Here is a 54,809-nt window from a genome sequence, read left to right as displayed (position 1 = left end):
GTGGTTTACGCGAGGGGTGAAGGGCCCTAGATAACGAAAACGGCGGCGGTTCTTGCGGCCGTTCCTCAGTGCGGAGAGGCGAGCATGGATGCCGACACAGTCTGCCTGACCTTCAATGCCGGATCATCGACGCTCAAGATCGGCATCTTCGATGCCGGCACAGGCGCCGCCCGGCAGATCGGCAAGGGAAAGATCGACTTCGACGACAGGGCGCTCGTCCTGCGCTATTCGCTGGGGGACGACAGCTTCGAGCGCCCGCTTTCGGGCGACAATGGCGAGCGGTTTGCCGAGGTCATCGAAGGTACGCTGGATCACCTGCTTGCTCAACTGCCGCCCGGCTCCCTGAAGCTCGCCTCCCATCGCGTCGTCCATGGCGGCCTTCGGTTTCGTGAGGCCGCAGCACTCGACGCGCAGACGATCTGCGAGATCGAGGCGATGGTTCCGCTTGCCCCACTGCACCAGCCGCAGGCGCTGCGGGTGATCGGCGCGCTGCAGGATCTGCGACCCGACATGCTGCAGACGGCATCGTTCGACACCGCCTTCCACGCGACGCAGGACGATCTCGTCCGGCGCCTGGCGATCCCGCGATCGCTGCATGACGAAGGCCTGCGCCGCTACGGCTTCCACGGCCTGTCTTACAAATTCATCGCCGGCGCGCTCAAGCGGCAGGCGCCGGAGGTGACCGGCGGAAAGGTCGTGGCCGCCCATCTCGGCAGCGGAGCCAGCCTCTGCGCCCTGCAGAACGGCATCAGCCGCGATTGCAGCATGGGGTTCTCGGCCCTTGACGGCATCCCGATGGCAACGCGGCCGGGGTCGCTCGATCCAGGCGCCCTCCTCTATCTCATGCGGAAGGGACCGCGCGATCCCAGCGAGCTGGAACACTTCCTCTATCATGCCTGCGGCATGCTGGGCGTCTCCGGCATCAGCGGGGATACCCGGGATCTTCTGAAGGACGAGCGGCCGGAAGCTGCCCAGGCGATCGACCTCTACTGCTTCCGCATCGCCAGCGAGATCGGCCGCATGTCGGTGACGCTCGGCGGCCTGGACGCGATTGTTTTCACCGCCGGCATCGGCGAAAACCAGCCGGAGATCAGGCGCCGCGTCGCCGCCCATCTCCGCTGGATGGGCCTTCATCTCGACGATGGCCGGAACGAGGCCAACATGACGGTCATCAGCACGCCGGACAGCAAGATTGCCGCGCTCGTCATCCCCACGGACGAGGAGCAGGTAATCGCCGACGAGGCGCTCGCTATTCTCCGTGCAGGGTGATCCAGATCAAGAACCGGCCCGGCGCAAGCCGCTAGAGTTGAACCTGAATACGTTTCGAACAGGTGAATTCCATGGAACAGCACGCCTCGAACACCGTCCCTTCCACGCTTTCCGACGCCGACCTCGCTTTGCTCGACCGCTTCTGGCGGGCCGCCAATTATCTCTCCGTCGGCCAGATCTACCTCTTGCGACAACCCGCTGCTCGACGCGAACCACTGAAGCCCGACGCACATCAAGCCGCGCCTGCTCGGCCACTGGGGCACGACGCCGGGACTGAACTTCATCTACGTCGCACCTCAACCGGGTGATCCGTCGCCCGCGACACGTCGACATCATCTACATGTGCGGACCCGGCCATGGCGGGCCGGCGCATGGTCGCCAACACCTATCTCGAAGGCACCTACTCGCGAGATCTATCCGCGATCATCTCCGAGGATGCGGAGGGCATGGCGCAGGCTGTTCCGCCAGTTCTCCTTCCCCGGCGGCATCCCAAGTCGCATGCAGCGCCCGAGACGCCCGGCTCGATCCATGAGGGCGGCGAGCTCGGCTACTGCCCTCGTCCACGCCTATCGGCGCCGCGCTTCGACAATCCCGGAGCTCGACCGTCGCCTGCGTCGATCGGCGACGGCGAGGCCGAGACCGGCCCGCTCGCCGCCAGCTGGCACTCGAACAAGTTCCTGAACCCTGCCACGCGACGGCGCCGTGCTGCCGATCCTCCACCTGAACGGCTACAAGATCGCCAACCCCACGATTCTCGCCCGCGCCAGCAACGAGTCCGATCTGCGTCGAGTCTCTTCCAGCGGCATATGGCTACCAGCCGCTTCTTCGTCGAGGGGATCGACGAGCCGGACCGACATGCATGCACGCGCGCATGGCCGGCCGCCTTCGACGTCAGTGTTCGACCAGCATCAGGCGACATCCAGGCCGAAAGCCGCGGCTCGAGGCATTCGGCGCCGGCATGCCGCGCTGGGCCGATGATCGTGCTGCGCACGCCCGAAGGGCTGGACCGGGCCTCAGCGAGGTCGACGGCAAGAAGGTCGAGGGCTTCTGGCGCGCTCGCACCAGGTGCCGCTCTCCGAGCTGCCGCGAGCGACGACGAGCCACCGCGCAGATGCTCGAGCGACTGGATGCGCAGCTACCGAGCCGGACGAACTTGTTCGACGGCGGACGGACGCCTGGAGGCCGGACCTGCAGGCGCTGGCGACCCACAGGGCGACCTGCCGGATGGGGGCCAACACCGCACGCCGAATGGCGGCCTGCTGCGCAAGGAGCTCGAGCTGCCCGATATCCGCGTCATTACGCAGATCAAGATCGGGGACCGTGGCAGCAAGGCGGTGCAGACGGACCTGGCGATTGTCGGTCAGTACCTGCGCGACTGTGCTCGCCAAACTCAATGCCGAGGATCGCGAATTTCCGCATCTTCGGCCCCGACGAAACGGAATCGAACCGCCTCGGCAGCGGTCTTCGAGGCGACGGACCGCGTCTGGATGGAGCAACATCGCAGCCCTATGACGTGCATCTTTCCCGCGAGGGCCGCGTCATGGAGGTGCTTGAGCGAACATCTCTGCCAAGGCTGGCTGGAGGGCTACCTTCTGACCGGACGGCACGGCCTGTTCTCGTGCTACGAAGCCTTCATCCACATCGTCGACTCGATGTTCAACCAGCACGCCAAATGGCTGAAGGTCACCCGCGAAGCTGGTGCGTGGCGAAAGCCGATATCGCTCCCTCAACTACCTGCTCACCTCGCATGTCTGGCGGCAGGACCACAACGGCTTTTCCCATCAGGATCCGGGCTTCGTCGATCGTCGTCGCCAACAAGAAGGCCGATATTGTCCGCATCTACCTGCCACCGGATGCCAACACACTGCTCTGGGTCGGCGACCATTGCCTGAAGACCTACGACCGCGTCAACGTTATCGTCGCAGGTAAGCAGCCGGAGCCGCAATATCTGCCGATGGATGAGGCCGATCGAGCACTGCAAGGCCGGGATCGGCATCTGGGAATGGGCTAGCAACGAGGACAACACGATCGACGCCCGACGTGATCATGGCCTGCGCCGGCGACGTGCCGACGATGGAAACGCTTGCCGCCGTCAGCCTCCTTCGCGAGATGATCCCCGATCTGAAAATGCGCGTCGTCAACGTCGTCGACCTTTTGGCGCTGCAGGCCAAGGAGCAGCATCCGCATGGCCTGGACGCACGGTGAATTCGACCGCATCTTCACAAAGGACAAGCCGGTGATCTTCGCCTATCCACGGCTATCCCTATCTCATCCACCGGCTGACCTACAAACGCACAAACCACGAAAATATCCACGTGCGCGGCTTCATCGAGGAAGGAACGACGACGACGCCTTTCGACATGACGGTGCTGAACGAGCTCGACCGCTTCCATCTCGCCATCGAAGCCATCGAGCGCGTGCCGGGATTGAAGGAGAAGGTGCCGGACGTTGTCGACCGGCTGCATGTGAAACTCGCCGAACACCACGCCTACGTCCGGGAATATGGCGAGGACATGCCCGAGGTCAGAAACTGGAAATGGCCGGCGTCATGAGCCGGGTGGCGGCGGACCCTGCCTTTTCGAGGCTCCGCCGAACTCCAAGCACGCCGGCGCGCACAAAGACCGTCCCGCAGATTGCCGTCCGCGTTTTTCCGCCTATCCTTCATGCATCATAGAGGAGGATCAAGCCATGCCCTTCATCCACACCCCCGACGCGTCGGCCAGCGAGAAGACCGCGTCCATGTACGCGTCCGCCGAAACGAACTACGGCTATCTGCCAAACATGTACCGCGCCTTCGGGCACCGGCCCGAGGTGATGGAGAACTGGGGTGCCCTGCTTTCGAGCATCCGCAGTCATATCGAGCCCCAGGCGCTACGAGCTGGTGACGCTGGCGGCGGCAAAGGAGCTGCAAGTCCTCCTATTGCATGCTGGCGCACGGTTCCGTGCTGTTGCGCGAGGGCTTCACCAATGACGGGCTGGCGGCCGTTGCGAACGAGACGGAAAAGGCGCCGATCGATGCCGTCGAGCGCGCCGTCATGGCCTTTGCCGCCAAAGTGGTGCGCGACGCGACCTCGGTGACGCAGCAGGATGTCGACGGGTTGAAAAAGCACCAACTCACCGATGCCGAGATCTTCGACATCACCGCGGCGGCGGCAGCCCGCTGCTTCTTCTCGAAGATGCTGGATGCACTGGGTGCGGCACCGGACCATGTCTATGCCGAACGGCTCGACCCCAATCTGCGCAAGGCACTCACCGTCGGCCGCCCGGTCACGGGGCTCGCCTGAGGCAACCTGAAATCGCCCTGCCGCTATATCTCGTTGTGCCAATCTACGGGAGGGCGGACGTGGCATATCGGAAGAGCAAGGGCAAAGACACTTGGCATCGGTGCCTCAATTGCAGCGCCTGGCCAACATCGCATTACGAGGAAAAGCCCTCGAAATCGGCGGGGCAGACACGCCGGCACCATTGAGGGCTGCGAGCATGAGCCGCCGCTCTCTCCACTCGCCAGTTGTCTTGATGACGTCACCGCGGCAAGAGGTGCCCCAGAACCCAGAGACGCCTCGTCGCTATTCCGCCTTCATCGCTTCGATCACTGCCCTGAACCCCGCCGGCATGTGGCGCCGGCTGGGGTAGTAGAGGTAGAGCAGGCTCTCCCGGCTGGCGCCAGTCGTCGAGCACCTGGATGAGTTCGCCGGCCGCGATCATCTTCTCCACGCGATCTTCCCAGACATAGGCGAGCGCCACGCCGCTAAGGGCCGCGTTCGTCATCAGTTCGTGGTCGTCGAGCGAAAGCGGGCCGGCCGGGTGGAAGGTAATCGCCTGCCCGTCCTTCTCGAAATCCCATGGGTAACGCGCGCCGGAGGGAAACATGTTCTGGATACAGAGATGGCGCTTCAGGTCGTGCGGTGTCACCGGCTTCGGCCGCCGTTCGAAATCGGCGGGCGAACCGACGACCACCAGGCGCAGCCGCTTGATGCGCAAGGCGATCATGCCCTCCGTCACCCGTACCCGAAACCTTATCCCGCCATCGAAACCTTCCTCGACAATATCGATCAGGCGATCCGTGGCGCTGATTTCGAGCTGCAGGTTCGGGTTCTTTTCGAGCAGCGGGCCGATCACCCGGCCGATCACGAAAGGCGCGATCGAATTCGGAACGTTGATCCTGACCTTGCCGAAGGGCGTGTCACGAAACCGGTTCAGCGCATCGAGCGCTGCGGTGATCTCACCGAAGGCCGGATCGAGATGCGACTTCAGGAGTTCGCCCGCCTCCGTCAGCGAGACGCTGCGCGTCGTGCGGTTCAAAAGCCGGACGCCGATCCTGTCCTCGAGATTGAGAACCGCATGGCTGACGGCGGAGGCCGTGACGCCCCTCTCCTCGCCCGCCTTTCTGAAGCTCCCGGTCACGGGCAACGGCGGCAAAAGCTGCCAGTTCGGAAAGCTCGGTGGCGCGCATTGCTGAATTTCACTCATCATTGTTTCAGAAAATAACAAATCTTATACAGCAACGAATTTTCGGTCAAATTCCTCCCGTCGGCACAGAGATGCAGACACCCGAGAACCTTAGAGCTTGAAAGGAACGTGTCATGAAAGTCTGGTTCATCACTGGTGCATCCCGCGGCTTCGGCGCGCTGATGGCGAAGGAAGCGCTTGCAGCCGGCGATGCGGTCGTCGCCACAGCCCGCAATCCGAAGAGCGTCACCGACAAGTTCGGCGACCACCCGAACCTTGTCGCCGTCGCCCTTGACGTCACCAATGAGGGACAAGCGAAGGAGGCCGCGGCAAAAGCCGTCGAACGCTTCGGCCGCATCGACGTCCTCGCTAACAATGCGGGTTACGGCCTGCTCGGCGCCGTGGAGGAAGCAACCGCCGAGGAAGTCGAAAGGCTTTACGCCACCAATGTCTTCGGCCTCCTGAAGGTCACCCGTGCCGTCCTGCCCTATATGCGCCGCCAGCGTTCGGGACACATCTTGAACTTTTCCTCGATCGGCGGCTATTTCGGCTATCCCGGCTGGGGCGTCTATGGTTCGACCAAGTTCGCCGTCGAAGGCCTGTCGGAATCCACTGGCCGCCGAACTCGAGCCCTTCGGCATCAAGGTGACGATCAGCGTCGAGCCCGGCTTCTTCCGCACAGATTTCCTCGCCGACAACTCGCTGGCGGTCAGCCCGGCCTCGATCCCGGACTATATCGGCACGCCGGCCGGCAACATGCGCGATTTCGCAGCCGATGCAAACCATGCCCAGCCGGGCGACCCGGCAAGGCTCGCAGCCGGCATCATCACCCTTGCGAACGCGGCAAACCCGCCGCTCCGCATGCCCTTCGGCGGCGGTACGGTCGCGAAGATCGAGGAGCAGAATGCGAGCGTTGCCAAAGAGCTTGGCGAATGGCGCGAACTCGCCGTCTCGACGGATTTTCAAGCAGACGCCCGCCGCTTGACGGAACTGCTGCCACTAATTTCGCTCCGCCTGCGGAAAAGCGTGGGCGGAGCGGAATTTCGTCTTATTGAAGCGTGCGCGTATGGACCTGCTGAGCGACGGCATCCGGTGCAGATGCGGAGAGCTCAGCGTCGAGGCCCGTTGCGACGACGGACACGCGGAACTTGCCGTCGAGATTGCGGTCGAAGATCGCGCCGACGACGATGTCGGCGTCGTCCTGCACCTCGTCGCGGATGCGGCTTGCCGCCTCGTCCACTTCGAAGAGCGTCATGTCCGAACCGCCGGAAATCGAGATCAGCACGCCCTTGGCGCCCTTCATCGAGATGTCGTCGAGCAAGGGATTGGCGATCGCCGCTTCGGCCGCCTTCAGCGCGCGCTCGTCGGCCGGATGACTCGCCGGTCCCCATCATCGCCCGGCCCATGCCGCGCATCACCGATTTGACGTCGGCGAAGTCGAGATTGATCAGGCCTTCCTTGACGATCAGGTCGGTGATGCAGCCGACACCCGGCAAAGAGTACGCGGTCGGCGGTCATGAAGGCGTCGGCGAAGGTGGTCTTCGCATCGGCGATGCGGAAAAGGTTCTGGTTCGGAATGACGATTACGGTGTCGGCCGCCTGGCGCAGCGCCTCGATGCCGATATCCGCCGTCCTCAGGCGCCGGTTGCCCTCGAAGGTGAAGGGCTTGGTGACGACGCCGACCGTCAGGATGCCGGCTGAGCGTGCCGCATGCGCAATCACCGGCGCAGCACCCGTGCCGGTGCCACCGCCCATGCCGGCGGTGACGAAGCACATATGCGAGCCTGCCAGGTGATCCATGATCTCGTCGATCAATTCTTCGGCCGCTGCACGGCCGACTTCCGGCAGCGATCCGGCACCGAGCCCCTCGGTCACGTGCGCGCCGAGCTGGATGCGGCGCGACGCCTTGGACGTTGCCAGCACCTGAGCATCCGTATTGGCGGCGATGAAATCGACACCTTCCAGATTTTCGGCAGATCATGTTGTTGATCGCATTGCCGCCGCCGCCGCCAACGCCGATCACCGTGATCCGCGGCCGCAATGCCGAAATCCCGCTCTTGGCGTCCGTCATCATATTCTCCTTTGATGCCATCTCTCGTCCCGCCCTCGTTGCGGCAAACCGAATCGAGTGTCAGGCTAAGCGAGCAACAAGGCAGAGGCAGGGCGAAAGAACAAGCCGTATGCTTTCTGAAATACCCCCATGGAACTTTTTTCTTGGTGGCATAGTTGTACTAATTCATGAATAATTCGCCGGGAGGAGAACTGCTGAGATGCCTTTGTCAGCCGCAAGCCAGACTATCGCCTCGCCGCGCGAGCATATTCTGACAGTCCAGGAAGCGCTGGAACCGCTCTTTCTGGCTCTGGAGCAGGAGGTGGAGGTGAAGATGATCGCCGCTGCCGTCCGCGCCGGATGGTCGGCAGAGGACGCGGTTGCCGCGATCGATGAGCTCCGCCGCAATGAGCTTGTTGCCGACGTCACGTCCCATTGATGCGGGCGTCAAAAATCGGTTCATGAAGCAATAATTTCGCTCGCCATCGCGCGAGTGCGTCCTAAGTCTAGCGCGACAGCAATGATCGCGCGGAGCCTTCCCAATGCCTTTCAGGACTATCTGTATCTATGGCGCCGGCGCGCTTGGCGGTGCCATGGCGGTGAAGCTTGCAGCCGGACTCGGCACCAAAGCGACGATCTCCGTGGTGGCGCGAGGCGCCCATCTCGATGCGATGAGGAAGAATGGCCTTGACCTCTTCGAAGCCGGCTCCGAGACGCCGATCAACGCCCGTATCACCGCAACGGATGATCCATCGGCGCTTCCGCCGCAGGATCTGATCGTTACGGGCCTTAAGGGCCATCAGCTTGGCCCGGCAGCCGAAGGCATCGCCAACCTGCTGAAGGACGGCACGCGTGTCGTCATGATCCTGAACGGCATTCCGTGGTGGTATTTTCACCGCGACAGGCAAAGCCTGCATGCCGAACTGCAGTTGGAGGAACTCGATCCGGGCGGCCGGCTCTGGCGCCTGATCGGTCCGCAACGCGTCATCGGCTGCGTTGCCTATCAGGGCGCGGAAGTGATCAATCCCGGCCAGGTGAAGCTCTCGAACGATGGCCGCTTCATCCTGGGCGAGCCGTCCGGTGAACCATCCGCCGATCTCGAAGCGATTGCCGCGCTCTTTGCCCGCGCCGGCCTCAGTATTACGGCCACGCAGCGCATCCGCGACGAGATCTGGAACAAGCTTACTGGCAACGCCGCCTTCAATCCGATCAGCGCCCTGACGCGAGCCCTGATGACCGACATCATGGCCAATCCGGCGCTTGCCGAAACCGTCGGCAAGGTGATGACCGAAGTGCGCACCGTCGGCCGCGCGCTTGGCGCCCGCTTTGACAGCACCATCGAAGAGCGGCTTGCGCAATCCCGGCACGTAGGCGCAGTGCGCACCTCGATGCTGCAGGATCTTTTGGCCGGAAAGCCGCTCGAAATCGTGCCCCTCACCGGCATGATCGTCACGCTGGGACGGCTTGTGTCGGTGCCGACGCCGGTCTCCGAAACGGTATTCGCGCTGGTCTCGCAGCTCGATCGGGAGAACCAGCGGTAGACTGTTCCGGCACCTGCCAGGCGGCTTATGACATTCTTATATCTTCACCCGTGAGCGCGAATGGATTTCCTATCCGGACCGCGGTAGCCTTTGGCATCATGCAAAGGTGAAATGCCATGCGTCTGATGTTTCCGCCCTTTTCGTTTCCTCCTTCGCGCCACAAGACCGGAGCGCGCCAGATGCGCGAACGCCGCAAGGCGCAAATCCTGATGATCTTCGGCATCGTGCTTGCCTTTATCGAACTCTACGTCGTCATCGCCAATCTCTGGCAGGTGTCGTGAGGTAAGATGCCCGAAGCACTGACTGCGCTGCTCCCGCAGCCTTAGAGCAGGAGCGTCCGGCGCGTCACACCCTCGCGCAGCCCAACTCTTCCTTAACCGGCGTCCCCTAACATTAGCGGCAATAGACATTTAATCCGCAAAGACCGATGCCGAAACCGAACTTCCGCTTTACCCATTATGATCTTCACGAGCAGCGCGCCGGAACCGTTATCGAGGTGACACTGAATGCGGTGAACAATGTGCGGCTGATGACGGCGCCGAACTATCAGCGCTTTACCGAGGTTCTCGATTTCAAGTATATCGGCGGAGTTGCCAAAAAATCGCCCATCAGGCTCGCCATTCCCGAAAGCGGCCACTGGCATCTGATCGTCGACATGGAAGGCCATCACGGGCTTGCCGAATCCGCAGTGAAGGTGATTGCCGCGCCGGCGGGGCAGAAGCACGCGTCATAAAAATCACCGGATGGCAACTAGCGCGGATTGCGCTCCTTTCTGAGCTTCGCCCAATATTCCAGCCGCTTGCGGATATCGCGCTCGAAGCCGCGCTCCGGCGGATCGTAGAAAGTCTGGCGGCCCATCTTCTCCGGAAAATAATCCTGGCCCGAAAAGGCGTCGGGTTCGTCGTGGTCGTAGCGATAGCCCTCGCCGTAACCTTCGCCCTTCATCAGCTTGGTCGGCGCGTTCAGGATATGCTTCGGCGGCAGCAGCGAGCCGTTCTCTTTCGCCGCCTGCGTGGCGGCCTTGAAAGCGGTGTAGACGGCATTGGATTTCGGGGCGGTCGCCAGATAGACGCAGGCCTGTGCGAACGCCAATTCACCTTCCGGCGACCCAAGGTAATCATAGGCGTCCTTGGCGGCATTGCAGATGACCAGCGCCTGCGGATCGGCAAGGCCGATATCCTCCACCGCCATGCGCACCAGCCGCCGCCCGAGATAGAGCGGGTCCTCGCCGGCATCGAACATGCGGGCGAGATAGTAGAGCGCGGCATCCGGATCGGAGCCGCGCACGGACTTATGCAGCGCGGAGATGAGATTGTAGTGGCCGTCCTGCGCCTTGTCATAGACCGGGGCACGGCGCTGCACGATGCGCGTAAGCGCTTCGGTATCGAACGTCTCACCGTCGCGGGCGGCGCGCCAGACCTCCTCGGCAAGTGTCAGTACGGCACGGCCGTCGCCGTCTGCCATGCGCAAGAGGCTGGCGCGTGCATCCGCCGTCAGCGGCAGCGCCTTGCCTTCAGCCGTCTCGGCGCGCTTCAGCAGTTCTTCCAGGCTTTCTTCATCATGCGATTTGAAGGTCAGCACGCGGGCGCGAGACAAGAGAGCGGCATTGAGTTCGAAGGACGGATTCTCTGTGGTGGCACCGACGAGGATGATGGTGCCGTCTTCCATGACCGGCAGGAAGCTATCCTGCTGGGCACGGTTGAAGCGGTGGATTTCGTCGACGAAAAGCAGCGTCTGGCGGCCGTCCATGCGGCGCAGGCGCGCGGCCTCGAAAACCTTCTTGAGGTCGGCGACGCCGGAGAAGATCGCCGAGATCTGTTCGAAGGCGAGGCCGGCTTCACCGGAAAGCAGCCGGGCAACGGTCGTCTTGCCGGTGCCGGGCGGCCCCCAGAAGATCATGGAGCCGAGCGAACCGCTTGCGATCATCCGGCGCAACACGCCGTCTTCGCCCGTCAGGTGTTCCTGGCCGGTGACTTCGGCAATCGTCTGCGGCCGGAGCCGATCGGCGAGAGGCCGCCTGTTGGCGACCTCCTCTGGAACACGCGGTGCGAAGAGATCGTCGCTCATCGGAAGAACTGCCTTATCCGCTGGCCCTCGCGCTCGATCTCGACGCGCCAGAAACCCGGGTCCGCGTCGGCCATCTGTTCCAACTCCTCCGTTGTCTGTACCGGTGCGCCATTGATCGAAACGATGATGTCCTTCGGCTCGAAGCCGAGACGCGCTGCAGGCGAGCCATCCTTCACATCGGCAACGACGACACCCGTCGATTCCGTCGGCATGCGCAGCTCGTCGGCGACGCGCGGCGACAGGTTCTCGACGACAGTACCGGTGAAGGGCGTGCGCCCGCCAATCGTGCGCTGGTCGCGCGGCGAGGTTTCCGGCGCCCGGTCGAGCTCCAGCGCCACCTGCTGTTCGCCGCCATTCTCGGCCACCGTCAGGTTGACGGAACTGCCGAGACCCGCCGTCGTCAGGCGATAGAGAAGCGCGTCGGGATGCTCGACCGGAACGCCGTTCACCGCCGTGACGATCTCGCCGGCTCTCAAACCCGCCTTGGATGCAGGACCGCCATCCGTCACTTTCACGATCAGCGCGCCGCGTGCCTTGTCGAGACCGAGCGCCTCTGCAACCTCGGAGGTCACCGCGTCGAAGGTGGCACCGACATAGGGGCGTTCGAACGACTTCACGCCAGCGTCGGCCGATGCCAGGAACACCTTCACCAGGTTGGCGGGGATTGCGAAGCCGATACCGTTCGAGCCGCCGCCGCGCGAGAAGATCGCCGTATTGATGCCGATCAGTTCACCCTTCATGTTCATCAGCGCACCGCCCGAATTGCCGGGATTGATCGACGCGTCGGTCTGGATGAAGAAGCCGAACTCGTTCTTGACAACCTGGTTGCGCGCAAGCGCCGAAACGATGCCGCTCGTCACCGTCTGGCCGACGCCGAAGGGATTGCCGATCGCAAGCACGAGATCGCCGACCTCGACGGCATCCGAATTGCCGATCGCCAGCGTCGGGAAGCTCGCCTTGGTTTCGATCCTCAGCACCGCGAGATCGAGCCGGTCGTCACGCAGCACGACCTTGCACGGGAACTCGCGGCCGTCCGACAGCGCCACCTTGATGTCGTCCGCACCCTCGATGACGTGATTATTCGTCACCACTGTGCCGTTTGCTTCAACGATGACGCCAGAGCCGAGCGAGGATTGCTTTTCGGTGCGATTCGGCATCTGCTGGCCGAAGAACTGCTCGAAGAAAGGGTCGCCTGCGAAGGGAGATTGGCGCTGGATGATCTTCTCTGCGTAGACATTCACCACGGCGCCCGACGTCTGCTTGACGAGCGGTGCGAAGGAAAGCTGCAGTTGCGCCTGGCTTTGCGGCACCGCCTTCGCGTCCTGCGCATCTGCGCCGAACGGCAAAGCGACGACCAGCGCAAAGAGCGAAATGGAAGCGCGTTTCAACAGGCCTTGCATTGGAATCCCTTCTGAATTCGTATTGAGAAAGTGTTGTAGCGCTGGACGTTAGAAAGGAAAGAGGGCGGAAGCATGAAGGAATAAGGCAGGTTTGAAAGCACATGAGGAACTTGCGGCATGGAACTGATATCAAAAGCAAAAACATGGGCGAAGTCACTGAGGCGTGACATTGCCGCATTATGGCTTGCCGCCCGCGACCCACGCGTTCCGTGGCTTGCAAAAGCGACGGCTGCAGCAGTGGCGGCCTATGCGCTTTCACCTATCGATCTGATCCCGGATTTCGTGCCTGTCCTCGGCTATCTCGACGACCTCGTCATCGTGCCGCTCGGCATTCTGTTGGCCGTCAAGCTCGTCCCGCCGGAGATCATGGCCGAACTCCGCAAGAAAGCCGCGTTGCGCGCCAGCCGTCCGGCCAGTAGCAGAGCGGGGCTCCTTTTCGTCCTTGCCGTCTGGACTTGCTGCTTCATCTTTGTGGTACTCGCGTTCCTTTGAGACGCTACCTCCCTGAAGCAGGACGATTTGCATGAGACGTTCCCTCACCCTTGCCATACTTGCCTTATCCGCAGCATGCTTGAGCTCTGGCGCCGCCCGGGCTGCGAGCTTCGACTGCGATGCAAAGGAGCTGAAGCCGGACGAAAAGGTGATCTGCGACAACCGCATGCTCAATGATGCCGACGTCAAGATGACGACGACGTTCGATCTTCTTTCAGGCCTGCTCGCCATGGGCTCGCGCGGCACGCTGCAGGACGAGCAAATGGCCTGGCTGAAGAAGCGGCAGGAATGCAGGGCTGATGCCGCCTGCATCAAGGCCGCCTATGACGAGCGGATGAAACAGCTCGGCGAGACCTACAAGAACATCAACCGGCCGCTATAGCCGCGCCTGTTCAGCCCTCGATCAAAGTCCGCCCCTGGGTCATGACCGCACGCTGCGTCGCCCGATTTAAAGGTCAGCATAAGCTTTGCGGTTTGCGGTCCGCCTCGCCACGCCATTTGGAAAAGGTGACGAATCTGTCTTCCAGGGGCGCTTCATGCGAAGCACGTGACATCATCACCCGGCCGTACGCTTCCAACGTACACAAGTGATCGAAATCCCCTGCCTTCAGATGAAGGGCCGTGAGGACAATCTGCGAAATCGTCGTCTGCGCCTTTCTCGTCAATCGACAAGGAAATGTTGACAAAATGCCGCCGCCGCCTCCCCTTAGCAGAAGTTGCAGTTCTGGAATTGAGTGATGGTGGAGACGACGTTTGATGCAGCCTTTCCGTGCGGACTTGGTTCGCAGTCCAAAGCTGCGGTTTCGGCGCTGAATTTATCCTCTGACTACGATTATGGGCATTTTTCCGTCAACGTTCTTGGCGAAACTATGCTCATACCAAGCCGGGTTCCTTCTCCGTCAATCAAGCCGGACCTATCAGGACTGACCCTGCAACAGCGCCAAATGGCACAATGCATCCTGACGCGCAGCACGGATGGCTTCGACTGACGGGCGGCGCTCAAAGAAGTGCCACCGGTCCAGGAGCTTTGGTCCATCCCGTTTGTTATCGCGTTAGTCGGCGAATACGTCGTTGAGATCATCGATGACATTTACGCTGCCGCTCCCCAGTTCAATCGCGAACTCATGGCAACGTTCATCGGAGAAAATCCCACGTTTTACAAACTCACGTGCGACAGGGTAGTGAGCTATTGGAACTGCTATTACCGTTGGCAATTTAAGCGCAGCGATTACGTGGGCTTCAAGCTCTTACGGAAGCTCGACGCACTGGTCCAACGCTGAGCCGTAGCGGGACGGACAGCCAAATTGACATTCTGGTATTACACTGAACAGACAGACAAAACGGCGCCCGCATTCCGCAAGGCGCCGTCTCCTGATTGTGTGTTGCAGTTCCTCAGCGGCCGCCGAGATCGCGCACCGCGCCGCGGTCCGCGCTGGTCGCGAAAGCCGCATAGGCCTTCAGCGCCGTCGTGACATTGCGCTTGCGGTATTCGGCCGGATGCCAGCCCTTCTCTTCCTGCTCGGAACGGCGGGTCGCAAGTTCGCCGTCGCTGATGCGCAGGCTGATGGTGCGGTTCGGGATGTCGATATCGATCATGTCACCCGGGCGCACCAAGCCGATCGTGCCGCCGTTCGCCGCTTCCGGCGAAACGTGGCCGATCGAGAGGCCGGAGGTGCCACCGGAGAAGCGGCCGTCGGTGATCAGCGCGCACGCCTTGCCGAGGCCCTTCGACTTCAAATAGCTCGTCGGATAGAGCATTTCCTGCATGCCGGGGCCGCCCTTCGGGCCCTCGTAGCGGATGACGACGACGTCGCCCGCGACCACCTCATTGCCGAGGATGGCTTTCACCGCAGCATCCTGGCTTTCGTAGACCTTGGCCGGACCGGAAAATTTCAGGATCAATTCATCGACGCCCGCCGTCTTCACGATGCAGCCGTCGAGCGCAAGGTTACCCTTGAGGACAGCCAGGCCGCCATCCTTCGAGAACGGATGCTCGACCGAGCGGATGACGCCCTTTTCCCGGTCGGTATCCAGCTCTTCCCAGCGGGCGCTCTGGCTGAAGGCGACCTGGGTCGGGATGCCGCCGGGGGCCGCGAGGTAGAAGTCGCGAACCGTCTCGCTGCTGGTACGGGTGATATCCCAGCGGTCGATAGCGTCACCCAGCGTCTCGGCATGAACAGTCGGGCAGTCGCGGTTGAGCAGACCGCCTTTGTCCAGCTCGCCGAGGATCGACATGATGCCGCCGGCGCGGTGGACGTCTTCCATGTGCACGTCGGCCTTGGCCGGCGCGACCTTGGAAAGGCACGGAACGCGGCGCGACAGCGCGTCGATGTCGGCCAGTGTGAAATCGACCTCGCCTTCATGGGCGGCAGCCAGGATGTGCAGAACGGTATTGGTCGAACCGCCCATGGCGATATCGAGCGCCATGGCGTTTTCAAAGGCCCGCTTCGAAGCGATCGTGCGCGGCAGCGCCTTGACGTCGTCCTGCTCGTAGTATCGGCGGGCGAGATCGACGATCAGGTGCCCGGCCTCGACGAAGAGGCGCTTGCGGTCGGCATGGGTTGCAAGCGTCGAGCCGTTGCCGGGCAGCGACAGGCCGAGCGCTTCTGTCAGGCAGTTCATGGAATTGGCCGTGAACATGCCGGAGCACGAGCCGCAGGTCGGACAGGCCGAGCGCTCGATCGTCTGAACATCCTCGTCGCTGATCTTGTCGTCAGCGGCGGCAACCATGGCATCGACCAGATCGAGCGCGTGCTTCTTGCCCTGCAGCACGACCTTGCCAGCTTCCATCGGGCCGCCGGAAACAAAGACCGACGGGATGTTGAGGCGCAGCGACGCCATCAGCATGCCGGGGGTGATCTTGTCGCAGTTCGAGATGCAGACCATGGCGTCGGCGCAATGGGCGTTGACCATGTATTCGACGCTGTCGGCGATCAGTTCGCGCGACGGCAGCGAATAGAGCATGCCGTCATGGCCCATGGCGATGCCGTCGTCGACGGCGATCGTGTTGAACTCCTTGGCAACGCCACCGGCCGCTTCAATCTCGCGGGCGACAAGCTGGCCGAGGTCCTTCAGATGCACGTGGCCCGGCACGAACTGGGTGAAGGAATTCACCACCGCGATGATCGGCTTTCCGAAATCCGAATCCTTCATGCCCGTCGCGCGCCAAAGGCCGCGCGCGCCCGCCATGTTGCGGCCGTGAGTCGTGGTTCTGGAACGGTAAGCTGGCATCGGTTTCTTCCTTGATCTGCGAAAATTGCGCGGACGATGCGGGACGGCAAGAAAGCTTGCAAACCGGGCAGCCGCTGCACTTTGGAATTGTCCTAATCCAATCAGCCGGGACTGTCACTACCGGCAAGGGCAAATCCGGTACGCCGCCCATTTGCGCCCATCTGGCATATACGGTGGATTGCAGCCTTTTGTTACAGTCTATTCCATCACACCCGAACACGAAAAATTGGCTTCCCGAAAGCAATCTTCAAGGCCTACACAGTCACCCAAAGACGCTGCTGATGCGTTTATTGAGATATCGGGCCGTTCCCGCCCAGGAGGATTTCGAAATGCCGGGTTATCATCCGCCAAAGATCCCGTCTTCGGAGGTCACGCCGCGCCAGGTCTATCTCCGCCGGCGCGAGTTCCTTGGGGCTGCAACGCTCGGCGCCATGGCGCTCTATGGGGCCGGCAAGGCGAGCGCTGCGGCACTTTCCGTCATTGAGAGCAAGTACAAGGTCGATGAAAAGACGACGCCGCTGAAGGATGTGACGACCTATAACAACTTCTACGAATTCGGCCTCGACAAGGGAGATCCCGCGGCCCTTTCCGGCGACTTCAAGCCCCTGCCCTGGACCGTCAAGGTCGACGGCATGGTCGGCAAACCGGGCACCTTCGATATCGAGGCCCTGATCAAGGAATTTCCGATCGAGGAGCGCGTCTACCGCATGCGCTGTGTCGAGGCCTGGTCGATGGTGATCCCATGGGACGGCTTTCCGCTCGCCGCCCTGCTCGACAAGGTGGAGCCGCTGGGCAGCGCCAAATACGTCGCCTTAGAAACCGTCGTCCGGCCGGACGAGATGCCGGGCCAGAAAGGCATCTTCCAGTCACTCGAATGGCCTTATGTCGAGGGCCTGCGCCTCGACGAGGCCCGCCACCCGCTGACGCTGCTTGCCGTCGGTCTCTATGGCGAAACGCTGCCGAACCAGAATGGTGCGCCCATCCGCCTCGTCGTGCCGTGGAAATACGGCTTCAAGGGCATCAAGTCGATCGTGAAGATCACGCTCACCGACCAGCAGCCGAAGAACACCTGGCAGGTCACCAACCCGCAGGAATACGGCTTCTATGCCAACGTCAATCCAGCGGTCGATCATCCCCGCTGGAGCCAGGCGAGCGAACGGCGCATCGGCGAAAGCGGCTTCTTCGGCGCCAGCCGCCATCCGACGCTGCCTTTCAACGGTTACGCCGATGAGGTCGCAAGCCTCTATTCCGGTATGGACCTGAAGGCAAATTTCTGATGACGGATTTCTCGTTTACGCTTGCGAAACGCTGGCAGCCGGCATCCGTCTGGCTGCTCTACGTGGCGGGGCTCCTGCCCGCCGCCTGGTATTTCTACCTCGGCGCCACGGACGGTCTCGGCGCCGATCCGGTCAAGACCTTCGAACTGTTTCTCGGCATCTGGGCGATCCGCTTCCTGATCCTGACGCTCGCCGTCAGCCCTGCCCGCGATCTCTTCGGCTGGAATTACCTGCGCTACCGCCGTTGCCTCGGCCTGCTCTGTTTCTACTATGTCGCAATGCATTTCACCGTCTACATGGTGCTCGACCAGGCATTGATCATTCAAGCTGTCATCGACGATGTCGTGAAACGGCCCTTCATCATGTTCGGCATGGCGGGCCTGACGATGCTCATTCCGCTTGCGCTGACATCCAACAATTTCTCGATCCGCCGCCTCGGCCCGAACTGGGTCCGCCTCCACCGCCTCGTCTACATCGTCGCAGCCTGCGGCGCGCTGCACTTCGCCCTCTCGACCAAGGTCTTAAGCCTCGAGCAATACATCTATGTCGGCCTTCTGATCCTGCTGATCCTCTACCGCTCCTGGAGGCCGATCGCCCGCAGCAGGAAGCGCGGGCAAGGACGGCAAGACAGCCGGGCGGCGGCGACAGCCGCTTGAGCCTGCAGTGTCAGGCTATAACGGTCCCTTGGTGAAACAGCATTTGCCATCCAATTTCAGAGTGCTTCCAAATCGAGCTGCGCAAAACATGTCGCTCAAATCCATCCTCTCTTGTGCGACGAGTGCGATAGGTGAGCAAAACTGCGTCCGAAGATATGATGCTAAGTGAATAATCGTAGGCCAGCAACTCGCCAGGATCTTCGCTTTCCTGCACGAGAAGGTCGATGATCTCGTTACGGCGACATATCGCCCCGGAGCTGCCGAACTCTACGAAATCCTCCGAAAGTAGCTCTTCCACTGCCGTTCTTGAACGGCGTATCTCGGGGCGGTGAAGGGCCTCTTCGAGAACGCGGATTTCACTCAGCAGTTCAGGTAAATTTCCCATGACCTCCACCACGCGTTGAAATCGTCAGCCGCGTCAGTTTCGCATAGCAATCGGCGTTCAACACGTCGGAAAGCGACAAACAAAAACAGCCGGGCTCGAGAAGCCCGGCTGCTTGCTTCCGGTGAACCGGACAATATTAGGCGGCGACGGCCTGCTCTTCGGCGGCGGAGCGGGCCTTGTCGGCTGCGCCCTTGGCGAAGGTGTCGCGGTCAACGAATTCGATGACGGCGAGAGCGGCGTTATCGCCCTGGCGGAAGCCGGCCTTCATGATACGCAGGTAGCCGCCATTGCGGGTTGCGTAGCGCGAAGCGATCGTGTCGAAAAGCTTCGAAACGACTGCGGCGTCCTTGATCTGCGAGATCGCCTGACGGCGAGCGTGCAGGTCGCCGCGCTTGCCGAGGGTAACGAGCTTCTCAACGATCGGACGGATTTCCTTTGCCTTCGGCAGGGTCGTCACGATCTGCTCATGCGTGATGAGCGAAGCCGCCATGTTGGCGAACATCGCCTTGCGGTGGCTTGCGGTTCTATTCAGCTTGCGGCCGGCTTTACCGTGGCGCATTGCTATTCTCCTTCACATGCAGGCATCTCGCCCGCCGTTTGATGGTTAGTACTGGTCTTCGTATCGCTTGGCGAGATCTTCGATGTTCTCAGGCGGCCATGCCGGCACTTCCATGCCGAGATGCAGGCCCATGGAAGCGAGAACTTCCTTGATTTCGTTCAGCGACTTGCGACCAAAATTCGGCGTGCGGAGCATTTCTGCTTCGGTCTTCTGAATGAGGTCGCCGATGTAGACGATGTTGTCGTTCTTCAGGCAGTTTGCCGAGCGGACCGACAGTTCGAGTTCGTCTACCTTCTTGAGGAGCGCCGGGTTGAAAGCGAGTTCGGTGACTGCTTCCTCTTCGGCTTCCTTCTGCGGCTCGTCGAAGTTGACGAAGACGCCAAGCTGGTCCTGGAGGATGCGCGCCGCAAAAGCGACGGCGTCTTCGCCGGAAACGGAGCCATCGGTTTCGATGGTCATCGTCAGCTTGTCGTAGTCGAGAACCTGTCCTTCGCGGGTGTTTTCAACCTTGTAGGACACCTTCTTGACCGGCGAATAGAGGCTGTCGACCGGGATCAGGCCGATCGGAGCATCTTCCGCACGATTGCGTTCGGCCGGAACGTAGCCCTTGCCGTTGTTGACGGTGAATTCCATGCGGATCTCGGCACCCTCGTCGAGCGTGCAGATGACATGCTCAGGGTTGAGGATTTCGATATCGCCGACCGTCTGGATGTCGCCAGCCGTCACAACGCCCGGGCCCTGCTTGCGGACGACCATGCGCTTTGCGTCATCGCCATCCATCTTGATGGCGATTTCCTTGATGTTGAGCACGATATCCGTCACGTCTTCGCGGACGCCCGGAATCGAGGAGAATTCGTGCAGCACGCCGTCGATCTGCACGGCCGTCACAGCGGCACCGCGCAGCGACGAGAGCAGAACGCGACGAAGCGCGTTGCCGAGGGTCAGGCCGAAACCGCGCTCCAGCGGCTCTGCAACGAGCGTCGCCTTGATGCGCGAGTTCGAAGAGAACTCCACCTTGTTCGGCTTGATCAATTCCTGCCAGTTCTTCTGGATCATTTTTTTGCCTTCCGTTCGTTGCCACCATCCAATCGTGGCAACCGAGCTTGAGAAGCACCGGGAGCGTCAACAAAACGCTCACCGGTGTTGTGAGTGGCGATGATCAGACGCGGCGCTTCTTGCGCGGGCGGCAGCCATTGTGCGGGATCGGCGTCACGTCGCGGATGGACGTGATCATGAAACCGGCAGCCTGGAGCGCGCGCAGAGCGGATTCACGACCAGAACCCGGACCGCAAACTTCGACTTCCAGAGACTTCATGCCATGTTCCTGCGCCTTCTTGGCAGCATCTTCAGCAGCGATCTGGGCCGCGAACGGGGTCGACTTGCGCGAACCCTTGAAGCCCTTGGCACCGGCAGACGACCAGGCGATTGCATTGCCCTGCGCGTCAGTGATGGTGATCATCGTGTTGTTGAAGGTCGAGTTGACGTGAGCCACACCCGACGAAATGTTTTTACGTTCGCGACGGCGAACGCGGACGGCTTCCTTGGCCATTGTATCCCTTTCTTGGATATCTTCACCGCCGTAATACCAGCGGCTACACCGGAACGGCGCCTTACAGCCCCGCCCCAAACTCAAAAGAGGCCGGCGCAGACCGCCAGCCTCCCACTCCCGGTTTCCCGGAAATTACTTCTTCTTACCAGCGATCGCCTTTGCCGGGCCCTTGCGGGTGCGGGCATTGGTGTGCGTGCGCTGACCGCGAACCGGCAGGCCGCGGCGATGACGCAGGCCGCGGTAGCAGCCAAGGTCCATCAGACGCTTGATGTTCATCGAGGTTTCGCGACGAAGATCACCTTCGACCTGATAGTCGCGGTCGATCGTTTCGCGGATCTGAAGAACTTCAGCGTCCGTGAGCTGGTGCACGCGGCGATCAGCCGGGATGCCGACCTTCTCGACGATTTCCTGTGCGAATTTCGAACCGATCCCGTGAATGTAGGTCAGCGCGATAACGACGCGCTTCGCAGTCGGGATGTTGACGCCAGCGATACGTGCCACGCCTATTCTCCTTGAGTTCCAGTTGCCATCCGGCAAGAGGGCTTCGATTATGCCGCCCTCCGAAGGGCCGCTCGTTCAAATTTGGGTTCGTAACATGTCAAAACGACCGAACCCGGACTTCCTTTGGGAAATCCGCGCCGATCGCATCGAATATCGCGAGTTGGCGCGGTGTTTAGCGGAATCAGCGCTGAAAGGCAACCGGTCCCGCCAAGTTTATTTTCAAAGCCTTAAAGCTTCGAAAGGATGGTGTCGACCTCGCCAGTGACGTGGTCTATGTCGGCCATGCCGTCCACGCTCTTGAGCTTCCCCTTGGCGTAGTAATAGCCGATCAACGGCGAGGTTTCCTTGTAATAGACCTGAAGCCGCGCCGTCATCGTCTCCGGGTTATCGTCCGGCCGGCGCTTGAAATGCGTCGAACCGCACTTGTCGCAGACGCCTTCGCTTTCCGGGGCCTTGTCGGTGTCGTGGTAGACGCTGCCGCATTGTGCGCATGAATAGCGCCCCGCAACACGGCGAATGAGCTCGTCGTCGTTGACCTTCAACTCGATGACGACGGAAAGGTCGAGACCCTTTGCGCGAAGCATCGCTTCGGTGGCATCCGCCTGGATCAGCGTCCGGGGGAAACCGTCGAGGATGAAGCCATTCGCACAGTCCGGCTGGTCGATGCGCTCGGAGACGATGGCGTTGACGACTTCATCGGGCACAAGCTTGCCCGCCTTCATCAAGGCATCGGCCCGCTTGCCGACCTCGGTTCCAGCGTGAACGGCAGCACGAAGCATGTCACCCGTGGAAAGCTGCGGAATGCCGTACTTCTCCACGATCCGCTGGGCCTGGGTTCCCTTGCCCGCGCCCGGCGGCCCCAAAAGTATGAGTCTCATCGCCCCCTCTTTCCTCCACGCAACTTCGATTTCTTGATCAGGCCTTCGTACTGCTGTGCAATCAGATGACCCTGGATCTGAGCCACCGTATCAAGAGTTACGCTAACCACGATCAAAAGCGAAGTGCCACCAAGGGCTAATGGGATGCCGGTTTGCGACACCAGGATCTCAGGCAGGATACAGACGAAGACGAGATAGATCGCGCCGATGACCGTGATGCGGGTCAGGACGAAATCGATATATTCGGCGGTGCGCTCGCCTGGACGGATGCCGGGAATGAAGCCGCCATGCTTCTTCAGATTGTCGGCCGTGTCCTTCGGATTGAAGACGATGGCCGTGTAGAAGAAGGCAAAGAAGGCGATCAGCGCCGCGTAGAGCAGCATATAGAGCGGTTGGCCGTGGCCGAGCGCCGCAACGATCGCCGTCGCCCAGGACGGCAGAGCCGTCGTGTTGGCAAAGCCCGCGACGGTCGCTGGCAGAAGCAGCAGCGACGAGGCGAAGATTGCCGGGATGACACCCGAGGTATTCAGCTTCAGCGGCAGGTGCGAGGTGTCGCCCTGGAACATGCGGTTGCCGACCTGACGCTTCGGATACTGGATCAGCAGCCGGCGCTGGGCGCGCTCGACGAAGACGATGACGGCGATAACGGCCATTGCGATCAGGATGACAGCGAGGATCAGCGACGTCGAAAGCGCACCGGTGCGGCCGAGTTCGAGCGTGCCGGCAAGCGCACTCGGAAGACCGGCAGCGATGCCTGCGAAAATGATCAGCGAAATGCCGTTGCCGATGCCGCGCGAGGTGATCTGTTCGCCGAGCCACATCAGGAACATCGTACCGCCGAGCAGTGTGATGACGGTGGAAATACGGAAGAACCAGCCCGGATCGACCACGAGGCCGCTGCCGCTTTCAAGGCCGACCGCGATGCCATAGGCCTGCAGTGCGCCGAGCAACACGGTGCCGTAGCGGGTGTACTGGTTGATGATCTTGCGGCCCTGCTCGCCTTCCTTCTTCAGGTTTTCGAGCGCCGGCACGACCGAGGTCATCAACTGCACGATGATCGAAGCGGAGATATAGGGCATGATGCCGAGCGCGAAGATCGCCATGCGCTCGACGGCGCCGCCCGAAAACATGTTGAAGAGGCCGAGAATGCCGCCCGCCTGGCCGCGGAAGGCCTGGGCATAGGCTTCGGGATTGAGGCCCGGAAGCGGAATGTGCGTACCAAGACGATAGACGAGGAGAGCTGCCAGCGTGAACCACAGGCGCTTCTTGAGATCCTCGGCTTTGGCGAAGGTCGAAAAACTAAGATTGGAAGCCAATTGTTCCGCTGCAGACGCCATGCGATTCTCCGCGCTACCAATTCGGGCGCTTCGAGCGAGTGCCGGACCCGGAATCAGTATTCAAATTATTCACAATCGGGCTACGGACGGATTGCTGGCGCAACCTATGCCTCACCCTTGATTTCGTCGAAACCGGCATGCTGCGGGGTGCAACGATGCAGATTCTTGTGAGGCCCACATATGGGAGCAAAATCGCCCGGTGTGAAGCCACCCCGGGCGACATATCATAAGATTATTATTCTGCCGCTGCGGCAGAAAGAAGCGTGATCGTAGCGCCGGCCCTTTCGATCTTCTCGACGGCGGGCTTGGAAGCGCCTGCGACTTCGAGCTTGATCTTTGCCTTCAGCTCGCCGTCGGCGAGAACGCGAACGCCGTCCTTGGCGCGGCGGATCACGCCGGCGGCCTTGAGGGCTGCGGCATCGACAGTCGCCTTGGGGTCGAGCTTGCCGGCATCGATCGCAGCCTGGATGCGTGCGAGAGAGACGACGACGAAGTCAGCCTTGAAGATGTTCGTGAAGCCGCGCTTCGGCAGACGGCGGTAGATTGGCATCTGACCACCCTCAAAACCGTTGATGGCGACGCCGGAACGGGACTTCTGACCCTTCACACCGCGACCACCGGTCTTGCCCGAGCCCGAACCGATACCGCGGCCGAGGCGCTTGCGGCTGTGGGTCGAACCTTCGTTATCTCTGATTTCATTGAGTTTCATGATGATAACCTCCGTCTCACTTCTCGTCGACGACGCGAACGAGATGCTGGACAGCACGGATCATGCCGCGAACGGAAGGCGTATCTTCCAGGGTGCGGGTCCGGTGCATCTTGTTGAGGCCGAGGCCGATCAGCGTCTGGCGCTGTACAGCCGGCCGGCGAATCGGGCTGCCGATCTGCTCGACGGTAACCGTCTTCGCTTCGGTCTTCTTGGTAGCCTTAGCCATGGGTCAGACTCCTCTTATTCTTCAGAGGCGTTGCCGGAGGCGGCACGGCGAGCCTGGAGCGTAGCATACTTGATGCCGCGCTGAGCTGCGATGTCCTTCGGGTGAACCTGGTGCTTCAGAGCGTCGAAGGTTGCGCGAACCATGTTGTACGGGTTCGAGGAACCGGTCGACTTGGCGACAACGTCGTGAACGCCGAGCGTTTCGAAAACGGCGCGCATCGGACCGCCGGCGATGATACCGGTACCGACCTTGGCCGAGCGCAGCAGAACCTTGCCGGCGCCATGGCGGCCATGGACGTCGTGATGCAGGGTGCGGCCTTCACGCAGGGGAACGAAGATCAGCTCGCGCTTGGCGGCTTCCGTTGCCTTGCGGATCGCTTCCGGCACTTCGCGTGCCTTACCGTGACCGAAGCCTACGCGGCCTTTCTGGTCACCGACGACGACGAGAGCGGCGAAACCGAAACGGCGGCCACCCTTAACAACCTTGGCGACGCGGTTGATCGCGACAAGCTTGTCGACGAATTCGCTGTCGCGCTCTTCGCGGCTCTGGCGATCTTCGCGAGAACCCCTTCTTTCCTGTGCCATTGTCCTCTTCCTTTTTCTTTTCCGGGTGCAATCGGCAAACAAACGAGGACCGCATCGGTCTCCCTTGCGGGATCGTTTGCGGTCCGGTGAAAATCCGGCCGCTGTCCAAAAGACGTGCGGCCGGAAATCTCCTTAGAAGGTCAGACCGCCTTCGCGGGCTGCTTCTGCAAGAGCCTTGATGCGGCCGTGATAGATGAAGGCGCCACGGTCGAATACGACTTCCTTGACGCCGGCCTTGGAGGCGCGCTCTGCAACGAGCTTGCCGACGAGGGCAGCTGCTGCGGTGTCGGCACCGGTCTTCAGAGAACCGCGCAGATCCTTGTCGAGCGTGGAGGCAGCCGCAAGCGTCTTGCCGGCCACATCATCGATGATCTGTGCGTAGATGTTCTTCGAGGAGCGATGAACCGACAGGCGCGGACGGCCATTGGCCACCGACTTGAGTTGACGGCGCACGCGGTTGGCACGACGTGCAAGTGCTTCTTTCCTGCTAGCCATTTCGCGTGATCCTTACTTCTTCTTGCCTTCTTTGCGGACGATGCGCTCGTCGGCATACTTCACGCCCTTGCCCTTGTAGGGCTCGGGACCGCGGTATTCGCGGATTTCGGCGGCGACCTGACCGACCTGCTGCTTGTTGATGCCGGTGACGACGATTTCCGTCGGCTTCGGAACAGCGATCGAGATACCGACCGGCGGCTCATAGACCACGTCGTGGCTGAAGCCGAGAGCCAGTTGCAGGTTCTTGCCCTGCATGGATGCACGATAACCAACGCCGTTGATTTCGAGCTTGCGCTCGTAACCGTCCTTGACGCCCTTGAAGATGTTCTCGATCATCGTGCGGGACATACCCCACTTTGCGCGAGCATCCTTGGTCTGGTTGAGCGGCGTGACCACGACCGCGTTATCTTCGAGCTTTACGCCGACTTCGTCGTTTGCGACGAAGAACAGCTCGCCCTTCGGGCCCTTTGCAGTAACCTTCTGGCCATCGACCGTAGCCGTGATTCCAGCAGGTACCTGAACGGGCTTCTTACCGATACGAGACATGTTTAAATCCTGTCTGTTCGCAATGGAGATCCCTGCCCTGTCTTAGAAGACAGAGCAAAGAACCTCGCCACCAACGTTCTGTTCGCGAGCCTGGTGATCGGCCATCACGCCCTTCGGAGTCGAAAGGATGGTGATGCCGAGACCGTTCGCGACCTGCGGAATGGACTTGACCGAGACATAAACCCGGCGGCCCGGCTTGGACACACGGCCGATCTCACGGATCACCGATGTGCCTTCGTAGTACTTCAGCTCGATGCTGAGTTCCGACTTGCCATTGCCGAAATCGACAACGGAATAGCCGCGGATGTAGCCTTCGGACTGCAGGACATCGAGAACGCGTGCACGGAGCTTGGACGCAGGCGTCGAAACCGACGACTTGCGGCGGGAAGCGCCGTTGCGGATGCGAGTGAGCATATCGCCCAACGGATCAGTCATTGTCATCTAACCTGCTCCTTACCAGCTCGACTTGACGATGCCCGGCACCTTGCCGAGATTGCCCAGTTCACGCAGCGCGATACGCGACATGCGCAGTTTGCGGTAGTACGCGCGCGGGCGGCCCGATACTTCGCAACGGTTGCGAATGCGGGTCTTCGATCCATCGCGCGGCAGGGATGCCAGCTTGATCGAGGCCTTGAACCGCTCTTCGATCGGAAGAGACTGGTTCATGATGATCGCCTTCAGGGCTGCACGCTTGGCAGCCTGATTTGCGACCGTAGTACGGCGGCGCTTGTTCTTTTCAACTGCGCTTGTCTTCGCCATGTCAGGTTCCTTTTCTACGCTCGTCGTTACGGTTACTGACGGAACGGGAAGTTGAACTCTGTCAGCAGAGCCCGTGCTTCGTCGTCCTTCGTTGCCGTCGTGCAAACGATGATGTCCATGCCCCACATCTGATCAACCTTGTCGTAGTTGATCTCAGGGAACACAATGTGCTCCTTGATGCCCATGGCGAAGTTGCCACGGCCGTCAAAGCTCTTCGGGTTCAGGCCGCGGAAGTCGCGAACGCGCGGAAGCGCGATGTTCACGAGACGGTCCAGGAACTCGTACATGCGGGCGCCGCGCAGGGTGACCTTGGCGCCGATCGGCATCTGCTCGCGGACCTTGAAGCCAGCGATGGAGTTGCGTGCACGGGTGATGACCGGCTTCTGGCCGGCGATCGCTGCCAGGTCGGCTGCGGCAATCGTCGGCTTCTTCGAATCAGCCGTTGCTTCGCCAACACCCATGTTGATTACGATCTTGTCGAGCCTCGGGATCTGCATCTCGTTGGCATAGGAGAACTTCTCCTGCATCGCCTTGCGGATGCGCTCGACATATTCCTTCTTGAGCCGCGGCTCGTACTTTGCCTCAGCCATCGATCACATCTCCAGAACGCTTGGCCACACGGACCTTCTTGCCGTCAACGACCTTGAAACCGACGCGGGTCGGCTTGCCGTCCTTGTCGACGATTGCAATGTTGGACAGGTGAACCGAGGCTTCCTTGCTGATGATGCCGGCTTCCTGCGTCTGCGTCTGGCGCTGGTGGCGCTTGACGACGTTGACGCCACGGACGACCGCGCGATCTTCCTTCGGCAGAACCTGGAGGACTTCGCCCGTACGGCCTTTGTCCTTGCCTGCGAGCATGACGACCTTGTCGCCTTTACGAATCTTCTGCATCGTTCCCGCTCCTTACAGTACTTCGGGAGCCAGCGAGATGATCTTCATGTGGTTCTTGGCGCGAAGTTCGCGCGGAACCGGTCCGAAGATACGGGTGCCGATCGGCTCTTTCTTGTTGTCGATGAGGACTGCTGCATTCGTGTCGAAGCGGATGATGCTGCCATCCACGCGACGGATTTCCTTGGCGGTACGAACAACCACCGCCTTCATCACGTCACCCTTCTTCACGCGGCCGCGCGGGATCGCTTCCTTGATCGAAACGACGATGACGTCGCCGATCGAGGCATACTTGCGCTTCGAGCCGCCCAGCACCTTGATGCACATGACACGACGTGCGCCGGAATTATCCGCGACGTCGAGGTTTGTTTGCATCTGAATCATATCAGGTCGCCTTCTTGTTTTACCGGAATGGTTGGGCTTGCGCCCCCTACCCCGGCTCATGAAAATTGTCAGCCCGCCGAACCCGCATTAGGGGCGGGTACAGACACGGCAATAGCTTGAATAGCGCGGGAAAAATCGTGCCAAGGTGGTTTCCCGACGGGACCTTCCATGCGCTCAAAGCAAAAGAACGCCCGGCATTCGAGCGTTCTGACGCTGCTTCATACAGAAATTTCGGCGAGACGCAAGGCCTCGCGCAAAATTCTGTTACTTGCCCTGGGCGGAAATGACCGTCCAGCGCTTGTCCTTGGAGATCGGTGCGCATTCCTCGATGGATACGGTATCGCCGATCTTGTACTGGTTGTTTTCGTCGTGGGCCTTGTACTTCTTGGAACGACGAACGGTCTTCTGAAGCAGCGGGTGAGCAAAACGGCGCTCAACGCGAACTACGACAGTCTTCTCGTTCTTGTCGCCAACGACAACGCCCTGCAGAATGCGCTTCGGCATGTTATTCTTCCTTTACGCCTTTGCTTCTGCCGCCTTCTGGCGGGCAATGGTTTTCACGCGGGCGATGTCCTTGCGGACTTCGTTGATGCGCGAGGACTTTTCGAGCTGGCCGGTTGCCTTCTGGAAGCGCAGGTTGAACTGCTCCTTCTTGAGGTTGGCGAGCTTGTCCTTGAGCTGATCGGCCGTGAGGCCGCGGACTTCTTCGGCTTTCATCTGCCTCTCCTTACTCTGCAATGCGCTGAACGAAGCGCGTCTTGACCGAGAGCTTGGCCGAGCCGAGACGAAGCGCCTCGCGGGCGATTTCTTCGGTGACGCCGTCGATCTCGAACATCATGCGGCCAGGCTTGACCTTGCATGCCCAATATTCGACGGAGCCCTTACCCTTACCCATGCGGACTTCGGTCGGCTTTGCGGTTACCGGAACGTCCGGGAACACGCGGATCCATACACGGCCGGCGCGCTTCATGTAGCGCGTGATCGCGCGGCGGGCCGCTTCGATCTCACGTGCGTTGACGCGGTTGGGCTCCTGAGCCTTCAGGCCGAATTCACCGAAGGCGAGGTCGGAACCGCCCTTGGCGACGCCCTTGATGCGGCCCTTGAATTGCTTGCGGTACTTGGTACGCTTTGGCTGCAACATTTTCTTATTCTCCGAACTTATCTGCCACCAACGCTATCAAGCGTTGTCGCGGCGACGATCGCGATCACGGCTTGCCGGACCCTGAGCGTCACCCTCGAGTGCGCGGCGCTCGGAGGCCAGCGGATCGTGCTCAAGGATTTCGCCCTTGAAGATCCAGACCTTGATGCCGCAGATGCCGAATGCGGTTTCGGCTTCAGCCGTACCGTAGTCGATGTCCGCACGCAGGGTGTGCAGCGGAACGCGGCCTTCGCGGTACCATTCGGTACGAGCGATTTCCGCGCCGCCGAGACGGCCTGCGCAGGTGATCCTGATGCCTTCGGCGCCAAGACGCATTGCAGACTGAACAGCGCGCTTCATGGCGCGGCGGAAAGCCACGCGGCGTTCCAGCTGCTGGGCAATCGACTGTGCGACGAGCGTCGCGTCGACTTCCGGCTTGCGCACTTCGACGATGTTCAGGTGCGTTTCGGAGTTCGTCATGTCCGACAGCTTCTTGCGGAGCTTGTCGATGTCTGCACCCTTCTTGCCGATGATCAGACCCGGGCGAGCCGAGTGGATCGTGACGCGGCACTTCTTGTGCGGACGCTCGATGACGACCTTTGCGATACCAGCCTGCTTCAGTTCGCTCATGACGAACTTGCGCATCTTCAGGTCTTCGTGCAGGAGCTTGACCGTACTCGGCATTGTCCGCGAACCAGCGGCTATCCCAGGTGCGGTTGATGCCAAGACGGAAACCGATTGGATTGATTTTCTGACCCATTATGCGGCCTCCTCTTGTGCCTGCACTTCGCGGACGACGATCGTCAGGTGGGCGAACGGCTTCTCGATGCGAGATGCACGGCCGCGGCCACGAGCGTGGAAGCGCTTCATGACGATCGACTTGCCGACATAGGCTTCTGCTACGACCAGCGAGTCGACGTCGAGATCGTGGTTGTTCTCGGCGTTGGCGATCGCGAGATTCGAGCGTCTTCTTGACGGCGCCTGCGATGCGCTTGCGGGAGAACTCCAGCTCAGCGAGTGCGCGGTCAACCTTCTTGCCGCGGATGGCCGCAGCAACCAGGTTGAGCTTCTGTGGGCTGACGCGGAGCGTGCGGGCGACTGCTTGCGCCTCGTTGTCCTTCAGCCGGCGTTCGGCTTTTGCCTTGCCCATTGTTACTTCCTCTTTGCCTTCTTGTCCGCACCGTGACCGTAATAGGTCCGGGTCGGAGAGAATTCACCGAATTTGTGACCGACCATGTCTTCATTGACGCTGACCGGAACATGCTTGCTGCCGTTGTAGACGCCGAAGGTGAGACCGACGAACTGCGGCAGGATCGTGGAGCGACGGCTCCAGATCTTGATTACTTCTGCACGTCCGCCTTCACGAACCTTCTCAGCCTTCTTGAGAAGATAGCCGTCAACGAACGGACCTTTCCATACTGAACGAGCCATTGGAGACTTCCTCTCTTACTTCTTACGCTGATGACGCGAGCGCATGATCATCTTGTCGGTCGACTTGTTCGACCGGGTACGCTTGCCCTTGGTCGGCTTGCCCCACGGGGTAACCGGATGACGGCCACCCGAGGTGCGGCCTTCACCACCGCCGTGCGGATGGTCGACTGGGTTCATGACGACGCCGCGGTTGTGCGGACTTCTTGCCACGCCAGCGCGAACGGCCGGCCTTGCCATCATTGATGTTGCCGTGGTCCGGGTTGGAAACAGCACCGATCGTCGCCAGGCAGGTGCCGTGGACAAGGCGCTGTTCGCCCGAGTTCAGGCGAAGGATCGCCATGCCCTGGTCGCGGCCGACGAGCTGTGCGTAACCGCCAGCCGAACGTGCGATCTGACCGCCCTTGCCCGGCTTCATTTCCACGTTGTGGATGATGGAGCCGACCGGGATGAACTGAAGCGGCATGGTGTTGCCTGGCTTCACGTCGACGGCCTTGTCGGAAGCGATGACCTTGTCGCCGGCAGCGAGGCGCTGCGGAGCGAGGATGTAGGCCTGTTCGCCGTCCGTGTAGGTTACGAGCGCGATGTATGCCGTGCGGTTCGGGTCATATTCGATACGCTCGACCGTGCCCTCGACGTCGAACTTGCGGCGCTTGAAGTCGACGAGACGATAGGTGCGCTTATGACCGCCGCCCTGGAAGCGGACCGTGATGCGGCCGGCGTTGTTGCGGCCACCCTTGGAAGTCAGGCCTTCCGTCAGCACCTTGACCGGCTTGCCCTTCCACAGGCCAGAACGGTCAACGATGACGAGCTGGCGCTGGCTCGGGGTCGTAGGATTGAATGTTTTCAATGCCATTTTCTTATTCCTCAGAGACCGGTGGAGACGTCGATCGTCTGGCCTTCAGCCAGCGTCACGACAGCCTTCTTCACGTCCTTCTGCTTGCCTACAAAACCGCGGAAACGCTTGGTCTTGCCCTTGCGGAGCAGAGTGTTGACGGCCGTGACCTTGACGCCGAAGAGCGCCTCGACTGCAGCCTTGATTTCCGGCTTCGTGGCCGCCTTGGCGACGTTGAAAACAACCTGGTTGTTTTCCGATACCAGCGTGGACTTTTCGGTGATCGCCGGCGAGACGATCACATCGTAGTGGCGAAGATCGGTCACTTGAAACGCTCCTCTAGAGCTTCAACGGCAGCCTTGGAAAGCACGAGCTTGCCGCGGCGCACGATGTCGTAAACGTTGATGCCCTGGATCGGCAGAACATCGATGTTCGGGATGTTCTTTGCTGCAAGCTTGAAGTTGCCGTCAAGCTCAGCGCCGCCGATGAAGAGCGCATTGGTCAGGCCCAGCGTCTCAAAAACGGATGCGAGAGCCTTGGTCTTTGCTTCAGCAGCGACCAGGTTGTCGATGACGATGACGTCCTCGGACTTGAACTTGGCCGACAGAGCGTGGCGCAGGCCGAGAGCGCGAACCTTCTTCGGAAGGTCGTGCTCGTGGCTGCGGGCGACCGGGCCGTGAGCCTTACCACCACCGCGGAACTGCGGAGCGCGAGCCGAATGGTGACGAGCGCGGCCCGTACCCTTCTGCTTGTACATCTTGGCGCCGGTGCGCGAAACGTCCGCGCGGCCCTTTGCCTGGTGCGTGCCCTGCTGCTTCTTGGCAAGCTGCCAGCGGATGACGCGGGCAAGAATGTCTTCGCGGGGCTCGAGGCCGAAAATCGCGTCAGAGAGAGAAACCTTCCCTGCGTCTTTTCCCTCGAGGGTCTTGACGTTGAATTCCATTGGTCCGGCTCCTTACTTCGCTGCCGACTTGACGGCATCGCGCACGATGATCCAGGCACCCTTGGAACCGGGTACTGCACCCTTGATCAGGATCAGACCGCGATCTTCATCGGTCGAAACCACTTCCAGGTTCTGAGTCGTTACGCGCGTCTGGCCCATGTGACCAGCCATCTTCTTGTTCTTGAAAACCTTGCCTGGATCCTGGCGCGAACCCGTCGAACCATGCGAACGGTGCGAAACGGACACACCGTGCGTGGCGCGCAGACCGCCGAAGCCGTGGCGCTTCATGGCGCCGGCAAAACCTTTACCGATGGTCGTACCCGTCACGTCGACGAGCTGACCTGCAGCGAAGTGACCAGCCTTGAGCTCGGTGCCGACCTCGAGCAGGTTGTCTTCCGAAACGCGGAATTCTGCGAGCTTGGCCTTCGGCTCGACGTTGGCGACAGCAAAGTTGCCGCGCATCGCCTTGGACGTGTTCTTAACCTTCGCCTGGCCAGCACCGAGCTGAACTGCGGTATAGCCATTCTTTTCTACAGTGCGCGTAGAAACGACCTGGCAGCCTTCCATACGCAATACCGTTACCGGGACATGCTCGCCGGCGTCGTTGTAGACGCGGGTCATTCCCACCTTCTGTGCAATCACACCTGAACGCATCGGTTCAATCCTTCCAAATCCGCTCGAGCCAGGCTCAGAGCTTGATCTCAACATCGACACCAGCGGCGAGATCGAGCTTCATCAGCGCGTCCACCGTCTGCGGGGTCGGGTCTACGATGTCGAGGAGGCGCTTATGCGTGCGCATCTCGAACTGCTCGCGGCTCTTCTTGTCGATGTGCGGGGACCGGTTGACCGTAAACTTCTCGATGCGGGTCGGAAGCGGAACGGGGCCCCGGACACTAGCTCCGGTGCGCTTCGCCGTCGACACAATCTCGCGCGTGGAAGCATCGAGAATTCGGTGATCGAACGCCTTCAGGCGAATGCGGATATTTTGGCCGTTCATTCGACGTTATCCTTGTGTTTGTTCTTCGCGTGCCAACAAAACGGCACGGGCTGTTCTTCTTTTCCTAAGGCGGACCACCGGTTTCAAAGATCGAAGGGGACACCGAAAACGATGTCCCTTTCCAGTCTCCAGGCCTTGAGGCCCACCTTATCTATTCATTGCCTGCCTCGAAGCCGAAGCAGCCGCAAATCGCGCTCGCGCGCCATTTGCTACATTTTTATGTCATAAGCAAGCGGCCCTGGGGCCGCTTGCTTAAAAGATTACTCTACGATCGATGCAACGATACCGGCGCCGACGGTGCGGCCGCCTTCGCGGATGGCGAAGCGCAGCTTTTCTTCCATGGCGATCGGCACGATCAGCTCGACGTCAACCGTGACGTTGTCGCCCGGCATCACCATTTCCGTGCCTTCCGGCAGCGTCACGATGCCCGTCACGTCCGTCGTGCGGAAGTAGAACTGCGGACGGTAGTTGGTGAAGAACGGCGTATGACGGCCGCCTTCTTCCTTCGTCAGGATGTAGGCTTCAGCCTTGAACTTCTTGTGCGGCTTCACCGAACCCGGCTTGCACAGGATCTGGCCACGCTCGACGCCGTCGCGGTTCACGCCGCGGATCAGTGCGCCGATGTTGTCGCCGGCCTGGCCCTGGTCGAGCAGCTTGCGGAACATTTCAACGCCGGTCACCGTCGTCTTCGAGGTCGGGCGGATGCCGACGATCTCGACTTCTTCGCCAACCTTGACGATACCGCGCTCGACGCGGCCGGTCACGACCGTACCGCGGCCCGAGATCGAGAACACGTCTTCGATCGGCATCAGGAACGGCTGGTCGATCGGACGCTCAGGCGTCGGGATGTAGGCGTCGACCTGGGCCATCAGCTCGCGGATCGCGTCTTCGCCAATCTTCTTGTCGGAATCTTCAAGAGCAGCCAGCGCCGAACCCTTGACGACCGGGATGTCGTCGCCCGGGAAGTCGTAGGACGACAGCAGTTCGCGCACTTCCAGCTCGACGAGCTCGAGAAGCTCGGCGTCGTCGACCTGGTCGACCTTGTTCAGGAACACGACGATTGCCGGAACGCCGACCTGGCGGGCCAGCAGGATGTGTTCGCGGGTCTGCGGCATCGGGCCATCGGCAGCCGAGCACACCAGGATCGCGCCGTCCATCTGTGCGGCACCGGTGATCATGTTCTTGACGTAGTCGGCGTGGCCGGGGCAGTCGACGTGCGCGTAGTGGCGGTTGGCCGTCTCATACTCGACATGCGCCGTCGAAATCGTGATGCCGCGAGCCTTTTCTTCCGGCGCAGCGTCGATCTGGTCATACGCCTTGAACTCGCCGAAGTACTTCGTGATCGCCGCCGTCAGAGACGTCTTGCCGTGGTCAACGTGGCCGATCGTGCCGATGTTAACGTGCGGCTTGTTGCGCTCAAACTTACTCTTTGCCATTTTCGGCTCTCCATTCTGCTAGTCCCCGAAGGGATCTAATTCTTGTTATCGGTCAATTGGTATTCCGGTCACTTCTGACCGGAATACTTTGCCTGGATTTCAGTTGCGACGTTCGACGGGACCGGCGCGTAGTGATCGAAGGTCATCGTGTACTGAGCGCGGCCCTGCGACATGGAGCGCAGGTTGTCGACGTACTTGAACATGTTCGCCAGCGGAACGTTCGCATTGATGACGACGGCGATGCCGCGGCTCTCCTGGCCCTGGATCTGACCACGGCGCGAGTTCAGGTCGCCGATGACGTCGCCGACATAGTCTTCCGGCGTCACGACTTCGACCTTCATCATCGGCTCGAGCAGCTGGGCGCCAGCCTTCTTTGCTGCCTCACGGAAGCAAGCGCGGGAGGCGATTTCGAACGCCAGGACCGACGAGTTGACATCGTGGAAGGCACCGTCGATCAGCGTCGCCTTGACGCCGAGCATCGGGAAGCCTGCGAGCGGACCGGAGGTCAGAACGCTTTCGATGCCCTTCTGAACGCCCGGGATGTATTCCTTCGGAACAGCACCGCCGACGATCTTGGACTCGAACTTGAAGTCGTCGCCTTCCGGGTTCGGTTCGAAGATGATCTTGACACGCGCGAACTGGCCGGTACCACCGGACTGCTTCTTGTGCGTGTAGTCTTCTTCGTGCGTCTTCGTGATGGTTTCGCGGTAGGCAACCTGCGGCGCACCGACGGTTGCTTCAACCTTGAACTCGCGGCGCATGCGGTCAACGATGATGTCGAGGTGAAGTTCACCCATGCCGGCGATGATCGTCTGGCCCGATTCCTGGTCCGTCTTCACGCGGAAGGACGGGTCTTCGGCAGCCAGGCGGTTGAGCGCGAGGCCCATCTTTTCCTGGTCGCCCTTGGTCTTCGGCTCGATGGCGATCTGGATGACCGGCTCGGGGAATTCCATGCGCTCGAGGATGACCGGCTTCAGCGGATCACACAGCGTATCGCCAGTGGTGGTTTCCTTGAGGCCTGCGAGAGCAACGATGTCGCCGGCGAAGGCCTCTTCGATGTCTTCACGCGAGTTGGAGTGCATCTGCAGCATGCGGCCGACGCGCTCGCGCTTGTCCTTGACCGTGTTCATGACCGACGCGCCCTTCTCGAGCTTGCCGGAATAGATGCGGGCGAAGGTGAGCGAACCGACGAAGGGGTCGTTCATGATCTTGAAGGCGAGCATGGAGAGCGGCTCGGCGTCATCGGGGTGACGCTCGATTTCAGCTTCCGTCTTCACGTCGATACCCTTGATCGCCGGAATGTCGAGCGGCGACGGCAGGTAATCAACGACTGCGTCGAGCAGCGGCTGAACGCCCTTGTTCTTGAAGGCAGTACCACAGAACATCGGATGGAACTTGACGTCGATGGTGCCGCGGCGAACGAGCGCGCGGATCTGATCGTTGTCCGGCATGTTGCCTTCGAGGTAGGCTTCCATTGCGGCTTCGTCGATCTCGACAACCGTCTCGATCAGCTTTTCGCGATATTCTTCAGCCTTGGCCTTCATGTCTTCCGGGATTTCGACGACGTCCCACTGTGCGCCGAGAGATTCGTCGCGCCAGATGAGAGCGTTCATCTCGATCAGGTCGACAACGCCCTTGAACTCGGTTTCTGCGCCGATCGGCAGCTGCATGACGACAGCCGTCGCGCCGAGACGGGTCTTGATCATCTCGACGGAGCGGTAGAAGTCCGCACCGGTCTTGTCCATCTTGTTGCAGAAGATCATGCGCGGAACGTGATACTTCTCGGCCTGGCGCCAGACGGTTTCAGTCTGCGGCTCGACACCGGCGTTGGCATCGAGAAGTGCGATGGCGCCGTCGAGAACGCGCAGCGAACGCTCGACTTCGATGGTGAAGTCGACGTGGCCGGGAGTGTCAATGATGTTGAAGCGGCGCATCTTGCCGTCACGGCCCTTCCAGAAGGTCGTGGTCGCAGCGGAGGTGATCGTGATGCCACGCTCCTGTTCCTGCTCCATCCAGTCCATGGTGGCTGCGCCGTCGTGGACTTCGCCGATCTTGTGCGACTTACCGGTGTAATAAAGAATACGTTCGGTGGTCGTGGTCTTGCCGGCGTCGATGTGCGCCATGATACCGAAATTGCGGTAGTCTTCGATTTTATATTCGCGAGCCATTGTGGACTGCCTTTCGATACCGTTCGGAATTACCAGCGATAGTGCGAGAACGCACGGTTGGCATCGGCCATCTTGTGCGTGTCTTCGCGCTTCTTGACGGCACTGCCGCGGTTGTTGGATGCATCGAGAAGCTCGCCCGAGAGGCGGTCAACCATGGTCGTTTCGTTGCGCTTGCGGGCAGCAGCGATCAGCCAGCGAATGGCGAGGGCCTGACGGCGCTCCGGACGGACGTCGACCGGGACCTGGTAGGTCGCACCACCGACGCGGCGCGAGCGGACTTCGACGTGCGGGGCGATGTTATCGAGCGCAGCGTGGAAAACCGCAATCGGCTCCTGCTTCGACTTGCCCTGCACGACGTCGAATGCGCCGTATACGATGTTTTCAGCAACGGACTTCTTGCCGTCGAGCATGATGGCATTCATGAACTTCGTGACAACCAGATCGCCGAACTTCGGGTCCGGGTTGATCTCGCGCTTTTCTGCTCTGTGACGTCGGGACATACTTCTCGTCTCTTCAACTGTTAAGGCGCTTTACCACGCGGAGAACCTCGCGCAGCGCCGGAAAACCAAAACCGAATTACTTCGGACGCTTCGCACCGTACTTCGAACGGCGCTGCTTGCGGTTCTTGACACCCTGGGTATCGAGAACGCCGCGGATGATGTGGTAACGGACACCCGGAAGGTCCTTCACGCGGCCGCCACGGATCATGACCACGGAGTGTTCCTGAAGGTTGTGACCTTCGCCGGGAATGTAACCAATGACTTCGAAGCCGTTGGTGAGGCGGATCTTGGCAACCTTACGCAGAGCCGAGTTCGGCTTCTTCGGCGTCGTGGTGTAGACGCGGGTGCAAACGCCGCGCTTCTGCGGGTTTTCCTGCAGAGCAGGAACCTTGTTACGCTTTACACTTGCCTGGCGAGGCTTGCGGATCAGCTGGTTTACGGTAGGCATTCAACCATCCCTTACGTTTATCTCTCAAACCCTTGCGGGCGTAACTCGCGCCGTCTCCGGCAAGATCACACGGCTGTCGTCAATGCGCAAAATGTGGCCCGATCCGCTTGCGCAGATGGACCACTGAAGGCAGAGGACGCAAAAAGACATGCGTCATGCGTGCAGGCATCATAACTTCAACGTGCGTTTCGAACCTTGTTTGAGGAGAACTCCAGGACGAGACGCCCCGGACAGCCATGCCTCACATGGGTTCCGATGGCGCGGGTACTACTGGTTTCCCGCTGGTTCGTCAAGGCCGGTTAAGAAATAATCTTCGGCGGATCGCCTTGAAACCCGGGCTCCGTGCGCTCTTTGAAGGCTTTTAGAGGCAACGGACACCGCATGCCAAGTTGAACTTGGGCATCGCTGCAAAAACGGATAAGGAATTCAGCGATCGCAGGCCGCGCGCCTGTCAAAAACGGATTCGAGTTTCGAATCGCCAGATATCCAAAGGACCGATGAATGATCGAGAAGCCCGACAACGACAATAATTCCGTAGGCCCGATGGTCTTCATCATCATCGGCAAGGGCTACGAGTCCGATGGCGCCGAGGGCGTCGACCTGCACGTGATGCTGAAGGCCGCCGATGACGACAGCGCGGTGCGCGAGGCGCTGAGCGCCCTTGCCGAAGAGGGCTTCATCGAAGCCGACCTCGACCAGATCGGCATGCTGACCGACGTTCCCGCAGAAGAACCGCATGCCTCGGCGTACCAAGGCGCGCTCGAAGGCGAAGTCGCGATCATCCGCTTCAACTGAAGACATGGCGGGGCCGGATGCGCAAAAGGTGCTGATCTACGCGACCTGGCGCGGCCGGCTCCTGGTTTTCGACGAGGCGGATTTTCCGGAGATCGAACTGCAGGTTCCGGGCGGGACGGTCGAACGCGGCGAAGACCCTCAGCAAGCGGCAACCCGCGAATTCGCCGAAGAGACAGGTCTTGCGCTGAGCCACACTCTTCGTCCGCTTGCAATCGATGACTACCGCTTCATCAAGAACGGCGCCGCCATCTGCCACCGGCGGCATTACTATCATGCCGATATTGGAGGGCCCTACCCCGACACCTGGCTTCATCACGAGATGACACCATTCGACGGCGGCGGGCCGATCCTGTTGCGCTTTTTCTGGATTGATATCGCAGAAGCAAAGGCCAGGCTCGGTTACGGAATGCAGAATTGCCTCATCCTGCTTCCCTAACCAATCGCGCTGTCACAATATGCATCTTCGACGAAACGATTATACGGTCTTTCAGCTCGGCAAAAACGTCACGCCGGTTGCAGCCGGCTTCGAGGTGGTCATCCCGCGGGCCAAAGCGGCATCGAGCGATGCCAGGTGTCTTTTCCCGTCATCGGAAAGCCGCATGCGGTTCCGAGCCATGTGATGGAGGCTAGACCGTAGTAGTTATCAAGAAAAATGGAGAACTGTTTTCGGCCTCCCGCCGCCGCGAAATCAAAAAAAACCGCCCGGATCGCTCCGGGCGGTTTTTCAATTCTGAGGCCGGGCTGCCGGTTATTCGGCAGCTGAAGCGTTTTCGCCGGCCATGTCCTGGAGCATCGGGGTTGCGGCATCCGCGCCCGTGCCCTTGCGGCGCTCTTCGAGGATCATCTCATCGCGCGACGTCGCGATGCGGCGGATCGCCGTCATGGTGCCGCCGGTACCGGCCGGGATGAGGCGTCCGACGATGACGTTTTCCTTGAGACCCTGCAGACCGTCGGTCTTGCCGGCGATCGCAGCTTCCGTCAGCACCTTCGTCGTTTCCTGGAAGGAAGCGGCGGAGATGAAGGACGGGGTCTGCAGCGACGCCTTGGTGATGCCCAGAAGAACCGGCTCGCCATAGGCAGGCTTCTTGCCCTGCTCGATCAGGCCGTCGTTGACGTCCTCGAGCTCGATACGGTCGACGTTGTCGCCTACGATATAAGTCGAGTTGCCCGCATCGGTGATTTCCACCTTCTGCAGCATCTGACGGACAATCACTTCGATGTGCTTGTCGTTGATGACAACGCCCTGCAAGCGGTAGACTTCCTGGATTTCGTTGACGAGGTAGGAAGCCAGAGCCTCTACGCCCTTGATCGCCAGGATGTCGTGCGGTGCCGGGTTGCCGTCGAGGATGTAGTCGCCCTTTTCGATATAGTCGCCTTCCTGAAGGTGGAAGGGCTTGCCCTTCGGGATCAGGTACTCGACAGGCTCGACACCGTCTTCCGCCGGCTCGATGATGACGCGGCGCTTGTTCTTGTAGTCGCGGCCGAGGCGGATCGTACCATCGATCTCAGCGATGATGGCATGATCCTTCGGGCGGCGGGCTTCGAAGAGTTCGGCAACGCGCGGCAGACCGCCGGTGATGTCCTTGGTCTTGGCGCTTTCCAGCGGCGAACGTGCAAGCACGTCACCCTGGGAGACCTTCTGGCCCGGCTCGACCGAAAGGATCGCGTCGACCGAAAGCAGGAAGCGGGCATCGCCGCCGCGAGACAGCTTCGCGACATTGCCGCTTGCGTCCTTGATGACGATTGCCGGCTTGAGGTCCGAACCACGCGGGGTCGAACGCCAGTCGATGACCTGACGCTTGGTGATACCCGTGGATTCGTCGGTCGCTTCGAGAACGGAGAGACCGTCGACAACGTCTTCGAACTGAACGGTACCGGCCAGTTCCGTCATTATCGGACGGGTGTACGGATCCCACTCAGCCAGACGCTGGCCGCGCTTCACCTTGTCGCCCTCGTCCACATACAGCTTCGAACCGTAGGCAACGCGCTGCGAGGAGCGCTCAACGCCACGCTCGTCCAGGATCTGGACGGTCATGTTGCGGCCCATGGCAACGAGGATGCCTTCGGAGTTCCGCAGAAGGTTGCGGTTCTTGATCTGAACCGTTCCTTCATACGAGGCTTCCAGGAACGACTGGTCGACCACGGTGGCCGTACCGCCAAGGTGGAAGGTACGCATGGTGAGCTGCGTGCCTGGCTCGCCGATCGACTGAGCCGCGATGACGCCGACCGCTTCGCCCATGTTGACCGGCGTACCGCGAGCAAGGTCGCGGCCGTAGCAGACGGAGCAGACGCCTGTCTGGATTTCGCAGGTCAGTGCCGAACGGATGCGGATCGACTGGATACCAGCCTTCTCGATCTCGACGACATCTGGCTCGAGGATCATCTTGCCGGCATCGACGATGCGCTCGCCGGTGACCGGGTGATCGATGTTGTCGAGTGCCGTACGGCCGAGGATACGTGCGCCGAGCGAGGCAACGACCTGACCGGCATCGACGATGGCGGTCATGGTGAGGCCCTTGTCGGTGCCGCAATCCACGGAGTTGACGATGCAATCCTGCGCGACGTCGACGAGACGGCGGGTCAGGTAGCCCGAGTTTGCCGTCTTCAAGGCGGTGTCTGCCAGACCCTTACGGGCGCCGTGCGTCGAGTCGAAGTACTCGTTGACGGTCAGGCCTTCCTTGAAGTTCGAGATGATCGGCGTCTCGATGATTTCGCCCGAGGGCTTAGCCATCAGGCCGCGCATGCCGCCCAGCTGACGCATCTGGTTCGGCGAACCGCGGGCGCCCGAGTGGCTCATCATGTAGATCGAGTTCATAGGCTTCTGGCGGCCGGTCTTTTCGTCGAACTCGACAGCCTTGATGCGGGCCATCATCTCTTCGGCGACCTTCTCGGTGGCCTTGCCCCAGGCATCGACGACCTTGTTGTACTTTTCGCCCTGCGTGATGAGGCCGTCGTTATACTGCTGCTCGTATTCCTTCACGAGTGCTTCGGTATCGCCGACGATCTTAACCTTGGTATCCGGGATCACCATGTCGTCCTTGCCGAACGAGATGCCGGCGCGGCAGGCATGCGAGAAACCGAGCTGCATGATGCGGTCGCAGAAAATGACCGTGTCCTTCTGGCCGCAATGACGGTAGACCGTGTCGATCATCTTGGAGATGTTCTTCTTGGTCATTTCCTGGTTGCAGATGTCGAAAGGCACCTTGCCGTTCTTCGGCAGCAATTCGCCGATGAGCAGGCGGCCCGGAGTCGTTTCATAGATCTTGGAGTACGGCTTGCCGTCCTCGCTGATCGACTTGAAGCGGCCGCGGATCTTGGTGTGCAGCGTGACGACCTTGCTTTCGAGAGCATGATGCAGTTCGCCGAGGTCGGAGAAGGCCATGCCTTCGCCCGGCTCGTTCTGGTTCATGATCGAGAGGTAGTAGAGGCCGAGAACCATGTCCTGCGACGGAACGATGATCGGAGCTCCGTTTGCCGGGTGCAGGATGTTGTTCGTCGACATCATCAGAACGCGGGCTTCGAGCTGGGCTTCGAGAGACAGCGGCACGTGGACGGCCATCTGGTCACCATCGAAGTCGGCGTTGAAGGCCGTGCAAACGAGCGGATGCAGCTGGATCGCCTTGCCTTCGACCAGGGTGGGTTCGAAGGCCTGGATGCCTAGGCGGTGCAGCGTCGGCGCGCGGTTCAAGAGAACCGGATGCTCGCGGATGACCTCGTCGAGGATATCCCAGACTTCCGGCTTTTCCTTCTCGACCAGCTTCTTCGCCTGCTTGACGGTCGAGGAGTAACCCTTGGCGTCGAGGCGGGCGTAGATGAACGGCTTGAAGAGTTCGAGCGCCATCTTTTTCGGCAGGCCGCACTGGTGCAGCTTCAGCTCCGGACCGGTCACGATGACCGAGCGGCCGGAATAGTCAACGCGCTTGCCGAGCAGGTTCTGGCGGAAGCGGCCCTGCTTGCCCTTGAGCATGTCGGAGAGCGACTTCAGCGGACGCTTGTTGGCACCCGTGATGACACGGCCGCGACGGCCGTTGTCGAACAGCGCATCGACGGATTCCTGCAACATGCGCTTTTCGTTGCGGATAATGATACCCGGCGCACGAAGCTCGATGAGGCGCTTCAGACGATTGTTACGGTTGATGACGCGACGATAGAGATCGTTGAGGTCCGACGTCGCAAAGCGGCCGCCATCGAGCGGAACCAGCGGACGCAGATCCGGCGGGATCACCGGAACGACCTTCATGATCATCCATTCCGGACGGTTGCCGGATTCCACGAAGTTCTCGACGATCTTCAGCCGCTTCATCAGCTTCTTCTGCTTGAGATCCGACGTGGTGTCGGCAAGCTCGGAACGCAGATCGCCGGCGATCTTCTCGAGGTTCATCGATGCCAGCATCTCGTAGATGGCTTCAGCGCCGATCATCGCCGTGAACTGGTCTTCGCCATATTCGTCGACGGCGAGCATGTACTCTTCTTCCGAGAGGAGCTGATGTTCCTTAAGGGCCGTGAGGCCCGGCTCGGTGACGATGTAGTTTTCGAAATACAGGACGCGCTCGACATCCTTCAGCGTCATGTCGAGCAGCGTGGAAATGCGGCTCGGCAGCGACTTCAGGAACCAGATGTGGGCAACGGGTGCTGCAAGCTCGATATGGCCCATGCGCTCGCGGCGAACGCGCGACAGCGTGACTTCGACGCCGCACTTTTCGCAGATGATGCCCTTGTACTTCATGCGCTTGTACTTGCCGCAAAGGCACTCGTAGTCCTTGATCGGCCCGAAGATGCGCGCGCAGAAGAGACCATCGCGTTCCGGCTTGAACGTGCGGTAGTTGATGGTTTCCGGCTTCTTGATCTCGCCGTAGGACCAGGAAAGGATCTTCTCCGGAGAGGCAATCGAAATCCGGATGGAGTTGAAATTCTGTGCAGGCACCTGCGGATTGAAAAGATTTATGACCTCTTGGTTCATGCCTGTCTCCTTCATGGGCGAAAGCGCCCTTAGCTTGCGATGGTCGGCGGCAAATCCCGGGAGCCGCGCCAACGCTCAAAACGACAATAACCGCACAATGCGGCGGAAACGTCCCTGCCCGGCCGACACATTAAGGGGCCATGGCGGGAACGGGTGTGCGCCCTCTTAAGGCGCACACCCTATCAAGTGGTTACTCGGCTGCGTCCGGCAACTGGCCCGCCTGCTGCAGATCCTCGACCTTCGAGTTCTCCAGCTCGACGGAAAGGCCGAGCGAGCGCATTTCCTTGACGAGAACGTTGAAGCTTTCGGGAATACCCGCTTCGAACGTATCGTCGCCCCGGACGATGGCTTCGTAGACCTTGGTGCGGCCGGCAACGTCGTCCGACTTCACCGTCAGCATTTCCTGTAGCGTGTAGGCTGCGCCGTATGCTTCCAGAGCCCAGACCTCCATTTCGCCGAAGCGCTGGCCGCCGAACTGGGCCTTGCCGCCCAGCGGCTGCTGGGTCACGAGCGAGTAAGGACCGATCGAACGGGCGTGGATCTTGTCGTCGACCAGGTGGTTGAGCTTCAGCATGTAGATGTAGCCCACGGTCACCTGACGGTCGAACTGCTCGCCGGTACGGCCGCTCATAAAGCGTCGACTGACCGGAATCCTTGAGACCCGCCAGACGCAGCATGTCGTTGACATCGCCCTCATGGGGCGCCGTCGAAGACCGGCGTTGCGATCGAAACGCCGCGCTTCCACTGGTCCGCAAGACGCAGAACCGAGTCATCGTTGAAGTCCTTGACCTGCTCGGCCTTCGGACCGTCGCCGACAACGTCGCCGATCGTCTTGCGCAACGGCTCGATATTGCCGTTCGCCTTGTAGGCTTCGATCAGGTCACCGATCTGCTTGCCCATGCCGGCGCAAGCCCAGCCGAGGTGCGTCTCGAGGATCTGGCCGACGTTCATGCGCGAAGGCACGCCCAGCGGGTTCAGAACGACGTCGACATGCGTGCCGTCTTCGAGGAACGGCATGTCTTCGACCGGAACGATGCGCGACACAACACCCTTGTTGCCGTGACGCCCAGCCATCTTGTCGCCCGGCTGGATCTTGCGCTTCACTGCGACGAAGACCTTGACCATCTTCATGACGCCCGGAGGCATTTCGTCGCCGCGCTGGACCTTCTCGACCTTGTCCATGAAGCGCTGCTCAAGGCGCGACTTGGATTCGTCGTACTGGCCGCGGAGTGCTTCGAGTTCACTCTGGACCTTCTCGTCCTCGACTGCGAACATCCACCACTGCGAGCGGGGATATTCGGAGACCACGGCGTTCGAAAGCTCGGTGCCCTTCTTGAAGCCCTTCGGGCCGGCGATGGACATCTGGCCGCGGAGCATCTCGATCAGACGGCCGTAGACGTTACGGTCGAGAATCGCCTGCTCGTCGTCGCGGTCCTTGGCAAGACGCTCGATCTCTTCGCGCTCGATTGCCATTGCGCGCTCGTCCTTTTCAACGCCGTGGCGGTTGAAGACGCGCACTTCGACGATCGTGCCGTAGGTGCCGGGCGGCATGCGCATCGATGTATCGCGGACGTCGGACGCCTTTTCACCGAAGATGGCGCGCAGGAGCTTTTCTTCCGGCGTCATCGGGCTTTCGCCCTTCGGCGTGATCTTGCCGACAAGGATATCACCCGGCTGAACTTCGGCGCCGATGTAGACGATGCCTGCTTCGTCGAGATTCTTCAGCGCTTCTTCCGAAACATTCGGAATATCGCGCGTGATTTCTTCCGGACCAAGCTTCGTGTCGCGCGCCATCACTTCGAATTCTTCGATGTGGATGGAGGTGAACACGTCGTCGGCAACGATACGCTCGGAGAGCAGGATCGAATCTTCGTAGTTGTAGCCGTTCCACGGCATGAACGCGACGAGCGCGTTGCGGCCAAGAGCCAGATCGCCGAGATCGGTCGACGGACCATCCGCGAGAATGTCGCCGCGGTTGACAACGTCACCGACGGTGACCAGCGGACGCTGGTTGACGCAGGTGTTCTGGTTTGAACGCTGGAACTTCTGCAGGCGGTAGATATCGACACCGGACTTGCCGGCTTCGAGGTCTTCCGTTGCGCGGATGACGATACGCGTCGCGTCGACCTGGTCAACGACGCCACCGCGGCGGGCGCCGATAGCTGCACCGGAGTCGCGAGCGACGACCGGCTCCATGCCGGTGCCGACGAACGGAGCTTCGGCACGCAGCAACGGAACAGCCTGGCGCTGCATGTTCGAGCCCATGAGGGCGCGGTTCGCGTCGTCGTTTTCCAGGAACGGGATAAGAGCGGCTGCAACCGACACGACCTGCTTCGGCGAGACGTCCATCAGGTTCATGCTGTCGCGCGGGGCGAGCATGACTTCGCCAGCGTGACGGCACACGACGAATTCGTCGACGAAGGAACCGTCCTTGTCGAGCTCGGCGTTGGCCTGTGCGACGTAGTACTTCGCCTCTTCCATGGCCGACAGGTAAAGAACATCGTTCGTCACCTTGCCGTCGACGATGCGGCGGTAAGGGCTCTCGATGAAGCCGTACTTGTTGACGCGCGCAAAGGTCGCCAGCGAGTTGATGAGACCGATGTTCGGGCCTTCCGGCGTTTCGATCGGGCAAATACGGCCGTAGTGGGTCGGATGAACGTCGCGGACTTCGAAGCCGGCGCGCTCGCGGGTCAGCCCGCCCGGGCCAAGTGCCGAGAGACGGCGCTTGTGGGTGATCTCCGACAGCGGGTTGACCTGGTCCATGAACTGCGAGAGCTGCGAGGAGCCGAAGAACTCACGAACGGCGGCAGCTGCCGGCTTCGCGTTGATCAGATCCTGCGGCATGACCGTGTCGATTTCGATCGAGGACATGCGCTCCTTGATCGCGCGCTCCATGCGCAAAAGGCCCAGACGGTACTGGTTTTCCATCAGCTCGCCGACCGAGCGGACGCGGCGGTTGCCAAGGTTGTCGATGTCGTCGATCTCGCCCTTGCCGTCGCGTAGCTCGACGAGCATCTTGACCACGGCCAGGATGTCGTCCTTGCGCAGGACGCGGACGGTGTCTTCGACGTCGAGGTCGAGACGCATGTTCATCTTCACGCGGCCGACGGCAGACAGGTCGTAACGCTCCGCATCGAAGAACAGCGAGTTGAACATGGCTTCGGCCGATTCCATGGTCGGCGGTTCACCCGGACGCATGACGCGGTAGATGTCGAACAGCGCGTCCTGACGGTTCTCGTTCTTATCGGCGTTGAGCGTGTTGCGGATGTAGGCGCCGACATTGATGTGGTCGATGCCGAGAACCGGGATTTCGTCGAAACCGTTGGCGAGGATGACCGGCAGGGTCTTCTCGTCGATTTCGTCGCCGGCTTCGAGATAGATCTCACCCGTCGAGTAGTTGACGATGTCTTCTGCGAGGTAGTTGCCGTAGAGATCGTCGTCCGTCGCCTTCAGAGCCTTGAGACCCTTGTCGGAAAGCTGGCGGAGCAGACGCGGGGTCAGCTTCTTGCCCGCTTCGACCACGACTTCGCCGGTGTCGGCGTCGACCATCTCGGTGATCGCCTTGGCGCCCTTCAGCGCCTCGGGCTGGAAGGGAATGCGCCAGCCTTCGCCGTCGCGCTTGTAGAGCGACTTCGTGTAGAAGGTGTCGAGGATTTCCTCGCCATCCATGCCGAGGGCCATCAGCAGCGACGACACCGGAATCTTGCGGCGGCGGTCGATACGGGCATAGACGATGTCCTTGGCGTCGAACTCGATGTCGAGCCAGGAGCCGCGATACGGGATCACGCGGGCGGCGAAGAGCAGCTTGCCGGAAGAATGGCTCTTGCCCTTGTCGTGGTCGAAGAAGACGCCCGGCGAACGGTGCATCTGGGACACGATCACGCGCTCGGTGCCGTTCACGATGAACGTGCCGTTGTTCGTCATGAGCGGCATGTCGCCCATGTAGACGGACTGTTCCTTGATGTCCTTGATCGACTTCGCGCCGGTATCCTCGTCGATATCGAACACGATGAGACGGAGGGTAACTTTCAGCGGCGCGGCGTAGGTCAGGTCGCGCTGGCGGCATTCGTCGACGTCGAACTTCGGCGGTTCGAACTCATAGGACACGAATTCCAGCATCGAAGCGCCGGAGAAGTCCGTGATCGGGAAAACTGACTTGAAGACGGCCTGAAGGCCTTCGTCAGGGCGGCCGCCCTTGGGCTCTTCTACCATCAGGAATTGGTCGTAGGACGCCTTCTGAACCTCGATGAGGTTCGGCATTTCTGCGACTTCGGGGATTTTACCAAAAAACTTGCGTACGCGCCTACGACCGTTGAACGAAAGGGTCTGAGCCATCGTCGCTCCTTCAAAATTGCATCCGGGCCTGCAACGGACGGGAACCGCTGGCCAGGCGATCCCGTCGATCAATGGATAATTCAATCTCGTCCCACTTCCCGAAGCCACATGGCCGGATTGCCCTGCGCTTCGGTTCGAGACCATGCTCTTGAAGAACCCATTACCCAAAAGCCGTTTTCACGCGGCTTTTGGGTAATTCGTTCACAAAAACGGCAAATGGGAGACGGTGAAGACCGCCTCCCAGATGCAGTTCAAGATTACTTGACGTCGGCCTTTGCGCCAGCGTCTTCAAGCTTCTTCTTGATGTCAGCGGCTTCAGCCTTGGAAACGGCTTCCTTGACAGCCTTCGGAGCGGCTTCAACGAGGTCCTTGGCTTCCTTGAGGCCGAGGCCGGTGATGGCGCGGACTTCCTTGATGACGTTGATCTTGTTGGCGCCGGCATCCGTGAGGATGACGTCGAACTCGGTCTTTTCTTCTTCAGCAGCGGCAGCAGCGCCACCAGCACCACCAGCAGCGGCAGCAACAGCTACCGGAGCAGCAGCGGAAACGCCCCACTTTTCTTCGAGAAGCTTGGACAGTTCTGCAGCTTCCAGAACGGTCAGCGAGGAGAGGTCGTCTACGATCTTTGCGAGATCAGCCATTTTATCAGTTCCTTTTGTTCGGTTCGAACCGGTTTTCTATAAACAGCGAAAAACCGCCTTAAGCGGCTTCGTCCTTCTTGGCGTAAGCCGAAAACACGCGGGCAAGCTGGCTTGCCGGTGCTGCAACAACGCCTGCGATGCGGGTAGCCGGTGTCTGGATCATGCCCAGCAGCTTCGCGCGCAGTTCGTCCAACGACGGCAGGGTCGCAAGCGACTTGACTGCATCGGCGTTGAGCGTGGTTGTTCCCATGGCGCCGCCGAGCACAACGATCTTGTCGTTGCCCTTGGCGAAATCCACGACGACTTTCGGAGCGGTGATCGGATCGGCGCTGTATGCAATCAGCGTCTGACCGGTGAAGAGATTGGAAATCCCTTCCGCTTCCGTACCCTGAAGGGCGATCTTGGCCAGGCGGTTCTTCGCGACTTTGACGGTGCCGCCAGCAGCGCGCATCTTCGAACGGAAGTCGTTCATCTGCGCGACTGTAGCACCAGCATAGTGGGCCACGACAACCGAGCCCGAAGCCTTGAAGACTTCGTTCAGTTCCGTGACGAATTCGCGTTTTTCCGCTCTTTCCACTGCCTATCTCCAGTTGGCGGGACCGTGAAACGGACCCACCGGGTTGCCTTTGCCTCCCGGGATCAGAAGCGATCCCAAGCGGCGCTTGAGGATCCTGTCCCCTCGCGCTTCGCGCCAAAAGGCCGAAGGCACAAGGCATCCAAGGCTCGAACCAAATCCATGAAGCTGAGCTTCATCGAAATTCGGGTCTTACCCGTCTCATGCAGGCCGAAGTGATTAAGGGAAAACCACCTGCAATCTCGGACAGGATTCCGGATTTCTCCGGAATATTCCGGCCCCTTTCGAGGCCGGAATTCTTGCCACCGGGCAAAGCCCGATGAAATTTCGTTAAGCGGCCGTGACCGACGACGGGTCGATCTTGACGCCCGGGCCCATGGTCGAAGAGATCGCTACGCGCTTGACGTAGTTGCCCTTTGCGCCAGCCGGCTTCGCCTTGATGACGGCATCAGCGAAGGCACGGATGTTTTCTTCCAGAGCCTTTGCATCGAAGGATGCCTTGCCGATGCCGGCGTGAACGATACCAGCCTTCTCGACGCGGAATTCGACGGCGCCGCCCTTGGAGGCCTTGACCGCACCGGCAACGTCCATGGTGACCGTTCCGACCTTCGGGTTCGGCATCATGCCGCGCGGGCCGAGTACCTTACCGAGACGACCGACGAGCGGCATCATGTCCGGGGTCGCGATGACACGATCGAAATCGATCTTGCCGCCCTGGACGATTTCGACCAGCTCTTCTGCGCCGACGATGTCAGCACCGGCTGCCTTGGCTTCGTCAGCCTTGGCGCCGCGCGCGAAAACGGCGACGCGAACGTCACGACCCGTACCGTTCGGCAGGTTGACCACGCCGCGGACCATCTGGTCTGCGTGACGCGGATCGACGCCGAGGTTCATGGCGACTTCGATGGTTTCATCGAACTTGGCGACAGCCCGGTCCTTGACCATGCCGATAGCAAGGTTCAGAGCGTAGAGCTTCGTGGGATCAACACCTTCGTTGATCTTCTTGGTGCGCTTGCCAGCCATGGTCTTAACCTACCACTTCCAGGCCCATGGCGCGGGCAGAGCCCTCGATCATCGCCATTGCACCTTCGATATCTGCTGCGTTCAGGTCCTTCATCTTCGCTTCGGCAATCGCCTTGACCTGAGCCTTGGTCAGCTTGCCAGCGACAGAGCCCTTGCCGGGCGTCTTCGAACCGGACTGGATCTTCGCTTCCTTCTTAAGGAAGTAGCTGACGGGCGGCTGCTTCATCACGAAGGTAAAGGACTTGTCCTGGTAGTAGGTGATGACAACCGGGATCGGCATACCCTTTTCCATTTCCTGCGTGGCGGCATTGAACGCCTTGCAGAATTCCATGATATTGATGCCACGCTGACCAAGCGCCGGGCCGATCGGCGGGGACGGATTTGCCGATCCTGCCTTGACCTGAAGCTTGAGCTGGCCTGCAACTTTCTTAGCCATAACTCTCTGCCTTTCATTGATGACCGGTTGCCCGGCCAGTGGTGCCGGATTTCTCCGGCGGCTGCGGTTGCGTGGTGCGGATTTTAAGGCCCGGCTAAGACCCCTCACCTTCCACGCGGTTGGCGGCTATCGCCGCGCAGAAGCCGGTCAGTACTGACCGACTTCCATCTCAAAAATCAGACCTTTTCGACCTGACCGTATTCCAGCTCGACCGGCGTTGCACGGCCGAAGATCGACACTTCCACCTTCAGGCGCGAACGCTCTTCGTCCACATCCTGAACCGTGCCGTTGAACGACGCGAACGGGCCATCGGAAACGCGGACCTGTTCGCCGACCTCGAAGGTAACCGAAGCCTTCGGCCGCTCGACACCTTCCTGGACCTGGCCGAGAATGCGCTCGGCCTCGGAGTCCGGAATCGGAACGGGCTTGTTGTCGGAGCCGAGGAAACCGGTGACCTTCGGCGTGTTCTTGATGAGGTGGTAGGCCTCGTCCGTCAGGTTCGCTCGAACCATGACGTAGCCCGGAAAGAACTTGCGCTCGCTGTCGACCTTGCGGCCGCGGCGCACCTCAACCACCTTCTCGGTCGGCACGAGGATCTTTTCGAAGAGATGCTCGAGCCCCTTCTGCCTGGCCTTCTCCTCGATGGATTCAGCCACCTTCTTCTCAAAATTCGAATACGCGTGGACGATATACCAACGTGCCGCCATCTTATATCTCCACCCGATCAGTTGCCGGTGTTGAGCACGTAGCTCAAGGCCCAGCCAATCAGCTGGTCAGCAGCAAAGAAAAACAGCGCGGCAAAGACGACCATCACCAGAACCATGATCGTCGAGATCATGGTCTCGCGGCGAGACGGCCAGGTAACCTTGGACGTTTCGGTGCGAACCTGCTGCAGGAACGCAAACGGATTGGATTTGGATGCCATCGACTGCCCACGCAATTACGGCACGTAAAGCTGAACATATCAGCCCCACGCACCGCGTGTCTGTTGAACCCTACATAAACACCGATTCCCAATTGCACAAGAGGAAAACCGACGTCTAGCGAAATTTGCCATAATACCCTCCCCGACGGACCGCTGCGAGAACGTCCGCGCTTCCCTTCGAAGAAGATGGCAGGGGCAGAGGGGCTCGAACCCCCGACCTGCGGTTTTGGAGACCGCCGCTCTACCAGCTGAGCTATACCCCTTTACGCTTTACATTCAGCCCTTTGACCATGAGGGTCGAAGCGCTTCCTGCAAGCATGGCGCTCCCTTTAAGACGGTGGCACGGGATATGCAAGTGCGATTTTCGATTTTTCCCAATCCGCCATCACCTGGCATGGCCAACGGTCAGAGCTTCACATATTTGCGCCAGTCGTGCTCTTCCTTGAAGCCGAGGACTTCGCGGATCTTGCGGTTGGAAAGCAGGCCCTCATGCTCCCCGATCTCGCGGGTGAAGGGCACGTTCGGAAAGAAGCGTTTGGCGAGTTCCTTCGACGGCATATTGGCGGTCACGGTGTCGTTCACCGCATTGAAGACCTGGAAGCCCAATCCGCTCTTTTCGATACACAGATGGACGACCTGCGCGAGATCGCGGGCGTCGACATAGTTCCACGCGTTGCGCCGGCGCGTCTCCGGATTGGCGATGAAGCCGGGAAACCTGTCATATTCATGCGGCTCGATGACGTTTCCGATGCGCAAGGCATAGATATCGGCACCGGACCGCTCGGCAAAAGCGCGCGCCGTCTTTTCGTTCAGCACCTTCGACAGACCGTAGCTGTCCATTGGATCGACGTCGTAGTCCTCCTCCAGCGGAAACTGATGGAAATCCTTCTGTCCCTCGGCGAAGCAGACGCCATAGGTGGTCTCGCTGGAGGCAAGGATGATCTTCCCGACGCCGAGCTTCACCGCTGCCTCGAGGACATTGTAAGTGCCCATCGTGTTGATGCGGAACGTCTCGTTGTCCGTTTTGATCAGAATGCGCGGTATCGCAGCGAAATGCACGACAGCGTCGAAGCCTTGGACGCCGTTGCCCGGCTCCAGATCGGGAAGATCGCAATGCATCGACAGCGTGTTGAAGACCTGGCCGCTGTCGGTGATGTCTGCAATCAGGTTGGTGACGCCAGGGCTGTCGAGCGGCACCAGATCGACATTGTGAACCTCATAGCCGGCATTCACCAGCCACGGCACGACATGACGTCCAGGCCTTGCCCGAACCGCCGGTAAAAAGAATACGCTTCTTCATGAAATCTCCTCCGCATCATGAAATAGAAGGAATAGATAAAGGCTCCGCCACAGGGCGCAAGGTGAAGGCGTGGCGATTTAGAAGCCACGGTCAGAGATTTCGCCTAAGCTGCTTCCACTTCCCAGGATTCCGGCCAGCACCTCTTCCAGCGCGGGCCTGGATCTTGATGTCGTCGGCCACCTGCATATTCATCCAGAATTCCGGCGAGGTCTTGAAGGACTTGCCGAACCGAAGAGCCGTATCGGTGCTGCATTCGACGTTTGAACGTCAACAATAGTGCAACGCAAAAGCCCCGCCGTTTCCAGCGGGGCTTCTTCAATCCAAGCTAATGCGAAGATTACTCTACGATCGATGCAACGATACCGGCGCCGACGGTGCGGCCGCCTTCGCGGATGGCGAAGCGCAGCTTTTCTTCCATGGCGATCGGCACGATCAGCTCGACGTCAACCGTGACGTTGTCGCCCGGCATCACCATTTCCGTGCCTTCCGGCAGCGTCACGATGCCCGTCACGTCCGTCGTGCGGAAGTAGAACTGCGGACGGTAGTTGGTGAAGAACGGCGTATGACGGCCGCCTTCTTCCTTCGTCAGGATGTAGGCTTCAGCCTTGAACTTCTTGTGCGGCTTCACCGAACCCGGCTTGCACAGGATCTGGCCACGCTCGACGCCGTCGCGGTTCACGCCGCGGATCAGTGCGCCGATGTTGTCGCCGGCCTGGCCCTGGTCGAGCAGCTTGCGGAACATTTCAACGCCGGTCACCGTCGTCTTCGAGGTCGGGCGGATGCCGACGATCTCGACTTCTTCGCCAACCTTGACGATACCGCGCTCGACGCGGCCGGTCACGACCGTACCGCGGCCCGAGATCGAGAACACGTCTTCGATCGGCATCAGGAACGGCTGGTCGATCGGACGCTCAGGCGTCGGGATGTAGGCGTCGACCTGCGGCCATCAGCTCGCGGATCGCGTCTTCGCCAATCTTCTTGTCGGAATCTTCGAGAGCAGCCAGCGCCGAACCCTTGACGACCGGGATGTCGTCGCCCGGGAAGTCGTAGGACGACAGCAGTTCGCGCACTTCCAGCTCGACGAGCTCGAGAAGCTCGGCGTCGTCGACCTGGTCGACCTTGTTCAGGAACACGACGATTGCCGGAACGCCGACCTGGCGGGCCAGCAGGATGTGTTCGCGGGTCTGCGGCATCGGGCCATCGGCAGCCGAGCACACCAGGATCGCGCCGTCCATCTGTGCGGCACCGGTGATCATGTTCTTGACGTAGTCGGCGTGGCCGGGGCAGTCGACGTGCGCGTAGTGGCGGGTTGGCCGTCTCATACTCGACATGCGCCGTCGAAATCGTGATGCCGCGAGCCTTTTCTTCCGGCGCAGCGTCGATCTGGTCATACGCCTTGAACTCGCCGAAGTACTTCGTGATCGCCGCCGTCAGAGACGTCTTGCCGTGGTCAACGTGGCCGATCGTGCCGATGTTAACGTGCGGCTTGTTGCGCTCAAACTTACTCTTTGCCATTTGAATGCTTCCTGTGAACGAAATGGGTGACCCCGGCGAGCCGGTTTAGTGCCGCCGTTTAAGGCTTTCGGCGGGATTGCGCAAGACCTAATTGCGAACGCCATTCTTGGCTTGCAAGCGCATATGGGAGACAATTCGCGCCGAGCAAGTCGATTCGCCCCGAACCCGGCGAAAATCGTT

The 54,809-nt window shown here is 60.6% G+C and carries 57 protein-coding genes, 1 tRNA gene and 11 pseudogenes; 21 read left to right on the top strand and 48 right to left on the bottom strand.

Features of this window, described 5'->3' with window-relative positions:
* Positions 1–84 precede the first annotated feature (84 nt).
* From ACW4PC_RS03520 to ACW4PC_RS03480, 9 genes and pseudogenes are all read left to right on the top strand, one after another.
* Positions 85–1,269, top strand: a complete 1,185-nt coding sequence (locus ACW4PC_RS03520) for an acetate/propionate family kinase (RefSeq protein WP_455872826.1) — start codon at positions 85–87, stop codon at positions 1,267–1,269.
* A gap of 71 nt (positions 1,270–1,340) precedes the next feature.
* Positions 1,341–1,577, top strand: a complete 237-nt coding sequence (locus tag ACW4PC_RS03515) for a phosphoketolase family protein (protein WP_455872825.1) — start codon at positions 1,341–1,343, stop codon at positions 1,575–1,577.
* A gap of 394 nt (positions 1,578–1,971) precedes the next feature.
* A complete protein-coding gene (locus ACW4PC_RS03510) occupies positions 1,972–2,247 on the top strand; it encodes a phosphoketolase family protein (RefSeq protein WP_455872824.1) in 276 nt (91 codons plus the stop codon).
* A pseudogene (locus ACW4PC_RS03505) lies at positions 2,129–2,767 on the top strand (hypothetical protein); the annotation flags it as partial. The gene ACW4PC_RS03510 and the pseudogene ACW4PC_RS03505, both read left to right, overlap by 119 nt.
* The gene (locus ACW4PC_RS03500) at positions 2,679–3,161 is read left to right on the top strand and encodes a hypothetical protein (protein WP_455872946.1); all 483 of its coding nucleotides are present in this window, start codon (positions 2,679–2,681) and stop codon (positions 3,159–3,161) included. The pseudogene ACW4PC_RS03505 and the gene ACW4PC_RS03500, both read left to right, overlap by 89 nt.
* Entirely contained in the window at positions 3,050–3,280 is a 231-nt protein-coding gene (locus ACW4PC_RS03495; RefSeq protein ID WP_455872945.1) for a hypothetical protein, read from the top strand. Before ACW4PC_RS03500 ends, ACW4PC_RS03495 begins: the two co-directional genes overlap by 112 nt.
* Positions 3,281–3,315: 35 nt before the next feature.
* Positions 3,316–3,474 carry a phosphoketolase family protein gene (locus tag ACW4PC_RS03490; RefSeq protein WP_455872944.1) on the top strand — a complete coding sequence of 53 codons (159 nt, stop codon included), beginning with the start codon at positions 3,316–3,318 and terminating at the stop codon, positions 3,472–3,474.
* A 44-nt stretch (positions 3,475–3,518) separates the two neighbouring features.
* Positions 3,519–3,821: a phosphoketolase family protein gene (locus ACW4PC_RS03485; protein ID WP_455872943.1), complete on the top strand. Its 303-nt coding sequence runs from the start codon at positions 3,519–3,521 to the stop codon at positions 3,819–3,821.
* 136 nt (positions 3,822–3,957) lie between these two features.
* Positions 3,958–4,553 (top strand): annotated as a pseudogene (locus ACW4PC_RS03480) (carboxymuconolactone decarboxylase family protein).
* 282 nt (positions 4,554–4,835) lie between these two features.
* Here ACW4PC_RS03480 and ACW4PC_RS03475 read toward each other — a convergent pair.
* Positions 4,836–5,722: pseudogene (locus tag ACW4PC_RS03475) on the bottom strand (LysR family transcriptional regulator).
* A 130-nt stretch (positions 5,723–5,852) separates the two neighbouring features.
* Between ACW4PC_RS03475 and ACW4PC_RS03470 the strand changes: the two are divergent.
* Positions 5,853–6,693: pseudogene (locus ACW4PC_RS03470) on the top strand (SDR family NAD(P)-dependent oxidoreductase); the annotation flags it as partial.
* A gap of 73 nt (positions 6,694–6,766) precedes the next feature.
* Here ACW4PC_RS03470 and ftsZ read toward each other — a convergent pair.
* Positions 6,767–7,789 (bottom strand): annotated as a pseudogene (ftsZ, locus tag ACW4PC_RS03465) (cell division protein FtsZ).
* A gap of 199 nt (positions 7,790–7,988) precedes the next feature.
* Here ftsZ and ACW4PC_RS03460 point away from each other — a divergent pair.
* From ACW4PC_RS03460 to ACW4PC_RS03445, 4 genes are all read left to right on the top strand, one after another.
* Complete coding sequence (locus ACW4PC_RS03460; protein WP_039844655.1) at positions 7,989–8,207, top strand: hypothetical protein; 219 nt, start codon at positions 7,989–7,991, stop codon at positions 8,205–8,207.
* Between the two features lie 103 nt (positions 8,208–8,310).
* Positions 8,311–9,309, top strand: coding sequence for a ketopantoate reductase family protein (locus tag ACW4PC_RS03455; RefSeq protein WP_455872823.1), 999 nt, complete (start codon positions 8,311–8,313; stop codon positions 9,307–9,309).
* Between the two features lie 116 nt (positions 9,310–9,425).
* On the top strand, positions 9,426–9,590 hold the full coding sequence (locus ACW4PC_RS03450) for a hypothetical protein (protein ID WP_455872822.1): 165 nt from the start codon (positions 9,426–9,428) through the stop codon (positions 9,588–9,590).
* 146 nt (positions 9,591–9,736) lie between these two features.
* Positions 9,737–10,042: a DUF1883 domain-containing protein gene (locus ACW4PC_RS03445; RefSeq protein ID WP_455872821.1), complete on the top strand. Its 306-nt coding sequence runs from the start codon at positions 9,737–9,739 to the stop codon at positions 10,040–10,042.
* 17 nt (positions 10,043–10,059) lie between these two features.
* Here the strand turns inward: ACW4PC_RS03445 and ACW4PC_RS03440 are convergent, their stop codons facing one another.
* Both ACW4PC_RS03440 and ACW4PC_RS03435 read right to left on the bottom strand, forming a co-directional pair.
* The gene (locus tag ACW4PC_RS03440; protein WP_455872820.1) at positions 10,060–11,376 is read right to left on the bottom strand and encodes a replication-associated recombination protein A; all 1,317 of its coding nucleotides are present in this window, start codon (positions 11,374–11,376) and stop codon (positions 10,060–10,062) included.
* Positions 11,373–12,776 carry a DegQ family serine endoprotease gene (locus tag ACW4PC_RS03435; RefSeq protein ID WP_455872819.1) on the bottom strand — a complete coding sequence of 468 codons (1,404 nt, stop codon included), beginning with the start codon at positions 12,774–12,776 and terminating at the stop codon, positions 11,373–11,375. The genes ACW4PC_RS03440 and ACW4PC_RS03435 overlap by 4 nt, the downstream gene beginning before the upstream one ends.
* A 117-nt stretch (positions 12,777–12,893) precedes the next feature.
* On the opposite strand from ACW4PC_RS03435, the gene ACW4PC_RS03430 reads away from it, so the two are divergent.
* The 3 genes from ACW4PC_RS03430 (at position 12,894) to ACW4PC_RS03420 (ending at position 14,257) form a co-directional block, all read left to right on the top strand.
* The gene (locus ACW4PC_RS03430; RefSeq protein WP_455872818.1) at positions 12,894–13,268 is read left to right on the top strand and encodes a YkvA family protein; all 375 of its coding nucleotides are present in this window, start codon (positions 12,894–12,896) and stop codon (positions 13,266–13,268) included.
* Between the two features lie 31 nt (positions 13,269–13,299).
* Positions 13,300–13,650: a lysozyme inhibitor LprI family protein gene (locus tag ACW4PC_RS03425; RefSeq protein ID WP_455872817.1), complete on the top strand. Its 351-nt coding sequence runs from the start codon at positions 13,300–13,302 to the stop codon at positions 13,648–13,650.
* 355 nt (positions 13,651–14,005) lie between these two features.
* Positions 14,006–14,257, top strand: coding sequence for a hypothetical protein (locus ACW4PC_RS03420; protein ID WP_455872816.1), 252 nt, complete (start codon positions 14,006–14,008; stop codon positions 14,255–14,257).
* Positions 14,258–14,660: 403 nt separating this feature from the next.
* Here ACW4PC_RS03420 and ilvD read toward each other — a convergent pair whose 3' ends face one another.
* Complete coding sequence (gene ilvD, locus ACW4PC_RS03415; protein WP_455872815.1) at positions 14,661–16,499, bottom strand: dihydroxy-acid dehydratase; 1,839 nt, start codon at positions 16,497–16,499, stop codon at positions 14,661–14,663.
* Positions 16,500–16,828: 329 nt separating this feature from the next.
* Between ilvD and msrP the strand changes: the two genes are divergently transcribed.
* Entirely contained in the window at positions 16,829–17,776 is a 948-nt protein-coding gene (msrP, locus tag ACW4PC_RS03410; protein ID WP_455872814.1) for a protein-methionine-sulfoxide reductase catalytic subunit MsrP, read from the top strand.
* Positions 17,776–18,432, top strand: a complete 657-nt coding sequence (gene msrQ / locus ACW4PC_RS03405; RefSeq protein WP_455872813.1) for a protein-methionine-sulfoxide reductase heme-binding subunit MsrQ — start codon at positions 17,776–17,778, stop codon at positions 18,430–18,432. The genes msrP and msrQ overlap by 1 nt, the downstream gene beginning before the upstream one ends.
* A 10-nt stretch (positions 18,433–18,442) precedes the next feature.
* Here the strand turns inward: msrQ and ACW4PC_RS03400 are convergent, their stop codons facing one another.
* The 32 genes and pseudogenes from ACW4PC_RS03400 to rpsL all read right to left on the bottom strand — a co-directional run bounded on the left by ACW4PC_RS03400 (position 18,443) and on the right by rpsL (position 38,125).
* Positions 18,443–18,829 carry a nuclear transport factor 2 family protein gene (locus tag ACW4PC_RS03400; protein ID WP_455872812.1) on the bottom strand — a complete coding sequence of 129 codons (387 nt, stop codon included), beginning with the start codon at positions 18,827–18,829 and terminating at the stop codon, positions 18,443–18,445.
* A gap of 124 nt (positions 18,830–18,953) precedes the next feature.
* The gene (gene rplQ, locus ACW4PC_RS03395) at positions 18,954–19,376 is read right to left on the bottom strand and encodes a 50S ribosomal protein L17 (protein WP_039844646.1); all 423 of its coding nucleotides are present in this window, start codon (positions 19,374–19,376) and stop codon (positions 18,954–18,956) included.
* A 45-nt stretch (positions 19,377–19,421) separates the two neighbouring features.
* Positions 19,422–20,432 (bottom strand): DNA-directed RNA polymerase subunit alpha, encoded by a 1,011-nt coding sequence (locus ACW4PC_RS03390; RefSeq protein ID WP_022718371.1) that lies wholly within the window; start codon positions 20,430–20,432, stop codon positions 19,422–19,424.
* 103 nt (positions 20,433–20,535) lie between these two features.
* Positions 20,536–20,925, bottom strand: a complete 390-nt coding sequence (gene rpsK, locus ACW4PC_RS03385; RefSeq protein WP_022718372.1) for a 30S ribosomal protein S11 — start codon at positions 20,923–20,925, stop codon at positions 20,536–20,538.
* Positions 20,926–21,057: 132 nt separating this feature from the next.
* Positions 21,058–21,426 (bottom strand): 30S ribosomal protein S13, encoded by a 369-nt coding sequence (gene rpsM / locus ACW4PC_RS03380; RefSeq protein ID WP_022718373.1) that lies wholly within the window; start codon positions 21,424–21,426, stop codon positions 21,058–21,060.
* A gap of 227 nt (positions 21,427–21,653) precedes the next feature.
* The gene (locus tag ACW4PC_RS03375; RefSeq protein ID WP_074067604.1) at positions 21,654–22,304 is read right to left on the bottom strand and encodes an adenylate kinase; all 651 of its coding nucleotides are present in this window, start codon (positions 22,302–22,304) and stop codon (positions 21,654–21,656) included.
* Positions 22,301–23,641 (bottom strand): preprotein translocase subunit SecY, encoded by a 1,341-nt coding sequence (gene secY / locus ACW4PC_RS03370; protein ID WP_039844643.1) that lies wholly within the window; start codon positions 23,639–23,641, stop codon positions 22,301–22,303. The genes ACW4PC_RS03375 and secY overlap by 4 nt, the downstream gene beginning before the upstream one ends.
* Before the next feature lie 235 nt (positions 23,642–23,876).
* A complete protein-coding gene (rplO, locus tag ACW4PC_RS03365; RefSeq protein ID WP_455872811.1) occupies positions 23,877–24,350 on the bottom strand; it encodes a 50S ribosomal protein L15 in 474 nt (157 codons plus the stop codon).
* 16 nt (positions 24,351–24,366) lie between these two features.
* Positions 24,367–24,576 carry a 50S ribosomal protein L30 gene (gene rpmD / locus ACW4PC_RS03360; protein ID WP_022718377.1) on the bottom strand — a complete coding sequence of 70 codons (210 nt, stop codon included), beginning with the start codon at positions 24,574–24,576 and terminating at the stop codon, positions 24,367–24,369.
* Between the two features lie 14 nt (positions 24,577–24,590).
* Positions 24,591–25,160: a 30S ribosomal protein S5 gene (gene rpsE, locus ACW4PC_RS03355; protein ID WP_022718378.1), complete on the bottom strand. Its 570-nt coding sequence runs from the start codon at positions 25,158–25,160 to the stop codon at positions 24,591–24,593.
* Positions 25,161–25,292: 132 nt separating this feature from the next.
* The gene (gene rplR, locus ACW4PC_RS03350; protein WP_022718379.1) at positions 25,293–25,655 is read right to left on the bottom strand and encodes a 50S ribosomal protein L18; all 363 of its coding nucleotides are present in this window, start codon (positions 25,653–25,655) and stop codon (positions 25,293–25,295) included.
* A gap of 12 nt (positions 25,656–25,667) precedes the next feature.
* A complete protein-coding gene (gene rplF / locus ACW4PC_RS03345; RefSeq protein ID WP_022718380.1) occupies positions 25,668–26,201 on the bottom strand; it encodes a 50S ribosomal protein L6 in 534 nt (177 codons plus the stop codon).
* 42 nt (positions 26,202–26,243) lie between these two features.
* On the bottom strand, positions 26,244–26,642 hold the full coding sequence (gene rpsH / locus ACW4PC_RS03340) for a 30S ribosomal protein S8 (protein WP_022718381.1): 399 nt from the start codon (positions 26,640–26,642) through the stop codon (positions 26,244–26,246).
* A 12-nt stretch (positions 26,643–26,654) separates the two neighbouring features.
* Positions 26,655–26,960: a 30S ribosomal protein S14 gene (gene rpsN / locus ACW4PC_RS03335; protein ID WP_074067600.1), complete on the bottom strand. Its 306-nt coding sequence runs from the start codon at positions 26,958–26,960 to the stop codon at positions 26,655–26,657.
* 32 nt (positions 26,961–26,992) lie between these two features.
* Positions 26,993–27,550 (bottom strand): 50S ribosomal protein L5, encoded by a 558-nt coding sequence (gene rplE, locus ACW4PC_RS03330; protein WP_022718383.1) that lies wholly within the window; start codon positions 27,548–27,550, stop codon positions 26,993–26,995.
* Positions 27,543–27,851 carry a 50S ribosomal protein L24 gene (rplX, locus tag ACW4PC_RS03325; RefSeq protein ID WP_022718384.1) on the bottom strand — a complete coding sequence of 103 codons (309 nt, stop codon included), beginning with the start codon at positions 27,849–27,851 and terminating at the stop codon, positions 27,543–27,545. The genes rplE and rplX overlap by 8 nt, the downstream gene beginning before the upstream one ends.
* 12 nt (positions 27,852–27,863) lie before the next feature.
* On the bottom strand, positions 27,864–28,232 hold the full coding sequence (gene rplN / locus ACW4PC_RS03320; protein ID WP_018900268.1) for a 50S ribosomal protein L14: 369 nt from the start codon (positions 28,230–28,232) through the stop codon (positions 27,864–27,866).
* 264 nt (positions 28,233–28,496) lie between these two features.
* Positions 28,497–28,736: a 30S ribosomal protein S17 gene (rpsQ, locus tag ACW4PC_RS03315; RefSeq protein ID WP_003547557.1), complete on the bottom strand. Its 240-nt coding sequence runs from the start codon at positions 28,734–28,736 to the stop codon at positions 28,497–28,499.
* A 12-nt stretch (positions 28,737–28,748) separates the two neighbouring features.
* Positions 28,749–28,949, bottom strand: a complete 201-nt coding sequence (rpmC, locus tag ACW4PC_RS03310) for a 50S ribosomal protein L29 (RefSeq protein WP_022718385.1) — start codon at positions 28,947–28,949, stop codon at positions 28,749–28,751.
* Positions 28,950–28,959: 10 nt separating this feature from the next.
* Positions 28,960–29,373, bottom strand: coding sequence for a 50S ribosomal protein L16 (gene rplP / locus ACW4PC_RS03305; protein WP_022718386.1), 414 nt, complete (start codon positions 29,371–29,373; stop codon positions 28,960–28,962).
* Between the two features lie 36 nt (positions 29,374–29,409).
* Positions 29,410–30,130: pseudogene (gene rpsC / locus ACW4PC_RS03300) on the bottom strand (30S ribosomal protein S3).
* Positions 30,130–30,520, bottom strand: a pseudogene (gene rplV / locus ACW4PC_RS03295) (50S ribosomal protein L22). Before rplV ends, rpsC begins: the two co-directional pseudogenes overlap by 1 nt.
* A gap of 2 nt (positions 30,521–30,522) precedes the next feature.
* Positions 30,523–30,801: a 30S ribosomal protein S19 gene (gene rpsS, locus ACW4PC_RS03290; RefSeq protein ID WP_007531666.1), complete on the bottom strand. Its 279-nt coding sequence runs from the start codon at positions 30,799–30,801 to the stop codon at positions 30,523–30,525.
* Between the two features lie 15 nt (positions 30,802–30,816).
* Positions 30,817–31,654 (bottom strand): annotated as a pseudogene (gene rplB, locus ACW4PC_RS03285) (50S ribosomal protein L2).
* An 11-nt stretch (positions 31,655–31,665) separates the two neighbouring features.
* Positions 31,666–31,959, bottom strand: a complete 294-nt coding sequence (locus tag ACW4PC_RS03280; protein ID WP_022718390.1) for a 50S ribosomal protein L23 — start codon at positions 31,957–31,959, stop codon at positions 31,666–31,668.
* Positions 31,956–32,576, bottom strand: a complete 621-nt coding sequence (gene rplD, locus ACW4PC_RS03275) for a 50S ribosomal protein L4 (RefSeq protein WP_022718391.1) — start codon at positions 32,574–32,576, stop codon at positions 31,956–31,958. Before rplD ends, ACW4PC_RS03280 begins: the two co-directional genes overlap by 4 nt.
* 12 nt (positions 32,577–32,588) lie before the next feature.
* On the bottom strand, positions 32,589–33,230 hold the full coding sequence (rplC, locus tag ACW4PC_RS03270; protein WP_022718392.1) for a 50S ribosomal protein L3: 642 nt from the start codon (positions 33,228–33,230) through the stop codon (positions 32,589–32,591).
* Between the two features lie 34 nt (positions 33,231–33,264).
* Positions 33,265–33,573: a 30S ribosomal protein S10 gene (rpsJ, locus tag ACW4PC_RS03265; RefSeq protein WP_003547547.1), complete on the bottom strand. Its 309-nt coding sequence runs from the start codon at positions 33,571–33,573 to the stop codon at positions 33,265–33,267.
* A 260-nt stretch (positions 33,574–33,833) separates the two neighbouring features.
* The gene (gene tuf, locus ACW4PC_RS03260) at positions 33,834–35,009 is read right to left on the bottom strand and encodes an elongation factor Tu (RefSeq protein WP_039844630.1); all 1,176 of its coding nucleotides are present in this window, start codon (positions 35,007–35,009) and stop codon (positions 33,834–33,836) included.
* A gap of 68 nt (positions 35,010–35,077) precedes the next feature.
* Entirely contained in the window at positions 35,078–37,177 is a 2,100-nt protein-coding gene (gene fusA / locus ACW4PC_RS03255) for an elongation factor G (protein WP_455872810.1), read from the bottom strand.
* Between the two features lie 29 nt (positions 37,178–37,206).
* Positions 37,207–37,677 (bottom strand): 30S ribosomal protein S7, encoded by a 471-nt coding sequence (gene rpsG / locus ACW4PC_RS03250; RefSeq protein ID WP_022719192.1) that lies wholly within the window; start codon positions 37,675–37,677, stop codon positions 37,207–37,209.
* A gap of 76 nt (positions 37,678–37,753) precedes the next feature.
* Entirely contained in the window at positions 37,754–38,125 is a 372-nt protein-coding gene (gene rpsL / locus ACW4PC_RS03245) for a 30S ribosomal protein S12 (RefSeq protein WP_022719193.1), read from the bottom strand.
* Between the two features lie 501 nt (positions 38,126–38,626).
* Here rpsL and ACW4PC_RS03240 point away from each other — a divergent pair.
* Positions 38,627–38,920, top strand: coding sequence for a transcriptional regulator (locus tag ACW4PC_RS03240; protein ID WP_455872809.1), 294 nt, complete (start codon positions 38,627–38,629; stop codon positions 38,918–38,920).
* A gap of 4 nt (positions 38,921–38,924) precedes the next feature.
* The gene (locus ACW4PC_RS03235; protein ID WP_455872942.1) at positions 38,925–39,356 is read left to right on the top strand and encodes an NUDIX hydrolase; all 432 of its coding nucleotides are present in this window, start codon (positions 38,925–38,927) and stop codon (positions 39,354–39,356) included.
* Between the two features lie 312 nt (positions 39,357–39,668).
* Here the strand turns inward: ACW4PC_RS03235 and rpoC are convergent, their stop codons facing one another.
* From rpoC to tuf (ACW4PC_RS03180), 11 genes and pseudogenes are all read right to left on the bottom strand, one after another.
* Complete coding sequence (gene rpoC, locus ACW4PC_RS03230) at positions 39,669–43,880, bottom strand: DNA-directed RNA polymerase subunit beta' (RefSeq protein WP_455872808.1); 4,212 nt, start codon at positions 43,878–43,880, stop codon at positions 39,669–39,671.
* Positions 43,881–44,070: 190 nt separating this feature from the next.
* Positions 44,071–48,215 (bottom strand): annotated as a pseudogene (rpoB, locus tag ACW4PC_RS03225) (DNA-directed RNA polymerase subunit beta).
* A gap of 257 nt (positions 48,216–48,472) precedes the next feature.
* Positions 48,473–48,856, bottom strand: coding sequence for a 50S ribosomal protein L7/L12 (gene rplL / locus ACW4PC_RS03220; protein ID WP_022719200.1), 384 nt, complete (start codon positions 48,854–48,856; stop codon positions 48,473–48,475).
* A gap of 58 nt (positions 48,857–48,914) precedes the next feature.
* On the bottom strand, positions 48,915–49,433 hold the full coding sequence (gene rplJ / locus ACW4PC_RS03215) for a 50S ribosomal protein L10 (protein ID WP_455872807.1): 519 nt from the start codon (positions 49,431–49,433) through the stop codon (positions 48,915–48,917).
* 327 nt (positions 49,434–49,760) lie between these two features.
* Positions 49,761–50,453, bottom strand: coding sequence for a 50S ribosomal protein L1 (gene rplA / locus ACW4PC_RS03210; protein ID WP_039844633.1), 693 nt, complete (start codon positions 50,451–50,453; stop codon positions 49,761–49,763).
* Positions 50,454–50,457: 4 nt separating this feature from the next.
* Entirely contained in the window at positions 50,458–50,889 is a 432-nt protein-coding gene (gene rplK / locus ACW4PC_RS03205) for a 50S ribosomal protein L11 (RefSeq protein WP_022719203.1), read from the bottom strand.
* Between the two features lie 176 nt (positions 50,890–51,065).
* Positions 51,066–51,596 (bottom strand): transcription termination/antitermination protein NusG, encoded by a 531-nt coding sequence (nusG, locus tag ACW4PC_RS03200; RefSeq protein ID WP_022719204.1) that lies wholly within the window; start codon positions 51,594–51,596, stop codon positions 51,066–51,068.
* A 17-nt stretch (positions 51,597–51,613) separates the two neighbouring features.
* Complete coding sequence (gene secE / locus ACW4PC_RS03195; protein WP_039844632.1) at positions 51,614–51,814, bottom strand: preprotein translocase subunit SecE; 201 nt, start codon at positions 51,812–51,814, stop codon at positions 51,614–51,616.
* A 187-nt stretch (positions 51,815–52,001) separates the two neighbouring features.
* Positions 52,002–52,077 (bottom strand) — tRNA-Trp (locus tag ACW4PC_RS03190).
* A 142-nt stretch (positions 52,078–52,219) separates the two neighbouring features.
* Positions 52,220–53,114 (bottom strand): annotated as a pseudogene (locus tag ACW4PC_RS03185) (NAD-dependent epimerase/dehydratase family protein).
* Positions 53,115–53,451: 337 nt separating this feature from the next.
* Positions 53,452–54,629, bottom strand: a pseudogene (tuf, locus tag ACW4PC_RS03180) (elongation factor Tu).
* Between the last annotated feature and the right edge of the window lie 180 nt (positions 54,630–54,809).

This window comes from Rhizobium yanglingense, assembly GCF_977109285.1.
The sequence above is the reverse complement of the archived record's forward strand: the minus strand, read 5'-3'. Positions and strand labels throughout refer to the sequence as shown.

Bases quoted from the DNA above. Each gene is read 5' to 3' on its own strand.
- rpsL (WP_022719193.1), bottom strand. From the start codon at position 38,125: ATGCCTACCGTAAACCAGCTGATCCGCAAGCCTCGCCAGGCAAGTGTA.
- rplE (WP_022718383.1), bottom strand. From the start codon at position 27,550: ATGGCTGAGGCAAAGTACGAGCCGCGGCTCAAGAAGGAATATGTCGAG.
- ACW4PC_RS03515 (WP_455872825.1), top strand. From the start codon at position 1,341: ATGGAACAGCACGCCTCGAACACCGTCCCTTCCACGCTTTCCGACGCC.
- rplX (WP_022718384.1), bottom strand. From the start codon at position 27,851: ATGCAGAAGATTCGTAAAGGCGACAAGGTCGTCATGCTCGCAGGCAAG.
- tuf (WP_039844630.1), bottom strand. From the start codon at position 35,009: ATGGCAAAGAGTAAGTTTGAGCGCAACAAGCCGCACGTTAACATCGGC.
- rplD (WP_022718391.1), bottom strand. From the start codon at position 32,576: ATGGAATTCAACGTCAAGACCCTCGAGGGAAAAGACGCAGGGAAGGTT.
- rpsQ (WP_003547557.1), bottom strand. From the start codon at position 28,736: ATGCCGAAGCGCATTCTGCAGGGCGTTGTCGTTGGCGACAAGAACGAG.
- ACW4PC_RS03235 (WP_455872942.1), top strand. From the start codon at position 38,925: ATGGCGGGGCCGGATGCGCAAAAGGTGCTGATCTACGCGACCTGGCGC.
- ACW4PC_RS03240 (WP_455872809.1), top strand. From the start codon at position 38,627: ATGATCGAGAAGCCCGACAACGACAATAATTCCGTAGGCCCGATGGTC.
- rplL (WP_022719200.1), bottom strand. From the start codon at position 48,856: ATGGCTGATCTCGCAAAGATCGTAGACGACCTCTCCTCGCTGACCGTT.
- rplQ (WP_039844646.1), bottom strand. From the start codon at position 19,376: ATGCGCCACGGTAAAGCCGGCCGCAAGCTGAATAGAACCGCAAGCCAC.
- rpsE (WP_022718378.1), bottom strand. From the start codon at position 25,160: ATGGCACAGGAAAGAAGGGGTTCTCGCGAAGATCGCCAGAGCCGCGAA.
- rpmD (WP_022718377.1), bottom strand. From the start codon at position 24,576: ATGGCTAAGGCTACCAAGAAGACCGAAGCGAAGACGGTTACCGTCGAG.
- rplR (WP_022718379.1), bottom strand. From the start codon at position 25,655: ATGGCTAGCAGGAAAGAAGCACTTGCACGTCGTGCCAACCGCGTGCGC.
- ACW4PC_RS03490 (WP_455872944.1), top strand. From the start codon at position 3,316: ATGGCCTGCGCCGGCGACGTGCCGACGATGGAAACGCTTGCCGCCGTC.
- rplO (WP_455872811.1), bottom strand. From the start codon at position 24,350: ATGAAACTCAATGAAATCAGAGATAACGAAGGTTCGACCCACAGCCGC.
- ACW4PC_RS03425 (WP_455872817.1), top strand. From the start codon at position 13,300: ATGAGACGTTCCCTCACCCTTGCCATACTTGCCTTATCCGCAGCATGC.
- rplA (WP_039844633.1), bottom strand. From the start codon at position 50,453: ATGGCTGGCAAGCGCACCAAGAAGATCAACGAAGGTGTTGATCCCACG.
- secY (WP_039844643.1), bottom strand. From the start codon at position 23,641: ATGGCGTCTGCAGCGGAACAATTGGCTTCCAATCTTAGTTTTTCGACC.
- rplN (WP_018900268.1), bottom strand. From the start codon at position 28,232: ATGATTCAGATGCAAACAAACCTCGACGTCGCGGATAATTCCGGCGCA.
- rpoC (WP_455872808.1), bottom strand. From the start codon at position 43,880: ATGAACCAAGAGGTCATAAATCTTTTCAATCCGCAGGTGCCTGCACAG.
- ACW4PC_RS03375 (WP_074067604.1), bottom strand. From the start codon at position 22,304: ATGAGACTCATACTTTTGGGGCCGCCGGGCGCGGGCAAGGGAACCCAG.
- ACW4PC_RS03520 (WP_455872826.1), top strand. From the start codon at position 85: ATGGATGCCGACACAGTCTGCCTGACCTTCAATGCCGGATCATCGACG.
- ACW4PC_RS03420 (WP_455872816.1), top strand. From the start codon at position 14,006: ATGGTGGAGACGACGTTTGATGCAGCCTTTCCGTGCGGACTTGGTTCG.
- ACW4PC_RS03390 (WP_022718371.1), bottom strand. From the start codon at position 20,432: ATGATCCAGAAGAACTGGCAGGAATTGATCAAGCCGAACAAGGTGGAG.
- ACW4PC_RS03445 (WP_455872821.1), top strand. From the start codon at position 9,737: ATGCCGAAACCGAACTTCCGCTTTACCCATTATGATCTTCACGAGCAG.
- nusG (WP_022719204.1), bottom strand. From the start codon at position 51,596: ATGGCGGCACGTTGGTATATCGTCCACGCGTATTCGAATTTTGAGAAG.
- rpsN (WP_074067600.1), bottom strand. From the start codon at position 26,960: ATGGCGAAGACAAGCGCAGTTGAAAAGAACAAGCGCCGCCGTACTACG.
- rpsS (WP_007531666.1), bottom strand. From the start codon at position 30,801: ATGGCTCGTTCAGTATGGAAAGGTCCGTTCGTTGACGGCTATCTTCTC.
- msrP (WP_455872814.1), top strand. From the start codon at position 16,829: ATGCCGGGTTATCATCCGCCAAAGATCCCGTCTTCGGAGGTCACGCCG.
- ACW4PC_RS03450 (WP_455872822.1), top strand. From the start codon at position 9,426: ATGCGTCTGATGTTTCCGCCCTTTTCGTTTCCTCCTTCGCGCCACAAG.
- rpmC (WP_022718385.1), bottom strand. From the start codon at position 28,949: ATGAAAGCCGAAGAAGTCCGCGGCCTCACGGCCGATCAGCTCAAGGAC.
- ACW4PC_RS03460 (WP_039844655.1), top strand. From the start codon at position 7,989: ATGCCTTTGTCAGCCGCAAGCCAGACTATCGCCTCGCCGCGCGAGCAT.
- rplP (WP_022718386.1), bottom strand. From the start codon at position 29,373: ATGTTGCAGCCAAAGCGTACCAAGTACCGCAAGCAATTCAAGGGCCGC.
- rpsJ (WP_003547547.1), bottom strand. From the start codon at position 33,573: ATGAACGGCCAAAATATCCGCATTCGCCTGAAGGCGTTCGATCACCGA.
- ilvD (WP_455872815.1), bottom strand. From the start codon at position 16,499: ATGCCAGCTTACCGTTCCAGAACCACGACTCACGGCCGCAACATGGCG.
- rpsG (WP_022719192.1), bottom strand. From the start codon at position 37,677: ATGTCCCGACGTCACAGAGCAGAAAAGCGCGAGATCAACCCGGACCCG.
- fusA (WP_455872810.1), bottom strand. From the start codon at position 37,177: ATGGCTCGCGAATATAAAATCGAAGACTACCGCAATTTCGGTATCATG.
- ACW4PC_RS03435 (WP_455872819.1), bottom strand. From the start codon at position 12,776: ATGCAAGGCCTGTTGAAACGCGCTTCCATTTCGCTCTTTGCGCTGGTC.
- rpsK (WP_022718372.1), bottom strand. From the start codon at position 20,925: ATGGCCAAGGAAGCCGTCCGCGTTCGCCGTCGCGAACGTAAAAACATT.
- secE (WP_039844632.1), bottom strand. From the start codon at position 51,814: ATGGCATCCAAATCCAATCCGTTTGCGTTCCTGCAGCAGGTTCGCACC.
- ACW4PC_RS03455 (WP_455872823.1), top strand. From the start codon at position 8,311: ATGCCTTTCAGGACTATCTGTATCTATGGCGCCGGCGCGCTTGGCGGT.
- rpsH (WP_022718381.1), bottom strand. From the start codon at position 26,642: ATGACAATGACTGATCCGTTGGGCGATATGCTCACTCGCATCCGCAAC.
- rplK (WP_022719203.1), bottom strand. From the start codon at position 50,889: ATGGCTAAGAAAGTTGCAGGCCAGCTCAAGCTTCAGGTCAAGGCAGGA.
- rplF (WP_022718380.1), bottom strand. From the start codon at position 26,201: ATGTCTCGTATCGGTAAGAAGCCCGTTCAGGTACCTGCTGGAATCACG.
- ACW4PC_RS03430 (WP_455872818.1), top strand. From the start codon at position 12,894: ATGGAACTGATATCAAAAGCAAAAACATGGGCGAAGTCACTGAGGCGT.
- rplC (WP_022718392.1), bottom strand. From the start codon at position 33,230: ATGCGTTCAGGTGTGATTGCACAGAAGGTGGGAATGACCCGCGTCTAC.
- msrQ (WP_455872813.1), top strand. From the start codon at position 17,776: ATGACGGATTTCTCGTTTACGCTTGCGAAACGCTGGCAGCCGGCATCC.
- ACW4PC_RS03440 (WP_455872820.1), bottom strand. From the start codon at position 11,376: ATGAGCGACGATCTCTTCGCACCGCGTGTTCCAGAGGAGGTCGCCAAC.